Raw genomic sequence first — 57,671 nt, forward strand, 5'->3', positions numbered from 1 at the left:
CCATGCTTTCTATCACCTTGGTGTACATGATTATGTGCTTCTTCAACACCATGTTGTTCATGGCTTTGTTCGGCCTCGCTGTCATGATTGTGCGCTTGCTTTTCATTATGGTCATGCTTGTGAGTATTCACGTCTATCCCCGCCTTATAAAATACTATGGTATTATTACCCATCTTTTCTAGGTAATATGCGCTTTTCTGCCTGTTAAGTGACCGCTTTGGCCCAAATCGTTGCATGCTTCTCCTGGGCTATGCCATTCGCAGTTTGATCTGGTCCCATAAGCTAGGGCGATTCAACAACCTCTTAACTGGGGATATATATGACGACAAGAAGAGTGACGAGCAAGAGGTTTGCATGGGATATACCTTGATACTACGGAGCGGATGGCTTGCGACCTGTGTGGGCTGCCGGTTACCGGTATGGCATACACGTGGAAAGGCGATGAGAATAATCAAGAAGATACGAAAATCTTTTGCTGCCGTGGCTGCCTGCAGGTGTATGAGCTGGCGTGCGAGCTTGGCCTCGACGTAAGCCACTACGATAACGTCAGGAATCATGTTCGGGACCGGTGTCAGAAGAACCGGGGCTTTAACGGGTACGCGGCGGATATCAGCGTGGACGGAATGTGGTGCCCGTCGTGCACGCTCCTGATTGAAACAGCGCTTTTGAGGAAATCCGGTATCTTAAATGCGGAGGTCAACTGCATTTCGGGGTCGGCCCGTATTCACTGCGACCCGTCGCTTGTAACCGAGGCCGGGTAAAACGCCCACACAAATGCCGGTACACTGGACATCATTACCAGACCGACGAAAATCTGGCTGGACACCATCCAGCCAAGGCCCTAGAAGCCGCACGTTGCGCAAAAAAATTCAATACCGATTCGCGCCGGTGGGTTGAAAAGCGGCATGTCGGGCGTCACCGGCCCGACATAACGGCGGATTCTCTCACGTGCGATAATCGCTTAGTATCATTCGTAGCCGTTTGATGATTACTTCGCGCCGATAGTAATGCGCCCACCGTAAGCACCAGGCCTATTGCGATAAACACAATAAGCGATATTGCAACCACGTACATCGCAACTAGCATGCAAATGCCTCCCTATGCAACCGCTTCGGTGACCGGTTGCCGCTCCGCATACACCTTCATTGAAGCGATAGAGTCGCTTACCAAAAGCTCCGCCAGCCGCACCATATACTCCTGTTTGTGTGCCGGTAGCCGGTGCAAATTCTTCAGCTTATTCCGATAGAATCGCATAAACGCGTTACTCAATAACCCGGATAATTGTCGCGAGTCATTGCGTCGGGCTTGATTATTGGGTTAATGAGGTTGATATCTATCAAGAATGCCCCGGTCGCGCACAATGTCATTGGCTCTGGTTTCAACCAAAAGCTCGATATTAAGATCTTCTTTAACAAGGCGTTTAAGAATGTATGCCCAGCGGTCTCGATCGAGTGTAGGATACTCATCGGCCACCTCGACAGTATCCACCCCGAAGCGCTCGCGGAGCATCCTCAGTTCGGCGATTACCGATTCGGCGTCTCGTGCACGCCACGATTGTCTCCACGGCTTTTGCTGGGAGCAAAACGTGCAGGTATTCGTACACACCCGCGCCTAGCTCACAATTGCGAGCCTGGAATCTGGTTTTGCTCGGTAGTAGTAGAGCGGCCAGTCTATCATATCCCATGCAACCGGCAACATATCGAGGTCTTCAATAAGAGACCGGTCCGGCGTGCTTGCGACCGCCCCCGAAGCATCGACGAACGATATGCCATGAACCTTTTGAGGCATATCACCAGCGTTTATACAGGTAAGAAGCTCGGGAAATGAATGCTCACCCTCACCGCGAACAACGTAACCGACTACCCCATCGCGGAGAACTTCGCGAGCCATAAACGTCGGATGGACCCGCCGATAACCGTTACAACACCGGGCATAACTTGCTTCGATAACCTCAGCACCTCTATTGCCGTATTAACTGTGGCGGTATAGGCCGTTGTCGCAACAACATCCGGCTGCGCTTCAGCTATGTGCTCTTTTACCTGATCAATCGTGTCAAAGCGCGACATGGCATCATATATCTCAACGTCAAACCCCGCGTTCTTAAGTGATCCGGCCAGGGAGGCCAGACCAAGCGGCATCCAGACGCCTACCGACTCAACCATGCCGCAGTGGTATGGCGGCGTAATGAGAAGAACCTTGCGTAGTTTCGTAGGCAACCCTCCCTTGAAGTATAACGTGCCTTCCAATTACCCAGCAGAAGTTGCCGCTAAACACGTAGGAAAGGTTTTTAGGTGGAGTATGGTAAAGGAACAAGAGCCAAAAGGCTCGAATGGCTAGCGCATACTCGCTAGATTCATGCTGGTAGAAAAGATGCCCTTACCCTACATTCTTGATTCGACCTATACGGCACCGACCCTTACTAGTGGCGCCGTATATATTTTATCCTCTTTTTTGTCTGGGTAACCTGCAATACCTTAGGAACGACGCTGATCGACCCATCGACTTCAAGAACTGCGCCCTGCACGTCCGATATTTTATTGATGCCGTGCTCGCGAAGCGCAGCCTCGAGTTCGTCGTAGGTTATTTTCTCTCTGGTTAAATTCGATTCGATTACCTTGCCATCGTGAATTAACAGGGTCGGTTTTCCAACGGTAAGCTCCTGCAAAATACGGCTGCGGTCGGCTATAGCTGAGACAAGATAATTGATGCCGAGAAGCGTAAGTGCGGCGACTATGCCCCCGGACAGCGATGTGTCGGGCCCCACCATCGCATTTTGCACGGCATTAGCGATAAGAAGCACAAGGACGAGATCAAATGGGGTAAACTGCCCAATTTCACGCTTGCCGGTCAAGCGCAACCCGATCAGAACCACGAAATAGATGACCGCGGTACGGGTAAATATCTGCACAAACGGTATCGCCGATACCAAGGGCCCCATGAGCTTCCTCCTCTCATCGTACTGCTTGTCATATCTATATACCCACTAAGCGCAATTATGTTTCGTTGCAGAGCGGCTTGCCGGGCTCTTTATCAGGACATTGGCTGCCGAATGAGGGCTTAGGCCGGCTAATCTTATGCCGATAAGATAATCATGCCACGGTAATTATTGCGCTGCTTTCATTGCAGCCAAATTGTTCGTGGCCGTAGCGCATTAAGTGTAAAATTTATCAGCAACCTGGTACTATGGGTAGCTAGCTGGGCAACAAAAGTTTACAATACGGTATACTGTTACGTGCTTTTTAATGACATATCATATTTATCAATATCTTTTCAGGGTATGAATTGAAGTATGTTTTGCATATAGCGCATACATGATACAGGATAAACAGTATGGTTAAGGACAAGAATAAGCAAAGAAACAGGCGGATTACGATTGCAAGTGTTATCATCACTGTTCTCGTATTGGCTGTGTTAGTGGCTGCCTATATTGGCCCAAGTGGAGCCATAAGCGTAAAAAACGTGCGAACCTTGATCATGGGCACAACAAGCCCCGGCGGGCACAAAGAACAAAGCAAGCCGAACCATGCCGCAAAACAAGAAACCGAGAACATCCCGACCTATGAAGAAACACCGATTGTAGCTTCGGAAAACCTCGACCCGATCATTGAGGAATCAAGCACTATCGAAACGACCACCATTACGCCGCCTGCGAATACGTCAAAGCCAGACACCCAACCGGGCGCATCTAGTTCTACTGGCGCGCAATCACGAAGCATACCGGGCTATATTCCGGTGCTCATGTATCACTGCGTTAACGATAAAACCAATTTTATAAACACCACCGAATATAATCTTACCGTCGACACGGGATCGTTCATGCAAGAGCTGGACTGGTTACAATCCCGCGGTTTTACCATTGTGAGCCTTAATGATGCGTATAGCGGGTTGATTGAAGGAAAAAAACTGTCGCCGAACCCTATCGTTTTGACGTTCGATGACGGATCGGCTGATTCATATACGGTTGTCTATCCAATCTTGAAACAACGCGGTGCGAGCGGCACGTTCTTTGTTCTTCCCGAGCGCGTGGACCGCGGTCGCGGTCTTACCTGGCCGCAGGTAATTGAAATGGCTAACAACGGCATGCAGATTGAATCGCATACTATGAAGCACTCCGACCTTGTTACGCTCCCATTGGATAAAGTTACGTACGAACTGCAACAATCAAAGGCTGAGATTGAGAAGAAAACCGGCTATCCGGTAAATTTCCTTGCGTATCCATTTGGCGATTACAACGTCCAGGTCATGGACGCTGTACGAGCCGCCGGTTATAAAGCCGCGTTTACAACCAGACAAGGTCTGTGGCTTCCCAGTGACTTCCTCCTAAAGCTAAAACGGGTTCGAGTGTCTCGCGGCGAGTCCATCGAATTGTTCGAGGCGATGCTCCCAGCAAGCAAGCACACAGCAAAACCGTTAACAACACCCGGCAATAGTTCACGCTAACTTATTCTCCATCGCGGCGACCAGGGTTTCTCCCGAAACGAATAAATACCAGAAAGAACCCGCTGAAGATGAGTAATGCAGCCCCGATGATACCTGCGATGAGGCGATTTACAATCTTGCTAACTATAGCTAGCTCTTCATCAAGCCTCGGCTGGTTGGTAACGATCGAAAACTCACCGCGCGAGACTTGCCCTAAAACCCGCCTCACCTGTTGCGTTCCGCGCGTGCTGATATCCACCAATTCAACGAATGAGCGCAGCGCCCGTTTAGCTAAGGCATAAGGCGAGTAGGTTTCTTCCCACAGTTTTCGTGCAAACGGCCTGGTGGCCTCGGCGAAATTAAAGTTCGGGTCGAGCTGAACGACGAGACTCTCCTCCATAACAATCGTTTTAACCAGAAGCGCAAGATTGGCAGGCATACGCAAGTTGTGGAGGCGAACCAGCGATGTGACATCATTGAGGATTCTCTTGATATCGATCTCATCAATAGAAAGCCCGTAATACTGGGCGAGCAGTATACTTATATCGCTTCTGAGCTCGGTAACACGTTCGACCCGTCCGATAATCCCCAGATCAGAATACGCGTTAATAATACCATCGGGGTTTTGCTGCGAGATTGCGATAAAGAGCTCGACGAGGCCGCCTTTGGTTTCCTGGTCGACGTAGCCGACCATCCCAAAATCAACGATGGCGATAACACTGTCTTCCATGACGTAAAAGTTTGCAGGATGCGGGTCTGCGTGGAAATACCCGTGGTCAAATACCTGTTTTAGCAATATTTCGGCACTGCGGTGCGCGACGAGCACCGGGTCGATCCCGGCGCGCACAAGCGCCTCAACATTATTGATACGAAGTCCCGCGAGACGTTCAAGGGTTATAACGCCGTCGGTAGTGTAATCCCAGTAAATGCGGGGGATACGCACGCGATCATCGTTTTTAAATTCTTCGCTGAAACGCTCTGCGTTTCTGCCCTCTTGAATATAATCGAGCTCGTGAAGGAGCGTTTGCGTGAACTCGCGCGCGATACCGACAAAATCATAGTTTTTCCCGATAGCCAACCGCCTGCTTGCAACGCGCGCGAGCTGCATTATGATGTCGACATCGACCGCCACTTGCTCCTGAACCCCGGGGCGTTTTACCTTTACAACCACATGCTCACCGGAAATAAGTATCGCGGCATGCACCTGGCCGATCGAGGCGCTCGCAAGCGGTACTGGGTCGAAATACGCAAATATGGCATCCAGAGGCTTTTCTAGCTCACGTTCAATTTCCTGCTTAATAAGATTGGTGCCCGCGGGCGGCACTTGATCTAGAAGTTTCTCGAGCTCGGACGTATACTCGGGCGGCAACAGGTCAACACGAGTGCTCAATACTTGACCCATCTTAATAAAGGTTGTGCCGAGGTCTTCAATAAGCAGGCGAAGGCGCACGGCCGGGTTCAGTTGTTCGGGTTCCTTCCGTGGGCCGAAAATGCTTATTCGAATCGGCGAGAACCTTGTGAGGCCAAGCTCGGCAACAAGAAACCCAAATCCGTTCCGTATGAGAGCGCTCGCAATCTGTCGATAGCGATTTCTGTATTGGCGCGATAGCACGAGGCGCAAACCGACGTGTGGGAGTATTCCTGCCACTTCTATAGCTCCTTACCAAAAAATAAGCCATTGCGGCTCTTATCGTATTGATACCCCTTTTAGCTGGTTGCTAACTACACCAGCAGAAATGCTACGAGGCGGCTCAAACGAGCAAATGCTAAGCAGTGCCGAAGAGCTTAAAAGGGCGCGCTCGTTTGTAAGGCTAACTAGTTCCCCCTGAAAAAGTCGGTGAAATATTAGTGAAGTTTTAGGCCAAAACAATAGGAATTCCCAGCTCAGATAGCGAATCTATACTTTGAGAGAAGAAAGATAGCAACCGAGAAAGGAATTCCTATGACACCTATTGTGACCGAAGTGAGAACTCCCGACAAGGGGGTGAGCGCATGTTAAGGATAGAGGCTACTGTGCAGATGAATCTGTGTGAGGCGCTGCTTCCCAAGCAGGTATTTGAACTTAACGAGGAGCTTGCAAATGTTGATGCACTGCTTGATGATGAGGCCATCACGGCCGCATTTGCACAGGGGTTTGCTCAAGCCAAAGGCCGCCCCACGGTCCCCGCGCAAATGTATCTTCGCCTGATGTATTTGAAGTTTCGCTATTCCCTCGGCTATGAGGCTCTGGTAAAAGAGGTCTCTGATTCCCTGATGTGGAGAACGTTCTGCCGCATCGGCCTCGATGGGGCGGTGCCTGAGGCCACCACGCTTATCAAGCTCACGCACAAATACGGGGATACAACTATTGAGGCGCTCAACGAAGCCCTCGTTAATCGGGCAGTTAAAGACAAGGTTGTCAGAGGTCGCAAGCTGCGCGTTGACACCACCGCGGTGGAGTCCGATATCGACTACCCCACCGATGCGGGGCTTCTCGCCAAGGGGGTAGCGGCAATAACAAGAGAAGTTAAGAAGCTTGACGCACAGGACGTTGCAGGGGGCCAGTTTCATAACAGAACCCGCTCGGTTAAATACCGCCTCCTTGAGATCGCCAAGTATGCAAGAAAACGCAGTGGCGATGCGCTCTCCGAGGTACGAGCAATTACCAGAAAGATAATGAAAACGGCTGAGAGTGTAGTGACCGAGGTAGAAGAGATCCTTGAGCGCATTACGACCGACAGCCAGCAGCACAGGAAGCTTGACAGCGTCCTTGCTGTAACAAAGAAGGTTATTGAGCAGACCAGAAAAGTAGAAGAGGCACAGCCTGTCAAAGATCGCATAGTCTCCCTGGTGGATGAAGACGCCCGCCCTATCCCCCGGGGCAAAAGAGCTATCGAGTTTGGCTACAAGGCACTCTTAACCGAAACCGAGGAGCGCATCATCATCGATTATGAGTGCCTAATCGGCAATCCAAACGATGAGACCCTGCTTGAAGATACGCTTATCAGATCGAAGGAAAAACTTGGCCGAGCCCCACGCTCAGTGGCAACGGACCGTGGCTTTGCAAGCAGCGCCAATGACAGTATGTGTGCCGAGCTCGGGATCAAGAGGATAAGCATGCCCAGAAAAGGAAGGCTCAGTAAGAAACGCAAAAGTTATCAGAAGCAAAGCTGGTTTAAACGGTTGCAAAGGTTTAGAGCTGGAGGTGAGGCTACCATCAGTCTGCTGAAGCGCAAATATGGCCTTAAACGGACACGCTTGAGGGGTCACACGGGGGCTAAGATATGGGTCGGGTGGAGCATCCTGACACATAATTTAAGACGGCTGTCGGTTCTGACGGGTTGATCGGATAAATATCCACCAAACACGGCCGCCGCTTGGGCTAAAACCAGTGCCAAGCGGCAGATAGAAAGATTCTTTTCAATGGTGTTTTTCAGGGGTAACTAACTAGCCATTACTATGTTTATGTACTGGCTCGTTTGGGAATATTGCATATATTCTGATAAACGAAATGAGGGTGGATATGAAAGGTCTGCTTGCTACAGCGCTGGCGTTGATTGTTGTCGGTTTGATCGGTCTTGTCGCCACCAACCTCTATATCTTCCAGCCCGGTTCCCGTACTACAACGGCGACATACAGAGCTCCCGGTGGGAGGGGACAAATACCGATGATGCCCCGGGGTCGTGGTTTTCGTAACCGTAATTTCTCAAGTAACGGCCAACAGATTTTCCTAAGCGGAACAAGCAGCCGTGATAACATAACCGCTACCGGCGGCCCGGTATGGTTCCGGATGCACGATGGTGGATGTGTTACCTGCCATGGAACAGACGGCCGCGGTGGAACGACCATCATGATGGGCACGCTTACCGCGCCCGACATCAGATATACGACACTAACCAAGGCAGGGTTTACCGATGCTCTCTTAAAGCGTGCGATCACAAAGGGCCTGGATGAAAAGGGCGGCGCACTTGACTCGAATATGCCGCGTTGGCGGATGTCTGATGCCGATCTCAATGATTTAATTGCGTATTTAAAAACGCTCAAATAAGGAGGAATTTGTATGCCGTGCCCATTCTGAGGCGGTGCCTACGGCTACGGTAGTGGCCTTGGCTTTATTATCAGCTTCATATTCATGTTGCTACTGCTTGCTGGAATCGTACTTTTGATATGGTGGCTCGTGCGCCGGCCCGGCGCAGCTCAGCCCGGCGCGCCCGGTCAGGGCCGTCAGGACACAAGCAGCGCACTCGCAATACTTGATGAGCGTTACGCCCGCGGGGAAATCAGCAAAGAAGAGTATGAAGGGCGCAGGAAAATACTGCTCGGCCAGTAGCACAAACCGGGGACGGACTTCAATATATCTTGGCAAAACGCTGCGGTGTACTTTGGCAATCCACTACGGCCTGTGTTACAATCTGGAAGGTCACAAGGCTGTAGACTTAATGGATTAACAAGGTATGTTGCGTGAAACTATCGATTGATGGAATTTCCAAGAAGAATCCTTCTCTTGCAAAGCTATTAACACCGAGAATACTTCGAAAAGCCGTTCAGCTCATTGTTGTGGCTATTCTTATGCTTGCCGCCTGGCAGTTTTACGATTTCGTTGAGTACATCCGCTCGGGCGGCATAGGCCCAATTCCGAACAGGCCCCCGGCAGCTGAAGGTTTGCTTCCCATAGCCGCGATTCTTGCATTTAAGGCGTTTCTCGCAATACGTGTAATCGACCCAATCCACCCCGCCGGTCTTATGATTTTCATCGCTACAATCGCTATAGCGTGGCTTTTCAGGCGGTCGCTCTGTTCGTGGATATGCCCGATCGGCACCCTTTCGGAGTATTTAGCCGCATTCGGGAGAAAAACCATGGGGCGAAACCTTACCATGCCCGAGTGGCTCGATATAGCTCTTTTAGCAATCAAATACGCCATACTGCTGTTTATCCTGCGCACCTTTATTTTGATGCCAACCGCCGAGGCGATTTCGTTTATGCAGCTACCGTTTTATGCCGTCTCGGATATTAAAATGTTTGATCTTTATCTTAACCTTAGCGTTACGGGGTTCGCGATCATTACGGCGCTCGTCGTGGGCTCGATCTTCATAAAGTCGTTTTGGTGCCGCTACCTGTGCCCGTACGGCGCGTTGCTGGGGATATTAGGTCTACTAAGCCCGGTCGTGCTGACTAAAAACAATGAAACCTGCATCGATTGCGGGAAGTGTAATAAAGCATGCCCCAACAATGTTAATGTGCAAGGCAAGCGGGGCATCGTAGCAACTGCGGAGTGCATCGGCTGCACATCGTGCGTCAGCGTGTGCCCGACCAAAGGCACGCTCACTTTTAAACTCTTAGGTATCGTTCCGATTACACCGATTGTGTTTGGGATTTCGGTAGTCGTGGTATTTTTCGGAATCATCGCCGCAGCACAACTAAGCGGGCACTGGGATACAAATCTGACTGTGGATGCCTACCGCACGCTCGACCACATGATGTCGAATGCTGCAACAAATTTAGCTCCTTAATAAAAGAGGAAAACCCGTTGAAAACGGGAAAATATATAACAAGGTATGGTGCCCGTCTTTAAAGGAGGCTACCATGAAAAACGAGGTAAATCAGGGTGCGCTTGCAGCAGGTGTAATTTTAATAATCGCCGGTATTTTCGCTTTACTTATTAACTTCGGGCTTTTAAGCGGGGTTTCATTTTTAATCGCGCTCGGTGTAGCGTTCTTGGTTGCATTTGCGATTTGGCGTAACCTCGGGTTTCTTATCCCCGGCATGATCCTGTTGTGGTTGGGTATCGGCCTTACGATTACCGAACAATCAAGGCTTAATATTGCAAACGACGGCTCCATTATCGTAGCCGCCCTCGGCCTCGCGTTTATCTCGATCTATCTGCTCATGCCCCGTCGGCGCCATTGGTGGCCGCTTATACCGGGCGGCATCCTGCTGGTTATCGGTATCACCATCTTTCTCTTTGCGCAAAATATAATACCGTTTACCTTTATCCAGGTGATTAACGTTCTCTGGCCCGCCGCCATTATCATCCTTGGTATTTGGCTGGTTCTACGACAACTGTATTTCCGCCGCTAGATATAAACGAGGCTCAACAACAGCCGCGATTTGGAGTATTATATTGGAAGTATCATTACATCGGTATATAAGTGAGCATTCCCTCTTATGACGTTAGGCGATATCTTTAACCAATACCCGTCAGGGATCATAACTATCTTAACCGCATTTGCTTTTCTGTGGCTTGCTCTTTACGTATTCCGCGTAAACCCCGATGACGGTGTATCCAGGCTTGCTTCCGCCGCCATGGTAACTGTCTTTCTTTATCTCTTAAGCAACTTCATGGTCAGCACCGCGACAACCAAAGAACAAGTTATTGCATACCAGCGGATACTATGGTGGCTGCCGCTTGCTCCTGTTTTCTGGTTGCATATTTCTCAGAAAGCCACGGAGCCTCTCGCGTTTCGGGGCACTCTGCGGCATGCAATCGGTGCAGCGCTCAACGGTCTCAGGTCACCCGCGGCGCTCGGCGCACTCTACGGGTGCGCGGCGCTTTTTATCATCGCAGGCATATTTACCGACAGTCTGTTTAAATTCAGCGCCCTGCAGGGCGCCATGTTACCCCTTCGCGGCAGAGGTGTTCCAACCGGCCCCGGCTACGTTTTGCTGGTTCTCTTTATCTTTCTCAATACCTCGATAGCATGGGTCAACTTCCTGGCACAGTGGTGGCTTGAAAGCAAAACAGCCATCGGTAGCGCCACGTTTTTCTGGCGCGGCGTCAACGAGCTGGCGTTTAGCGGGATCCCGTTTTACCGTTCGCGATTCAGATCGGAGTTCTGGTGGTTAAGCCTTGGGGGAATCTTGTTCTGGATTGCGTCTGTGGGGCTCGTGATTGCAAGCACCACGGGCACCCACGGCAGCATTGTGACCGGAAATCGCGTGCTCGCTGTCGGCATAATCATTGTTGCAATAGCGATTCTAAAACATAACGCACTGCTCAAGCGAGAGGCTCTCGAACGAGACGTGATCTACGCCTCACTCGGCGCATTGGGGATTGCAGGCATCTATGCAATAGCTGTCTTTACGGGCCAGAACACGATTCTTGGAGTGCCCATGCGAACGCTGGTTCTCATTACCGCGTTGGCTCTTACTACACACATGCTGGCCGATAATATTAAGCTGTGGTTTAGCAACGTAATCGGTACGCGAATCGGCCTCTTTTCGCGCGGGGATGTTGACGCGATGACCCAGCTCTACAGCCAGGTATCCCGGGTCAAACGCCGCCAGGCGCCGGTCGTCGAGCTCTTTGATGATGACAATGAAACAGCGCTGCAGCTGCTCGATATGCTAACGCCGCGGCAGCGCGAGATTATAACGCTTCGCGCAAAAGGGTTGTCGGACAAGCAAATCGCCGACACGCTCGAGATTAAGCTGCCGACGGTTCGTAAACACGTCGAAGATATCAAGTCGCGTATCGGCTCGCGTGACAAAGCCGATTGCGCCATTTATTGCGTGGTAACCGGCTTGCTGAGCAAAGAAGACCTCATCGATTGGTTTGATTCGCTTAACGTAAACGACCTTAATTAGTCTAGTTATTTCTGCGTATCTCCCCCATGTTTACCAGCACCTTCTCTCCACATCAGCACTTCTGATACCAGACAGGCGCAGTTCGGCGCCCTACACTAAAGCCAAGCAGCAACAACTCCGGCACACGTATGCGTATTTTTGTACCCCATATGCCTGGATGCCGGTTTTAATAAAGCGTATCAGCAACAGCAAGACGGTGGGAGGAGAGTTTAACATGGCGGTTGTTCACAAAAGGCTTGATACCGAAATTGATACAACTGGCTCGGCACAGTACCAATCGGTGCAAATATGCATCGATCCTACATCGAGAAACCTGGATAAGACGATACAAGATGTTGTTCATATCAGCGCTGTGATATCTGAGCGTTTTCCTGCGGCACGGCTTCTCTCTATCACTGTGAACGACTACTTCGCGACGGTGCGGGCAAACCTACCGCATAAATCGGGCGCTGATGAGATGACCATCCGCCTCTATGAGATTAACAAGATATGGAAGATCAGAGGAAGCGCTTTTTCGGATCAGAAGCGCTCGGGCAACAAGAAAAGAAAAGCCTACAGCTAAGCGCCTTCTTCCCTATAACCGTTATAATATCTTGCTGAAATATTGTAACAATAATTGCTTTGTCATACCCCTTATGGTATATTATAAGAGCATTCTGGCTGTATGTATGCAGAAACCTCCATATGGAGGTTTCTGCATTTTACGATAAATAATTACAACACCGAATCCCCGCCCACTGCCATCCCTTGCTATCTCTGGCGGTGACGAAAAATTCGTCCGGCCACAGCATATCGTTCTCCCAACGGATTACTCTGTATCCTCAAAGCAACCTATGCCCTATAATGAAACCATGAACGCACCGGCAATTGAAGCAACGCATATCAAACATGATTTTGCGCATGTAACAGCCCTTGATGACGTAACCATCTCGATCCGGCATGGCGCGGTGTTCGGTCTTCTCGGCCCAAATGGCGCCGGTAAGACCACAATGGTTCGCGTGCTGAACGGCATTATCACGCCAACCAGCGCCGGTTCGATTACCATCCTCGGCCTCGACCTTACAACAAATATCCAGGATATCCGGCAGCGCGTTGGGGTGCAAACCGACACCAACCTGTACGAGCGGCTTACCGCGCTCGATAATCTTCGTCTTTTCGGTGAGCTTTATGGTATGTCGAACGAGAAAGCGATCGAACGGTCCAAAATACTGCTAGAACAATTTGAGCTTACGGATCGCACAAAAGCCAAAATCGAGACGTTCAGTAAAGGTATGCGGCAGAAGGTTTCAATCGCCCGCGCGTTAGTCAGCGACCCCGAACTCGTCTACCTCGACGAGCCGACGGCGGGTCTCGACCCTGAAGCTTCGTTCGAGTTGCTGCAGTATATCAAATCCGTCAGCAGCGATAGTTCAAAAACGTTTTTCATTGCGTCACACCGTCTCGAAGAGATGGAAGCGACCTGCGATATCGTTGCCGTCCTTAATAAGGGAAATATCCAGGCGGTCGGAGCCCCGCACGAGCTTGCGCGCAAGGTTTTTACCGATATCTGGGTAAACGTGCGGCTTTCGGGCGACGGCGCACAACTTGATGCGGCTTTTCTTAAAGACAATATGCCGTTTGTCCTCGAAAGCGAGCGTGCAAACGGCGAAATCAGATTCAAGGTTGCAAGCAAAGAGAGCATTCCGGAGCTTATTCGCCGGCTAGCCAAACTCGATGTTGATATTTATGGTATTTTCGAGGACGAACCAACGCTGCAGGACGCATACCTCGCTCTGGTAAAGGAGACGAAGTAATGAACGTTAAGCGGTCGCTAGCCATCATGAAGAAAGACCTGAAAGAGGCGTTCAGCAACAACCAGATAATGCTCCCGATGCTGCTTGTCCCATTAATCTTTGTCGGGATAATGCCAACGGTGATGATTTTAACCATGCGTTATGGCGCCAACAACCAGACGCAGCAATTCGTGCAGGCCGTTAAACATCTTCCGGCAGGCGCTATACCTTCCACAATCCATGGCCTTAACGAACAAATGGTATATTTCATGACAGTGTATCTTTTTGCAGCATTCTTCCTGCTTATACCGGTTATGGTGTCGATGATGATCTCGGCGAATAGTTTTGCCGGAGAGAAAGAGCGCAAAACGCTTGAAGGTATCCTCTATACGCCCGTTACCGACCGCGAGCTTATCATGGGAAAGATAATGGCCTCGTTCGTCCCGGCGATGATCGTCTCGTGGATCTGCTTCGCACTCTATACGGTGGTCGTTAATGCGCTCGGGTTTCCAATCTTAAAAACCATCTTTTTCCCGACGCTTAACTGGTGGTTACTCATGGCGTGGGTAGTGCCGACAACATCGCTCCTCATCATTGGGATAACGGTTATGATCTCCGCCCGCGTAAAGGGCTACCAGGAAGCCAACTCGATCGCCGGCGCGGTCGTTCTGCCCTTTGTCGGCTTTGTGGTGGCGCAAGCATCCGGTGTAATGTATTTCAGCCTCGGCATTGTGTTCCTCGTCGGTCTCTTGTTTGCAATCATTGACGCCGTTATGCTCTGGATGCTCGTCGGCGCATTCCACCGGGATAGGCTGGTGGCTTTTATTAAATAGGCTGCAACAAAATATAATGCTTGCAAGTTGCCCTGCTGGAAATGGATACTCCACCCTGCAAATAAGTCCCTATTGCGTTTTTGTGCGCCTGCGCTACATAATAGTAAGAGCATCATCACACACGTACCGCACCACAAATAGGATCATATATATTCCAGTCGCTTAAATAAACGCCGCACGGAGGTTATTTTGAAACGTTCCAATATCATCGCACTCAGCTTAGCAGCACTGCTTTTTACAGTGTTCGTCGCATCATTTGCCGTAATTCAGCTGTTCACTGATTGGCTCTGGTTTAAGCAAATCGGCTACGTCTCGGTCTTTTCGAAGATACTCTCGGTTAATGTGCTGATAGCGCTCGTTGCCGGGCTGGCATTCTTCGTTTTCTTTTTCGCCAACGCGCTTATCGCCCGGCGCATCTCGCCGCCGCCAACCACGTGGCAACAGGCGCCTACCATAAACCCCATAAGCGGCAATGTGACCCTTATAAAAACGCCGGTTGGCATGCGCTACTTTGGACTGATCCTGTTTGCAGTATCGGCGATTTTCGCCCTTTTTGCAGGCATAAATGCGGCCGGTTCTTGGGACGCCGTGCTTAAATACTTGAACCAGGTGCCTTTCGGGGTAAAAGATCCGCTATTCGGCCTCGACGTCTCGTTTCATATGTTTTCGATTCCGTTTTACCGGCTCTTGATCTCAATCGGATACCAGATGGTGATCTTCTCGACCATAATGGTTGCAGCAATATATGCGTTTAGCACGGGAATGGCTTATCGCCCGGGGCTCGATAAACTAACGCCACACATAAAGGCACATCTATCGGTTCTCATCGGGCTGTTCTTCGCGCTGCTTGCGGTATCGTTCAAGTTCGGCACGTACGACCTCTTGCTCTCGCCCGCCGGCGTTATTTTCGGCGCAGGCTATACCGATATTCACGCGCGGATTCCCGCCTATACCATTCTGATGATCACCTCGCTGGTCACGGCAGCCCTCTTCCTGGTCAACATATATTTCAAAGGATGGAAGCTTCCTATCGCCGGCATGACCGTGATTGTAGCAGTCGGCGTGCTGGTTGGCGGCGTGTACCCTGCGTTTGTCCAGCAGTACTTGGTGTCGCCGAACGAAATCCAGAAAGAGACACCATATATCAAACAGTCAATCAAGTTTACGAATTTGGCATATAACCTCAATGCGATTACCGAGAAGCCGTTTTCAGCGGAAGATACACTAGATAAGGCTGCCATGAACAGTGATAAGCAGACTATCGATAACATAAGGCTCTGGGATTGGCAGCCGCTTCTAAAGACGTTTAACCAGATCCAGAGCATACGCCTCTACTACGATTTCACCGATGTCGATGTCGACCGGTATGAGATCGACGGGAGGCTTCGGCAGGTCGGTATTGCGGCGCGTGAGCTTAATACTGCAAGCTTGCCGGACAACGCACGCACCTGGGTAAACGAGCACCTGGTCTATACGCACGGCTACGGTGTTGTGGCAAACAAGGTAAATGAATTAACCGACGACGGTTTACCGAAGCTCATCACGCAAGATATCCCGCCAAAGACCAGCATAGCCGACCTTAAGGTTACGCGCCCCGAGATATACTTCGGCGAAACGCAGAATACGTCAAGCGATTTTATCATTACAAATACAAAGACCAAAGAATTTGATTACCCCATGGGAAGCGGCAATAAATACACGACATACTCAGGTCAAGACGGTGTTGGCTTAAGCAGTATGGCGAACCGGTTAGCGTTCGCATGGCGCTTCGGCACGCTTAAACTGTTGCTCTCCGATTCGCTGACCGATAAGAGCCGGATTATGTTCTACCGCAACATAGAAGACCGCGTAAAGCGAATCGCACCGTTCCTGACGTATGAAGATGATCCATATATCGTCGTCGATAAAGGCAGGCTCTATTGGATGGTCGATGCCTATACAACGGCTTCGCGGTACCCGTATGCTCATCCATACGATGGTGATCGGAATTACATCCGCAACTCTGTTAAGGTGGTTGTCGACGCGTACAACGGTACGGTCAATTACTACGTGTTCGATCCGAGCGACCCCATAGTTAAAACATATCGCAAGATATTTCCAGAATTGTTCAAGGACGCGTCGCAGCTGCCTTCGGGCTTAAGAGCGCACATTCGTTACCCGGTCAAACTCTTTACAATCCAGAGCAAGACATTCGCGCAATTTCATATGGCCGACCCGCAGGTTTTCTACAACAAGGAAGATCTCTGGACGATCTCGCAAGAAGCGGTCGACGGCACCAAGACACAGATTGAACCGTACTATATGGAAATGCGGCTGCCCAGCGAGAAGAATACTGAGTTTATGCTGCTTAACACCTTTACGCCGTCGAATAAGGACAATATGATTGCGTGGTTTACCGCCAAGTGCAACCCGGACGAGTACGGCAAAATGCTCGTGTATACGTTCCCCAAACAAAAGCTGGTGTACGGGCCGATGCAAATCGAGGCGCGAATCAACCAGACGCCCGATATTTCCCAGCAGCTGTCGCTGTGGAACCAGCAGGGTTCGCGGGTTATCCGCGGCAATATCTTCGTGATACCGGTCAAGAATTCTATAATTTATGTCGAGCCGCTCTACCTACAATCGGAACAAACGGAATTACCACAGCTCAAGCGAGTTATAGTGGCGTACGGCCCGAAGATCGCAATGGAGCCCGACCTGGCGACCGCGCTTGATGTCATCTTTGGTAAAAACGCCCAGCCGGCACAAGCAACAGGCGGCGGCACTACCGGTACACCGAGCGCACCCGCTTCAATCCGGGCTTTGATAGATCAGGCGGATCAGCTGTTTAACGACGCGCAGGCAAAACAACGCTCTGGTGATTGGGCAAGTTACGGCGAAGATATGAAGAAACTCGAAGCGGCACTCAGCGAACTGAAAGGTAAATCCGGGAAGTAACCGTAGCGTGTGCCGGTGTAGATATTTAGATGCACTGCAATGGTGCCGGAAATATAATAGGAGGCGGGCTTCACGCCCGCCTTAGGTGCCGATCAGGATTATCTGTGCGTTCTCGTAATTGAGTAAACGTTCGTCCACAATATCGATCCAGTCCTCATCAAAAAGAATCTCAAGCGCCTCCGGGTATTCCGGTTCCTGCTCAGCGCCTGCATAATACGGATTAATGGTTTCCGGATGTTTGACTTTTACGATATAGGAAGCTTCAGGCATGATATTGAATGCTCGCTGCATTTCGTCGGGCTGTTCCGGGGGCTCGAGTACATATGCCAGCTCGGAACGATCGTCATGCACTGTAAGTCGATACCGTGCGGTACCGGCTGAATTTTTGGCGGGAATATCCGCCTGATTCCCGGTTATATAGTCAACGAACGCCCAGTTACGCTCAATCGACATTGCTGAATCGTCCGCAATCGCAGGTAAACATTTCTGCCCTACGACCAATTCCCGTACCAGCTTCTCTTTTTCAGGCTCGACCGCATCGGGCACCATCACCAGGTAAAACCGATCGATATCTTCAAAGCTATTTGCTGCTTTGGAATCATCTTTTACCGTATAGGAGAAATAGAGCGCACCGGTCTCGATTACCTTAGTCACCATGGGAGCACCTCCAGTTATTACCTGTTGATTGCCCAAAATACGCCCGCAGTAAACATAAGCAAGCGCTGGTATAACCTATTATCGGAGATTCTTAGGAAACCTTCGACAATAGGTTATCCGTTTGTGTTTAGTAAAGCTTAATTATCGCGCCAGGATATTGCTGAGCTGCCACAACTCAAGATCGAGGGTTTTCGTGTTTGCGACTACTTCTTCGAACGGCGTATATGCGATACGGCCTTCGATCATTCCAACAAGTTTACTGCTGTCGCCTTCAAGCAGTAGTCTTACCGCCTCGACCCCGAAGCGGGTTGCAAGAATCCGGTCATACGCGGTCGGAATCCCGCCGCGCTGCACATGGCCGAGGATAGTAACGCGCAGTTCGTACCCAACCTCTTCGCCGTGCTCTCTGAAGTATTTGGTAATATGATCGGCGTTGTTTTGCGCGCCATCGGTAACAAGAACGATTGCGTGCCTCTTGCCGCGTTCGTATGCCGCACGCAGCTCGTCCGCAATCGTTGCGGGCTCTACTTCAAACTCGGGAGTAACAACGATTTCGGCGCCGCCTGCAAGGCCGGCCATTAATGCAAGGTAACCGTAATGACGGCCCATGACTTCAATGAGGAACGCCCGCGTATGGGATTCGGCTGTGGTCTTCAGCCGGTCTATCGATTCGAGGATGATGTTGAGCGCGGTATCCACGCCGATGGTTGTGTCCGAGCCGTAAAGATCGTTGTCGATAGTCGACGCCACGCCGGCCACGGGAAATCCTTTCGTTGAAAGCGCGTACGCTCCCTGCTGCGAACCGTTGCCCCCGATTACGATAAGGGCATCGATGCCGCGTGCCTGCAGATTCCCAATCGCCCGGTGCTGGGCGTCGTCGGTTCGAAATTCCCGGCTGCGGGCGGTGCCAAGAACCGTACCGCCGAGTTGCAAAATACCGCTCACTTCGCGGGCGGAGAGCGGTATAATATCGTCTTCGATCAAACCGGCATAACCGTTGCGAACGCCGAAAACCTCCAAACCCTTATCAATGCCGTACCGTGTGATCGCGCGAACAGCTGCGTTCATACCCGGGGCATCGCCACCACTGGTAACAACAGCAATGCGTTTCATAACAGCCTCCTATACTTCAACCTCTACTACAATAGCTTCTACTAGCTCGCTTAATTTGAACAATATTTCTATAATGGCTTCAGTGTCGATAGTTTCAAAGCGTTAACTTCCATGAGATGATAGCAGCTAACAGCGTTTGTTGTTTCAATATCGCGGGCACTCCGCTGCACGGCCTTTTGATAGGCGAACGGCGTATCTTCAAACAGATTCATGCACACCTGGTCGCACACATCCCATGAATCGAAATCGCGAACCCAACATTCCATTTGCTCTTCTGTTACCCGCTTTGGCTCATCGACCATACTTGCCAGGATACGCGCTCCATGAATCTTACTCGCCCACAGCTCGGCTGCAAGCTCGTGGTTCTTGCCCGCACGTTTAGCCATCGCCCGGATAGTGGGAATCGACACACCGAGCGTGTTTTCGGGGTTAATTCCATAGTGGGCCATACCTTCAACCGCTTTCGGATTGGACAAACTTTTCAGTTCGTTGAGTAAAACAAGCGCCCTAGAGCGTATGCCAATAGCCGGCATGATTCTTTACGAAGAATCCGAGCAGCTTCTGCTGCATTAAACTCGCCAAAAACCCTTTTACTGTGGTAACAGCCAGCCAGTACTGCGCCGGGTTTTCGAATAGACCAAGCTCCGCCGAGACGGCAGCGATAATCTCTTCGGTCGTGCAGGCTTCCTGCAGCGCGGCAAGGACGATCGTGGAAATCGCCTCGATGCGCTCGGTGTGGTATTGTATATGGCTGCGGCTCTCCGCTTTGGTTATCGGCCGGCCGTGCGCCGGCACAAGCACCTCAAAGTCGAGCGAGTCTATAAGTTCGAGCGAGCTTTTTACAAGCCCGACATCGATAGCGTACGGTAGCGGATGGCGTTCCCACAGCTCTTTTAGATAAAGCGCGTCGCCCGTAAAAAGAACGCCGTCTTCAGTTAAAAAACCTGAGTGACCTAACGAATGCCCGGGAAGCGGTATGACCTGAATACCCGAATCATGCCACTGGTCGAGATAGGCATCGACCCGGCATCCTTCTCCGCGAAAGAGTTTCGTCACCATTTCATCGGACGGCTTAGCCCATGAGAACATACCCCGAATATTAATTTCGGGGTTTTCGATGAGCGATACTTCCTCGCGCGACGCGACGATCCGCGCGCCCCGCCGGCGCAATACTGCGGCACTGGAGAAGTGATCGGCATGGCCGTGTGTTATGAGAACTTCGCGAATATCGAACCCGTCATAGATAGATTCTTCCGGGCCGGTATCAATAAGGCAACCACCTTTAAAGCCTGAATTAGCAAGCCCCGGGAAATAGTAGGTGTTCCCCGCAAGTAGTTTTGCCCCAACTTCTTCTTCTATCATAACAACCCCTTGGTTTTCCAGAAACCGCAGATACGCTTTGCGGTGCCATGCGACACGCCTCTATTCTGCGCTTCTTGACCTGCACTGTCAATTTGCCATACGCGCTAAGAACAATACGCCGGTTTGCGCGCGCAGTCACATCGGATAGTCTTTTATCAACGGCAAGCGGGCAGCCATCTCGTAACAACTTAAGCTGATGCGTAACGCGACGCAGAAGCAGGTAATGGGCTGTTAGATCGACCACGCACAGATCGGATGTAATGCAAAAAGCCCTGTAGGGCGGTATTTGTAACAAAAGCGGTTACTATGGCTCAAGACGGTTTTTAAAATAACGGTAGGAGACTATAAATAGTGTGTGAACCAATCCGTCGCAAGCCTTGATACTTCCTCGAGCGTTCCCGGCTCTTCAAAAAGATGGGTCGCCCCGGGAATGATCCTGAGTTCCTTCTCCGTGGTGGCTGGGAGTTTCTCAAGCGCCTGTTCGTTAAGCTTAATAACCTGGGGATCTTCACCACCGACAATCAAGAGCGTGGGCGCGGTAAGCCGGTTAAGCACGCGCCCGGCAAGATCAGGCCGGCCGCCCCGTGATACCACGGCATAGGTGGTGCGCGGCCGCGCGGCCGCCGCGATAAGTGCAGCTGCCGCCCCGGTACTCGCCCCAAAATATCCGATTTTTAAACCACGGGTGTCATCGCCGGCAATCGCCCAATCGGTTGCGCCGATCAGCCGGTCGGCAAGCAGATCGATATTGAAGCGCAGTTCGGCGGTCATGATATCGATAGCTTCTTCTTGCTCGGTTAATAGATCAAAGAGAAGCGTGCCCAGCCTGGCCTGCTGTAAGACTTCAGCCACAAATCTATTTCGGGGGCTCAGCCTGCTGCTGCCGCTTCCATGGGCAAACAAAATCACGGCTCGGGCACCTTGAGGAAGTATAAGATCTCCTTTAAGCCATGTGCCGTCTATAGGTATTGTAACGTCTCGTCCGGCCGGGTTCGGTGGCCCCGGTGCTCTCATCGCCATACGAGTTTTGTATCCTTTCAATTAAATTTACAAACGTCACTTGAATTGGTAAGACACAAAAATACCGAACGGGTTCTTACGCCGCAGCATAACCGCGGACGCCTCACCGGCTAAATGTAAGGGCACTGATGAGAGGCTGGAATTGGTAAGCTGGGCTGATGTCGTACCGATGCCTATGCCGAACAGGGCAAACCCCGGTACGAGCGAAAGCCCGGCGACTGCCACATTGATTCGAAGCGACCATCGCCAAGAGTAATACGTCGTGAGGTAGCCCCCTGACAGTGGCCCGGATACGGCCGCTGTGCCGGCCACCGACCGCCTCGATAGCGGCCTCGCCTATGAAGAGGATGGCCGCCGTTGTAGCAAGAGGCGATAAACGAACCTACCGCAAAAGAACAATGCCGGTGCGAAAGACTTTTCTGCGCCCGATCATATCGCCAAGGCGACCCATCGTAATAAGAAGGGTCGCAATAATAAGGGCATACCCAGAGATCACCCGCTGCATTGCATCAAGCGTTGTATTTAAATCACGCAGGACATAGGGGACGGCGACATTTAATACCGCGTTATCGGTAATAACGATAGCAAGACCCGCAGCAAGAAAAATCAGCGCAAACCATCGGTACCGATCCATATTAGATTGTGCTGAGTTTTGTCCTGTTCCCATTTTTGATTTATTCCACTACTAGTGAGCTTCTCTAACGTCTCTGTCAAGCAGTATCAGCTGGTGGAATAAACGTATTCATATGCGACCTGCTGATTGTGCCGAGAAATGAGCGGGTATATAGTGCGACGTTACATTCCACGTATATATTTTGGAGGGATATTTGTGGCAACCATTTACAATGACATGACAAATAACGCTGATATCCAGCGCGAACTCAACGAATGGACGCTTCCGCATGTCGAGAAAACTCAGGTAGCGCCCCAAGAACTTGCCAAGATAACCGCCGGTTATGCAATCGAGCAACATCAGTGGACGGATTACCATCACTTTGCCAGTATGACTTCTAACCCGGACATCAAGCGGCTCTTTACCCAGATCGGCGCACAAGAGGAAGAACACCTCGCAATGATGGGCTCGCTCACCGACCCGGACACAACACCACTCGAAGCAAGCTTAGCGCTCGAAATGACAGCCGTCACCGGTTTTACCGAAGCCGCACAGGTCGAGCCGAACCAAACTTGCAAAAGCGTCTATGACTATATTCTATACGACCACCTCACCCAGACAAAGGCGATAGCCGATATCGCTTCACAAGTCGGCACCAACCCGCAAGGCGTAATTAAAAACCATATCGAGGTTCGCAGGGGAAGACCGCTCGATAAGCAGTTTGTACCGACCGACGACCTTATGAAACCGCACCTGAATAAAGATGGTGATGATATCATGAGTTTTGTTAACCTGCATATGCTCCTTGCAGCCGAGGAGAGCTTACATAACGAACTGCAACTGTTCAGAAGGATGCTGCCGTCCTACGTTGCACGGCGTCTTTACTCAATGATAAACGCTATCGAAACCCTTCACGCATCCATGTTGGAATCGCTCGATGACCCTAACGCCACACCGCTTGAGCGGGCGATGATAAATGAGATGGCGGAGATTCGCACACATCAACTCGGCGCGCATATGGCAAAAGATGCGAACGCAAAACGCGCCCATGAATACGCGCTTCGCCAGGACGAGCAACATTTAAGCTGGCTAAGAGACACATATAGTAACGTCGAGCACAAGGATTCAGCCAAGTACGCACCGAATATGCAAAAGCTCTTCGCACCGCCGCAGATGCCGGCCAACGATTATATAAACCAGGTCATGCAAACGCAGGTCAACATAATGCCTCGCGGCATGGGATTCGAGAAGGCCGCGTAAGGTTTTTGCCTATGTAGCGTAAAGGTTAAATGCGGCCGGAGTTTTCCGGCCGCATTTAACCTGTTTTCATGCGGTTGTCCAAGAGAACTGCACTTGACCCTGCTCAACCCTTCATGCATACTTTAGGCTAGAAGTGAATAAAGCGTATTTTTGGGTAGTGGGTCAGTTTGAATCAAGAAATATTTTAACGCCCTGGAAAATGTGGTAATATAGATGTATTATGCATGACCGCTCAAGAAAGAAGCGGCCGGTGGACTTAAACCGTCTCGCCGCCGACATTGTAAACGATGCCACAGAAGAAGAAAAGCGCATTCCTGAGCCCGGTCAGGAGAAAAATGCTGCTGCCGTCGAACTCGGACGCAGAGGTGGCTTAAAGGGCGGCAAAGCGAGAGCTGAAAAGCTCACCCCTGAACAGAGGCAGGAGATAGCTAAGAGGGCTGCTGCTGCTCGGTGGGGGAAAAAACCGCCCACCGATGATTAATCATGCAGTTCTTTGGTCTCTTGTTTTAATTTACGCTCGATTTCCTTTATCGGCGGTTCGATAGGTAGTTTTTCAGGCATGGTGCCACCAATCTTTTGGATTGCCCTGCGAACTTCTTCACCGACCTCGCGATGAGTGCGAATTGCTTGCGGTTCGTTGTTTACCTTATCGCGTACCAATCTATCTTCGGTCTGTGTAATGCGGAACTCGTTCGCAGCTAATTCGGTCCGTCCTATCCGGTCGAGGAGCTGGTCTTTTTTATCGAGCTTCTTAAACGCTTTAAGGTCGGTAAGACTCATACCACCATACAGCCCGCGATATCCGGCATCTTGGAAAACCCCATACATCTTAACTCCGGCGTCCTTCGCTGCTCGTTTTAATTTGTTGTTAGCGTCCTTTACTCGATTACGGAGAAGTAGCCTTCGCTCCTCTTCGGTTAGTTTTTCCTGTATCTCTTGCCTTCTGGTCTGTACTGCGAAATATGTTTGCGCCTTCGCTATCTCGATGTTCTGTGGGTTACCGTTCATAGCGATTAGATAGCAAGCATATCTATTTAGATAATAATCCTGTACCTGTACCTTCGCACCACTTCCTACTGTAACCATTTTGGTGGTCTCACCGAAATGCTCGTTGATGTCTTCCCCCACGCCTTCGCATGCCTTCATTGCTTTCTCAATAACATTCTTAAAATATCGCCACTCTGGATATTTTAAAATCTTCATGAGCTCTCTCGCCATCCAGTACTCGGTTCCTTTTTTTGATATTTGCATAGCTTCCTTTAGTGTTGCGGTAGTGCCGTCAAGCTCTTCGTCCATAGAACTTTTCCTCCTATTCTAGAGCCAGTTGTAGATGAAGTGTTAATATTTCCTTCAAATAGTACCACACTTTTTCGCTTGCTACCATAAATCCCTTATGATACGCTCAAGAAAAAAGTGAAGGGAGTTCAATATGGGCGTCAGGGAAAAACTTGAGGATAGAATTAAGAGAAAAGAACAGGAAATTCAAGACTATCAGATCAAGATTGCCGAGGCAAACGCTTACTTACAGGGCTTACAAGAAGCCTTAAAGCTGCTACCTAAGGACTATATGAATGGGAATGGTTCAGAAGAAATAGTATTGAGAAAAGGTAGTGCTGTTCAGAAAACCCAAGAATTTCTTAAAGAGCAGGGAAAACCCATGCATATCATGGATATTCTTAGAGGCATTGGTAAAGAACCAAACAGCAATGAGAGAACTTCTCTTAGCGGTTCCTTGGGCCTTTATGTTAGAAAAAATCAGATATTTGCTAGACCTGAACCAAATACATTTGGCCTGATAGAATGGGAGGATGACCCCGATTTTGAAGAACTGGAACAGTCTGAGGATTTCAGCCCAGGAGGCGAAGAAGTACCACAAGATAGCTCACTTTATGATGATTGCCCCTTTTAAGTAGTAGTGTTTTAGAAGAAAACAAGTAAAAAGAAGTAATATAAGGTATTTACTTTGCTTAACCGCTCAAGTATAATGGTCAGTATGAACAAGCTATCCGTTGAGAAACGAGTACAAGTAATTAAATGCCTTGTCGAAGGTACAAGCATTAGGGGCACGGTTCGCATAACCGGCGTCGCTAAGAACACCGTCGCCAAATTACTTGTCGATCTCGGTGAAGGTTGCTCGATCTATCAAGACGCGATTATGCATGATCTCAAATGCAGGCGCCTGCAATTCGACGAGATTTGGAGCTTTGTTTATTCCAAGCAGAAAAACATACCCGAAGAACACCGGGGCGAATTTGGTTACGGCGACGTGTGGACGTGGGTTGCTATGGACGCCGATACGAAGCTCGTTGTTTCTTTCTTAGTCGGGGAGCGCAACAGTAAAGACGCTAAGGCGTTTGTTTCTGATGTGGCTTCACGGTTGCGCTACAAGGTTCAGCTTACTACAGACGGCTACAAGCCATATCTGGAAGCGGTTGAAGATAGTTTCGGTGGCGATATTGACTACGCGGTGCTGCATAAGATTTACGGCGTCGAACCTGAAACACAGAAGCGGTATTCACCGGCTAAATGCCTCGGAACCGATGTGCAGGTCGTGGCAGGCAACCCCGACAAAGCCCACGTCTCGACCTCGTATGTAGAGCGCCAAAACTTGACGATGCGCATGGGTATGAGAAGGTTTACGAGACTTACTAACGCCTTCTCAAAGAAAGCAGAGAATCTAGCACATGCGGTTAGCCTTCACTTCATGTATTACGACTTCGCTAGACCACATAAAAGCCTCTCGAAGCAGTACCCAACCACGCCAGCTATGGCCGCTGGAATCGCAGACCATGTTTGGACGGTTGAAGAACTAGCCAGCCTTATGGAATAGACGCTAGCTAAAAATATAGTACAATGGTTTTATTCCACAAGAAAAGAGGTGAATAATGTGGCTCAAGTTGGTACAAGGGTTAAGGTAGGTTCGTTAGCACCAGAAACTGGTCGATACAAACACACCGCTTGCCCGAACACAATTATCCTTAACAAGGGTAATAAGGTCCCGCCCTGCAGTATGCATAACTGCCCAAATAGTGGCGCCGACTGGATTCTGCAGTCTATCCTCACATAGACACAGAATCAACGAAACCATGGTCATGTAGGTACTGAGAAATTTCGTAATCTGAGTATCCAAATAGTTTGCCTGTAGACCACACGTCTAGCAGGCTAGGTGGTCCAGAAGACTGCCTAGCCCGCATCTCTTCATATAACAGCAAAACAAAATCGTATTTATAAATAAGGATGGTCGCCCAGCCATCTTCAACCTCGGTTATAGCAGAACAACCCTCTTGATTAACTACAGCTAAGACGGCTTCACCTAATTCATCTTTAACCGTTATGGAAGCGGCGAGTTTTGCTCCTGCAAAAACCTGCTGCGAGTACACTAACGCTTGTGCCTCTGCATCTATTCTTTCCCGTTCTGTTATCATTATTATCACCACTTGATATATCGTATTACCCACTTGGCCGCTTTAACCAAACCGATAAACTACCACTAAGTTTACAGTTCATTCCAATTCAAACTGACCCACTACCTATTTTTGTTTTAAAATGTATCCCCCCCAAGGTTAAGGCGAACCTTTTAGTTGTGCCAATTACAGGCAGATCTGCCTTTATGCTTATTGCGAGAAGCGATTTTTCGAGGGAGTAAGGATTGCTGACACATGCTATCGATTTTCCCCGCCCAAACCGAAGAAGATATCGGCCAGGCACGAGAATTGTTTCTGCGCTATGCCCTGCAAAGCGATGAATGCACCTGATTCAGCGATTTTCAACGCGAACTCAGGGAGTTGCCAGGCGAATATTCAAAACCGATAGGCCAATTGCTCCTAGCGCAATGTGATGATGTATTTGTGGGTTGCATAGCGCTTAGAAAAATCGACGAGACTCCTGTGAGATGAAGCGCCTCTATGTCGAACCAGGATACCGCCGTATATAGTAACGGCATTCCCACCAACACCGCACATTTGATGGTATCGCTCGTGTAGCACTTATAAGCGATTGATTTATTTACGCCTGACAGTAAATAAGAGAAGGAATCGCTCTCCCATAAGATGAATATTGAATGTAACAGTTTTGTAACGAAGCCATAATGGGGTAAGGGGGTATTTAATAGGCGGATTATGATAGAGAGCTATCGGTTGTTAGATTCGAGAGGAGGGTCCATTTGAAAAAGTATTTATTAGTTATCTTATTAACAATTGTACTCGCGGTCGCACTCGGTGTTAGCGGATGCGCGAAGAACACACAACAGGCTGCTGATACCAAATCTGCAGGGTCTACAGCGCAAGAATTCATAATCGTCAATCATACCTCACTAACCGGTGGACTAGCTGACTGTGGTTTTGCCGCTAAGACCGGTGTCGACCTTGCTGCAAAAGATCTTGGCAGCACCGTTAAGATCGGCGGCAAGGAATACAAGGTCAAGGTTCTAACCATGGATGATAAGGGTGAGACCGGTGAAGCCGCCGTCGTAGCCCAGAACGCCATCGACAAAGGTGCGGTCGGCGTTATCGGTTGCCTGACCAGCGGTAACACCAATGCTGCGCTTCCGGTTTACAAGAAAGAAGACATCGCGATGATCTCGCCGTCGTCGACTCGCCCCGACCTTACCGATGTCGGCCACACCAACTTCTTCCGCACCTGCCTGAGAGACGATCTCCAGGGCAAAGTCATCGGTGACTGGGCTGCCGCAAATGGCTACAAGAAAGTCACAGTCGTGGATGATAGCGGCGACTATGCCAAAGCGCTCGGCGATGTTGTTGAGAAAACCCTTAAAGACAAAGGTGTCAGCGTAAAACGCGAGCATGCAACCGACGACAAGCAAGACAACTTCTCGGCACAGATCGGCAACATCAAAGCCTTCGGCAGCAAGTGCGTCATCTTTACCGGTTATCACCGCCAAGCAGGTCTGCTACGCAAGCAAATGATCGAAGCCAACCTTAAGAAAGTCGCATTCATGGGCGGCGACGGCGCTAAGTCGGAAGAGCTCTTTAAAGAGGCCGGCGGCAAGAAAAATGTCGAAGGCATGATGGTCACATTCGGCCTCGACAGAAGCCAGATGTCCGGCTATGACAAATTCCAGAAAGAATACAAGGATACTACCGGCAAAGATCCTGGCCCATATGCAGAAAACGCATACGATGCGTTTGGCATGCTTATAGGGGCAATGAAAGATGCCGGCACGACCGACGGCAAAGCAGTCATCGCATCACTGAAGAAGATTAAATACAAAGGTATCATCGGTGAGTTCAGCTTTGCCAAGAAGGGCGACATCCAGATCAAGGGTGGCGTTTCTCAGTTCGTTATCAAAGATGGAAAGTTTGTTCCGGTAGCTAAGTAAGCAAGTTCGGAGCACCGGCTTTGTATAAGTAAGACGCCGCAAAGAGGGGGCGTAAAAACCCCTCTTTGCGGCGAATTTATTACTTGAAAGGGACACATTGAATCCATCAGATTTTTTAGAACTTGCAATTAACGGCATAACATTCGGCATGATATACGCGCTTATTGCACCCGGCTATAGTATCATCTACGGCGTCCTTAAGATTATCAACTTCGCGCATAGCGAAATTTTTGCAATCGGCAGCTTGCTCGGTGCGACATTCTTCACCCTTTTCGGCGTAACCGATTCAACGTCTCTATACCTGATACTTATCTATGTCTTTCTTGCGTTCATATTATCGATGTTATTTACCGCGATAGCGGGCTTTGTGCTTGAGATTATCGCCTATCGGCCGCTGAGGAACGCCCCGCGCCATCGGCGCGTCGATTTTCCTGCAAAACCTGCTGATGCTTATCTACGGCACCGGCCCGGTACCAATTTTGCCGGCCGACAAGCAACTCTCATTCGTTTCCGGTGGTTTTACATTGTTCGGCGCTGGCCGCTGTCGGCGGAATCGGTAGTATCCAGGGTGCCATGCTCGGCGCCCTGCTACTCGGCGTCGCGGAAGTATTCGGCGTCGGTTTACCGTTTAGCATACTAAGCTATATAGCGGCCGTGGGGCTCGCTGTCGGCTTGGTGTATCAGTATTGGATTCTTCCCCGTAAACCGCTTGAAGTTGAGCTTTACGATGAGAGCGAGAAAGCTCTCTCGCAAGAAGAAAAGAAACGGCGGCGCAAACGCATCAGAACAGCCTACTATGGTGGCTGGATAACCGGCCTTAAAGCGTATCTCACCGAGAAGCAGGATGCCGTAGTAAAGCTACATGGCTTACGATCAGCGAAAATCAGCGCTGCGAATACCGTATTGCTCTTGTTTATTATTGTAGGTTTGACCGGCCTGTCCAGTTTCCAGATCCCGACCCAGTGGCAAGACGTAACCGCTTTCGTAATTTTGATGGTGGTTCTCATCTTTAAGCCATCGTGCCTTATGGGCGAGCGAATCCCCGGTGCTCTTCGGCTACACGATCGATACAAACGCGAAGTTTTACTACCTGGCGTTTGCCGTCATCCTTATATGCATCTGGATCATTCGCAACCTGAAGGACTCGAAGCTCGGGCGCGCTTAACGCCCTGCGAGAAGATGAGCTTGCCGCGCAATGCTCGGGCATTAACATGGCGCAGGTTAAGCTGCTTTCATTTATGCTCGGCTCGCTGTTTGCAGGCTTCTCCGGATCGATATTTGCCGGGTTGCAAGCTTTTGTAAACCCGGTGACCTTTGGTTTTATGATCTCGGTTATCGTAGTCAGTATGGTAGTTTTAGGCGGCATGGGCAGCATCCCCGGTGTTATCGTCGGTGCTATCGCGCTCGATAGCTTGCCCGAGATCATCAGGCACACATTTTCCGATTGGTTGCCTGCGGTCTTTGGCGAGGGCTTCTATAGCTCATGGCCGCAGCAGCTGCAAGACTTTTTCCTCAACTTCGATACCTATCGCATGCTGATCTTCGGCGGGCTTTTGGTGGCTGTGATGATATTTAGGCCTGAAGGCATTATCCCTAACAGCTACCGCCGAAAAGAGCTGCACGATATGGATTCGCATACGGTTGAAGAAGCCTCCATGGTGATGTTCGACCTGGAGCAAGGGCGAGAGGAGCTGAACAGCTAGCGATTGCTCTACTTGAAACTCGAAAATTAACAAAACGTTTCGGCGGTCTAACCGCTGTTAAAGCGTTTGATTTCCATATTGATGAAGGTGAAATAGTTAAGCATAATCGGCCCGAACGGCTCGGGAAAGACGACGTTTTTCAACGTTATCAGCGGCCTGTATAAGCCTGGCGGCGGCGAGATATTGTTTAACGGTGAAAACATGGTCGGTCTGCATACGAAGCTACGCTCGGGTGTTGTAGCATCACTTATTAAGCTTCCGCATGTGCGCCGAGCAAAACGCCAACATGGCGCTCTCTATCGCAAATCGCGGGTACGTGCTGCAGACAGGCAGCATCGTTATGCAGGGCGACGCCAAAGAGCTGCTCGCAAGCGAAGAGGTTCGGAAGGCTTATTTGGGAGAAGCGTAAAAACCTGGCGGCAACTACGCTAATAGAAATAAACCAAAGGGGAGCATATAACTCCCTTTTTTAGTTCCTGTACACGCCGGCTATAAAGCCTGCGCTCTTGCTTCATCCTCGCAAACAATCGTCTTACGCCTGCTGATCACCCTCGAACATTACGCCTTCTCCTTAGCCGGTGAAGTATCCTGGGCGCGCCACCAAAACATCAGCGGGAACTGCTTGATGTCTTCGGCAAGCACCAGATAAATATGCACCGCGATGGTAATGATGAATATCCAGGTAATAAAGTAGTGACCGATCCTCATCCAATTCAATCCGCCGAGCGCATTAGTCAGCGGTGAGAAAAAGCTCATCGTCGGTTCCCACAACGCGAACCCGGTAATCGCTTGCAATATGATAAGAATCAGCCAGAAGACATACGTCCCCTTTTGTAAGGGATTATACTTGGCTGTTGCCGGGTGCGTCCTGCGAAGGAATAAGTAGTACCGGATTGTTTGGCCGAACTTGCCCCGGTTTTGCGCCTGCGGCAGGAAGAACCTGTAATCGCGCTCTTTAACATGGCTACCCTGCGATGCCGATCCGTGCCCGAAGAACGCCCAGTATACGCGAATGATCGCCACGTAAATCAGCACGAAGGCAAAAATGAAGTGCAGTTGCCGCTCGACCGCCATGCTGCCATTGAAAAAGGACGAGTGAATATAAAAGCCCGTAAAGATAAGAATAGCCATCGATATGAGATGCGTCCAGTGCATGATAACCGCGGGCAGCGGATGCTCTTGCCGTGTTGTTCGCTCACCTGACATTCTCAATCACCCCTAACCGACCTGGAACTTGAGAACTCTGTTATGCTCCGGTTCAATCACGTGAACCGCACAAGCCATTCACGGGTCGAACGTGTGCACAACCCGCAGTATCTCAAGCGGCTTCGTTGGGTCCACAACCGGCATACCGACGAGTGCTTCTTCGACTGGGCCGCGAACGCCCTTGTCATCGCGTGGGCTCAAATTCCAGTTCGACGCCGGAACCGCCGCGTAAGCGCCGATCTTACCGTTCGCGATTCTCATATAGTGCGAAAGCGCACCGCGCGGAGCATCCCAGGCGCCTACACCCGTACCGGTGCTCGGAACCGCCTTATCGGTAAATACATCGGTCTTACCGGCTTTGACGTTATTGAGAAGATCATTGCTCCAGCGAACAGCGTTATCCGCATTAATCTTGGCCTTTATAACACGAGCCGCGATACGGCCGAGATTCGACATCAAAAGATCGACCCTGCCCGGTACGCCGAGCGTCTTGAGCGTTGAATCCACCAGCGTCTTGGCTTCCGGCCGCCCGGCAAGATATGAAACGAGCACCTGGGCGAGCGGCCCGACTTCCATCGGGCGATTGTCGCTGCCATAGCGGGCTGCCTGCGTCCAATCGTACTTCTTAACGGGAAGAGCTTTGCCTTCAAGCGGCGGGAGTGCCGGGTCTTTCTGGAACAACTCTTGACCCGCATCGAGCGGGTGTTTACCGGCGCCTTGGCTGTCGGCATAGAACGAGCTCTTGGTAAACATCTTTACCTGATCCGGATCGACTTTCTCAAGCGCTAGTTTCCGATCAAAAATCGCGCCCCGCGGGAAGAGCCTGTCCTCCGGATTTTGGCTTGCCTCATCGAGAACACCCCATGATAAATAATTGCCAACACCCTGGCCGTTGGTCGCCAGGTCTTTATAGAATGGTGCAATCGTCAACAGATCGGGCAACATAACGCTATCGATGAAGGTCTGAATATCTTGCATCGCGGTTTGGTAGGAGATAATATCCTCTACCCGAGGAAGCATCGTCACCCCGCCCGCCGCGTTATTCATAATCATTGGAAACTTGCCGCCCATAAGCGCCGTTGCCTCGTTTGCCCGCTGCTGTATCTCGATAGACGAAAGATAGTGCGCTGTGAGTTCGAGATCAAGCTCGGCCGGCAGTTTATACGCCGGATGATCCCAGAACATATTTGCAAACGGCCCGAGTTGTCCGGATTTCACGACCGCCATAACCCGGTCCTGGACCGCTTTTAGCGCCGGTGTTGCCGCTTTGGCGTTGAGCGCGTTGGGCACATTAACGTAATCGAACGCATTGAGGATATAGAACCAGAGGATATGATCGTACGCGATCTGGGCCGCTTCCATCATGTTGCGGACCAGGCGCGCGTTGTCCGTTACTTTCTCGATACCCATGGCATGCTCGGCTGCCATAGCGGATGCGGTCCCGTGCGGTGTCGGGCAAACACCGCAGATTCTCTGTGCGAAATGCCACGAGTCGCGCGGGTCGCGACCCTTCATGAATATCTCAAATCCCCGGAAGAGGGTGGCGGTGTTCCACGCATCGGTCACTTTCCCGTTTTCTACAACCGCAGTTATGCGCAGATGCCCCTCGATTCTCGTAACTGGATCGATAACTACTTTTGCCATTATTTTTTGCCCCCCTTCGGTTTATATGTCTTTTCCCCGCCCGGTTCTTTTTCAGGAGGGCCGCCGTGGCCTAACCGGCCGGTTGCCGCCTGGCCGATAAAGTGTGCGCCAAGACCGACCGCCGTTGCAACACCCAGAACTTCACCGATTGTCGTTGTCGATATGCCCGCTACCGGTGGGTGTACGTCGGCAACCTCTTGTGTAAACGGAGTAAGGTTGTCCCAGAAGCTGGGCTCGGCACAGCCGATGCATGGCCCGTTATGGACGCACCAGCTAATGTGGCCGTTCCACCGGGTAACCGGGCATGGAGCAAACGTCTTCGGCCCCTTGCAGCCGACTTTGAACCAGCAAAATTCCTTTTGCGTATTGGCGTCGCCAAAGGTTTCGACAAACTCGCCCGCCTCGAAATGAGCACGGCGCTCGCAGTTGTCGTGAACCGTTTGCCCGTAGAGAAATAGTGGTCGTCCTATGGAATCAAGGTCTGGAAGTTTGTTGAAGTGCAGTACATATACCAGCGTCGCCAGCATATCCTCCGCATTACCCGGGCACCGCGCGATATTGATAACAGTCGGGTTTGCGATTCCCGCCTTTTTGAGCGCCTCGGTCGTGCCGACCGCCCCGGTCGGGTTCGGTGCGGCCGCCTGGATATTCCCATAGCAAGCGCAGTTTCCGATAGCGATTGTAGCCTTCGCCTTTTTGTACGTTGCCGCAAAAATCTCTTGAGCGGTCTTACCATGAACAGTGATTGCCTTAGGAACCCCTTCGGCAACCGCACCTTCAACTACATAGTAGAAGCCGCCGGCATTGACCGTCTCGTCAAAACTCTTTTCTGCCTGGTCGCCTGCAGGAGCCATAGCAGTTTCCAGGTAATTGAGCGAAATATCCCGAAGGATTAAGTTCGCTACATCCGGCGTCCTGCTCTGTAAGAGACTAACCGCGCAGCCGGTGCATTCCATGAACTGCGACCAAATAACCGCAGGGCGCTTTGCGAGTGCATCGAGGGCTTCGGCGATCTGCGGCGCCGCCGCCTCCCCCGCCCCGATAATCACGGCAAGCGTCGTGCAATACTTCAGAAAATCTCGCCGCGAGATACCGGGAAAAGATGGTATCTTTCCGTCCAATATATTCCACCCCCCCATTAAGATAAGTCCGCTCCGAAGACGCCCTTTTATACCTAGAAACTTTGCCCGGCATAAGTGGGCCACCTAAGAATGTAGTTGGTCGCTATATACCCACTCAGTCTGTTTTTCAACACATTCTCGAGATGCTTTAAAGTATGTGGCAAGGCATAATGTTGTGGAGCTAGCAGGCGCTTTTCAAGTAAAATTCGCAGTAAAGAGCAGGGGTTAGAGCGTGATACCAAATACCTCCAGCTCTTCGAGTACGAGTTCGCACACCCGGTTCATTGATGCTGCAACAGGCTCGGTGAGAATACAATCGTTCTCACGCACATCGCCCACTTGGATGCCAAAGACGACGACCTTAGGGCTAACCCCCATAAGCCTCGTATTGGTAATCAGATAAGAGACACCCATGCCGTGAGTATTGGTCGACCTAAGGTTGGTAATTCCCGCCTCGTCAGGATCGAATTTGAACATGGTTCCCGGCGCCACACCATTACCTGCATCGATCGCGTCGATAACGATGACAACATCGGATTCAAGAAAATGTCTGATAAGACCCATCCCTGCGGTACCGCCGGTAACCACATTAACGCCGTGCGAAGAAAGGACGGGAAGCAGGGCCTCTGCTACCGCAATGCCTATACCATCATCACCCATCAGCATGTTTCCAATGCCGATTACGCTGATTTTCGGCGCCTGCTTCCCATTAGCCATATATGTACCCCCTTGCGATGCTGTATATTAGTCAGTCGCCAGCGTAACTTAGACGAGAATTCCGCGAGCAGGTACGCTGCTCATTGCGCGGCCTGCCGCTTATATACCCCTGTCGCACGGTTTTTCAACCTACGCGTAAAGTACGCTCTTTTAAATACCGGCTATCGGTAAACGTTATGGGAAAATGAAACAGCAGGCCTTTGGCCTGCTGTTTCCTAGGGGGTTTTCATGAGAGCTACCGTGAAAGCTCTTTGCGTATATTACTGCATGAGGTTCTCGTATATTACTGCGTAAGTTCTTTCTTCCTTGCTGCGAACTCTTCCGTATCTATCTCTCCTCGGGCATATCTTTCTTTTAATATCTCGAGCGCCTTAGATTCACCGCCCGGTGCTACCGGTGCGGCGGGATGGCGCCCGCTGTACACACGTGCGGCATAAATAATTGCGCCGATGATGAGAGCCCAGAAAAGAAGCATTGAGATCATCATGACTAATCCTCCAATCTCAAAACCGCCCGGTGCTCCTTCAAAACCGTGCATCGCATAACCAAAACCGTGCATTTCCTATCACACTTCCTTTTAAAACGGTTAAGACGAATAATGCCGTCTCGTTATCTATTACTTTATGCTTTGTATATGAAGAAGATGTGAAGACGAAGTGTAGAGGTTGTGAATAATGTGCTTGCTTAAAGAATTATTCGCGTGACCAAATGAGGACGACCGGTTCATCGGCTATCTGTAAGAGCTCTTTTACGATTGGCGCACGCTGCTCCTCAAAGTGCCCATGCCAGCCGATGGCGATAAGGTCGTCGCCGTTTTCTAAAGCAAAACTATTCATTACCTGGGCGGGGGACCCCTCTCGTTCAAACAAACGCAAGTCAATCCCTGGCGGACGGTGTTTATAGAAGCGCTCGACAAATTCCGAAGCCCATGCCGGCCAATCGTAGCGCGGGTGATCGAGATACTGGGGGATAACAAGCGTACCCGGCTCAACCGGGCGTTTCTCTCCCATAACGCCGATGTTGAGTACGTCGACCTCAGCGCCCGTAAGCTCCGCGAGCCGGAACACTTGGTCCATTACTGCAGCTGCCGTCGGTGTACCGTCTTGCGGCACGACCATTTTACGCGGCGTCCAGGAAGCGTCGGGGATGAATTTCATGTCTGGGCGAATAACCATCACTGGGTCGACGGCGCGGGTGACAACACCAAACGTTTTGCTTCCAACCAGGTGCTCCGGATTATATGAGTAGCCATGACTCGACATCACTATCATCTTCGTATCTACGCCAGCGGCAAAACGCAACACACCATCGACAACATCCGACCCGATAATCTGGTGCAGTGAGAAATCCTTGATGTTGAGCTGTCCGAGTTTAAGATGCTCTATAAGCTCCATCTCGGAGAGCGGCTCACCGGTGACATGTACGATGTAAAGCACCGCGTTCATAATGCGCGCCATTGCTTGTGCTGCACCAAGTGCGTTTGTAGCGATTCCCGATCCATCAAGCGGCACAATTACCGCCGGTCTCTCTCTCATAACTCCCCTTAGTCTTGAGTAAACTCCTGCCATGCGCTGACATCCCATACCGCCCTATATACCGAATTTGACACCAGCTCCTTAGGCGGTCTTCCAAGTATCCCGACCACCGGTGGGGTACCGCTGCCTATGGTAAGTTTGATTCGCCGCTCGCGCTCGACATCAAAGTGCAGCTCTGTTCCTCTGTAAACCAATGTAAAGGTCAGGCGCTTCCATTGTGCGGGAATCTTTGGATAAACATAAAGGCCATCATCATGCATATGCACTCCGCCAAACCCCATAATAATCTGCTGCCATAAACCGCCAAGTGCGGCGCCGTGCACGCCACCGGCGGCATTACCCATATTATTTGATAGATCAATTGTACCGGCCTGGTGAAAATAACGCATAGCGAGCGCCTCAAGCCCGAGCCTGGCAGCAACAAGCCCGTAAATGCTGGGTGAAAGCGAGCTGCCGTGTGCGGTACGCCGTTCGTAATACTGATAATTTTCCTTTATGACTTGCTCGCTAAACTCATTGTCTAAGAGATACAAAAGCAGCACGACATCGGCCTGCTTAACGAGCCTGGACGCTGCGGTTTCTTCCCGCCCGAGAATGGTGTCGAGCGGCGCCGTATGCGGTTCAAAAGCGTATACATCTATATCCTTGAGCTTGAAATACCCTTCAAATTGCTCGATAATATTGCTGCCCTCATTCATATCACTGTACATGCGCGTCGCAACATCATCCCAGCGTACAAGCTCGGCATTGTCAAAGCTGACCTGATTCTTAAGCCCAAGCCATGCTTCCGGATGATGCGTTTTCATATATTCAACAGCATCGGCGGCGGCGCGGATATTCCATGCAGCCATCAGATTGGTGTAAATGCTATCATTTACGATCTCGTGGTACTCATCCGGACCTTCAACATTGTAAATGTGGTAAACGCCATCCTTCTTCTCAGCTCGACTAGCCCAGAAACGCGCTGTCTCTATTAAAATCTCGGCGCCCGCGGAAACAAAGAAGTCGTCATCACGTGTGGATGTCCAGTACGTCCATACGCCGTATGCAACCGCCGAGTTGATATGCTGCTCCATCTTCCCTGAGAGAATCAAGATGACCTCTCCGGTAGGGGCGATAACGTATTCGGGCGTCATCTCCTCGCCCGTACTTGTCGATTCCCAGGCGTATAAAGCGCCCTTAAGGCTGAGCTCTTTTGCCTCTTTTCGTGCCCCGGAAAGTGTGTGGTAACGATACATAAGCAGAGCTCGTGCCGTCGGCGGATGTGTATAAATAAAGAACGGGAGCATGAATACTTCGGTATCCCAAAAGACGTGCCCTTTGTAGATGGTGCCGGTCAGTGTACGTGCGCTGATCGAAACACGCCCATCAAACGGAGTTCCCGCGATTATCAGATGGTACGCGGCAAAATTCGCCCAAAGCTGTGCCTCCTCATCGCCTTCAATCGTGATAGCGGCGACATCCCACCGGCTCAACCATTCGTCGATACTTTCTAAAAACAACTCATTAAAGCCGCACTTCGCAAACTCGAGTACTTGTTGGCTTGCCATGCGCACCGGCTCATTTACATCGCGCGTAGTGTAAATGCTCACGAATTTCTCGATCTCGACAGCTTGCCCTACGTCGGCCTGCCAACGCCAATCCTCGCTCACGCCGTACGCATCCGTAAACGTTAGATATGCGGGGGACACCGTACCCTGTGCAACCCTACTGAACTGCGCCTGCGCTATGGTGATATCGGATTGCCGGGTCTTCGTCGTAATCAACACGCCTCTGCCGTCGCTCAATGTTCGCATCTCACCCGGTTTAAGCAAGATATCGGCACGTTGACAAACCTCGATTCCGGTTTCAACCCGTATCTCGCCGCGGTAGTTCTCCGGCTCTACTATGATCTTCATGGCGAATGCATGCGGGTTCGCAAGCGATGCAAAGCGCACGGTATGTACCCGGGTGATTTTACCGCCGTCACCGCGGTGCCGCCAGAATCGCCACATGGCGCCCTTTTTCATATCCAACATGCGGCGGTGCTCTATAACATTTCGTCCATTATCGAGCGCAAGCTGCTTACCGTCGACATATATCTTGCCGTACACCCAATCGGGAACAAGCACCAGCTCTTCGATTTCGCCCGGGGCCGTGCGATCGAATACCCCCGCTAAGAGCGTCCCCGGTTCAGATTCAGGGCGTCGCTCCTCAAGCGAGCCCCGCGTACCTAAATACCCGTTTCCAATAGTAAATAGCGATTCAATTTCGTGTTCTCTAAGCGGCTCGTATCCGTCATTGGTAAGTAAAAACGCCGGGTCTTCGGTAAGCGAAAGTTTACGCTGTAGCTCGACCTGGCCTCTAATAATTTCCAGAAAACACGCCGGTCCACCGCCGGTATGCAAAATACCTTCAGGAACACCGTTCGGCTCCTTGCCTACCGAGACATAGGTTATGCCGGGAATGTCCTTGAAGTATGTCCGGAAATCGCTTCCCTCAAAACCGGCGATCGGCCCAAACTCATCGCCAAGGACAAGGATATCCGTAAAGGGGATATTCCGCTTCTTGGCCAGATCGTTTATCACCCACATCATCGAGTCTGATTTATCGGTCAGCCCCACCTCGACGTGTTTGACATCGCTCGTAAGCCTCGCGTCATTAAGACCGAACTCACGCGAATACTTCTCGGCTAAACCGTACGCACCCTTAATCCCTTCAAGATACCCAGAATTTTTCAGCCGCTCTTCGGTCTTGACAAGCAACTCGCCGATTTGCGATTTGGGAGGATTCTCCCACTCCGGGATAAGGTCGATCTTTCGCCGGTTGAGGCGATTGTACACTATATCGATTGGTATATTTGTCTTGCTCTCGATATCGTGTTTTACCGCTTCGGCGACTTTGCTGAGGAGCTCTTCCTCTTTATCCGTCGCTTCACGGCGATAGAGAAGCACCGGTTCGGAATAGTCATCGAACCCGAAAACCTCCGACCCGCGATTGGTACAAATAAACAGGTTTTTCTTGTGCGGGCCGTTAATAAGTGAGCTGAACTGGCGATTGATGTTGCCAAAGTTAGTCCCCGTAATAACAACGATATAGACCCCAAATTTCAGAAGCTCTTCCAGAGTATGAGCGACTTCAGTGGCATCAACACTTCGATTTTCAACAGCTGTCCCATCCCAGTCAAACGCTATTATTTTATAGGGATGTTTCTCAATCTGTGGGAATTTGTTTAAGCACGTACTCAACGCGTGTACCCCGCTCCTTAGTTGATGTCATCAATATTACTATCCTTACCCAAATATGGCGGCCTTATACCGCCGTTTGGGTTACAGCCTGCCCCAGAAACGGTTGTTCGCAACTGCCGCCATTTCCAGCCGGAAATCATAAGGCATTATAGTAATGTATCCAAGTGTCTATATAAAGTGCAAGCGCGAAAATAAAGAATCTATCAGGTATTATATGCCTCATCGAAAAACCCGTATAACATGTATGCATTTAAGCAGTAGATGTGGATATGTAGCGTGATCCGCTGATGAGGCAAACCCGGAATACATTGGCCATCAAGGAGAACATCTAATGGCTATGGTATGAGAGGGTAAAGCTATGGCGCAGAACTAAATGCCTAAAAGAGATAGCATACCGAACAATAGCTAATATAGCACTAAGCGGCAGGGTGCTGGCTAGAACTGACAATAATCTTGTTTCTACCCGTTTTCTTCGCCCGATAGAGAGCCATATCGGCTTCCTTTATAACCTGCTGGCCGCTCCTTTCCTCACCGGCATCGGCAAAAGCGATACCGATACTGACAGAGTTATAAATCTCATTGCCCTCGTAAACGCAGGGCTGCTGTTCGATTGATGTCCTTATTCGCTCGGCAACAACCACAGCATCGTGCAACTCAATTTGCTCAAGCAACACGATAAACTCGTCGCCCGCGAAGCGAACAACAACATCATGCAAACGCTTATCCTGGATGATAATGCGGACTACGTGCTGCAAGACCGCGTCTCCCGCAAGATGCCCGTATGTATCGTTGATGCCTTTAAAGTTATCGATATCAAGAATCATGCAAGCGTAAGCGACTTTAGGATCTCTGCGATTCGCAAATTCTCCTTCAAAGTGCTCATCTAGGTAACGGCGGTTATAGACGCCGGTAAGCATATCCGTATAGCTGAGCGTTTCAAAATGCGACTTGACTTCTTCCGATTGAGACAACTGCTCAAGCAACAGGTTGAGCTCATAGTTCTTGGCATCGAGCTGTTTGTTTTGTGATATCAGCTCTTCGGTAAGAGCTACTTGCTCTTCCTCACGGTCGCGCAATGCCAGAATCATTTTGTTGAACGATGCAGAGAGATCACCGATCTCATCACGGCTCCCGACCTCGAGCAACTGGTTATAATCGCCGTGTGCCACCCGTTTGGCGCCCTTCGACAATTCGACAAGCGGTTTACCGGTTCTTCTTGAATAATAGAGTGCGAGCAGCACGGAGCCGAATAGTATTAAGAGCGCCAACGCTATAACTTCTCGGATAAGAGTATTTGCTACTGCCATCATCTGCTCATTTGTCTGTTTAATATCCGCAAGAATCTCTTGTTCCGAAACAACCAGGCAAATGATAAAGCTCGTGTTGGCTATCCGATGCAGGTAGACGAATTTTGGCTCATGATTGATGGTTGTGCGCACCAGAAATGGTTTCTGCGATTTAGTCTTTGCCATGACTTGATAAAACGCACTATTCTTATCTTTTAGGAGATTAAGCCCATCGGGTTTCATACCTTTGCGCCACCCCAGGTCTTTGGCGGCACGCTCCGGGAATCCAAGTACATCACCAGACGTATTAGCAAGAAACGCGTATCCGAATTTACCGACCTTGAGGTTGAGAATTCCATCGACGATCTGCTTCGTTGTTATATCGAGAGCTGCAACGCCCATCATTTTGTTGTGTACATATACCGGTGAGCAGACCGAGAACATCCAACCATTTCCGCCTGGATCGAAATAGACATCGGTCCATTTCGTTAAGCGCTCCGGGTCATGTTTTGAATCTACGACATAGTAGAACGGGTATTCCGGCCAGTTGCCGAAAGGATCAAGAACGCCTGCCTCCACAGCTTCAACAATTGACGGACCATGGTTCGACATAAAACCGCGGACTACCGAGTCGCGGGTTACATAGTAACTGTAAACTACCTCGGAGTGTTGTTTTGAAATTTGCTTAAGTGTTGGTAAAAGCTCGTTGAGCGAATCAACTTCCCGCTTAAAGCCTGGGGTAAGCTTATTGCGACCGCTGACATAGAGATCCCCCTCTGTGTCGGCGTTACTGTCGCCATAATATACACCGCTTTTGTCATGAATAATTTTGCCGACCGGGTAGGTAGGTTTCCACGGACGGGGCCTCAAGTATAACGATTCAACCGATTGGCGAAGCAATTGGGTTTCACTTGCCAATGCGTCCATTTTAAGCTCGACATAATCGGCTTGTTGGTTCGATAGGCGCCCCATCATCATTTTAGCCCTAACAACTAGCGCTTGCGAAGAGGCAGAAATAAAAGAGTGCCTAATATAATCAATGCGATTCGCAAAGATTAAAGTTATAGCAGTCGCCGGGATGAAGCATGCTAGCAGAATAATTACAGTAAGTTTTGTCCGTATACTGTTAATTTGCATATTTTCTCCGATGGTAATTACATATGCATTACCACGTATATCGGACAAAAATGCTTAAGCTTAAGGAGTTTTAGGTAAAGTCCCGCTGTAGCCAAGGCCTTTAAGAACGAAACTTTGGAGAGCGTTTGCTACAGCAGAGGCGGGAATCGTAGTGTTAACTGCACGCACAGCAGGAAAAGTTGGGAGTGCGCTCGACTCCCTTAGTAAGAAATAGGTGGCGAGCTTCAGCCGTGATCTCTGCTTTACGCGCCTGAGAAGATTTTCTGATGCGAATCATACGGGCCATCCGTCACTCCGGTTTCGTAAACATGCCGGTAAATACATCGCCAAATAGCCTGGTATGGCTTATGGATGACGAAATTTCATGTAAGCCCGCTCGGGCCATAATGCTTTTGACCTCATCCGCAATTATACCATGAGTATCGCTCATCGGTTCACGTATATAGATCGCGCCGTTATCTGCAAGCGTTTGGGAAAGTGCTCGTACTGTTTCGGCGCGCAGTTGCGGCTCAATGTCATGTAGGACAAAATGGATAACTATCGCATCAAACGAGCGCCCTTGAAGCGTACCCTGTATGACATCGCCAAGCATGAAGTCTACATTAGGATAATGCTGCAACCGCCGTTTTGCTGTCTTCGTCCAGGCGTCGGATACATCCGCACATGTAAGGTGCCCTCCGTCCATCAAAAGGTTGGGCGCCAAATAGCGCCCGGCAACACCGGACCCGGCCCCAAAATCAAGCACACACTCATTTCCCTTAAGCATGAGACTCTGTATGTATTGTTTATACAAAGGGGCCACGATAGGCTCGAGGGCAAGAGTTAGCAAAACCTCGCCGGTGCCAGGCTCTTTATTGCTCATATGTTCGTTAACTCCACCTTCGGCTACGCGCATATTACTTTACCGATACCCAATTCAATATAAATTAATGCCATACATACCCTACAATCCCTCGAATCTTATTAAACCGAGTGTTGTTCAAAGCCGGGCGATTAGGGGAACGTATGCATATACGACGCGAAGCTCGCTTAAAGCTCTATAGCCGGTAGGTGGGATAGTAATTATGACGCATGCAAGGCACAGGCTCTTTATGATACTGGTTTGCAGTATCTTTGGGATATCTTTGATGGCGATCGCTTTATGGTTTACCCTTTCGTTTGTTTCAAGTGCCCTCTTCGCTAAACCTGCAAGAGCGGCTGCAAAAACGATGAGTGGCTCTTATGTGCGCATCAAAGGCAACACTATTCACTACGTAAAAGCGGGCCAAGGCCCCCCTATTGTGCTCGTGCACGGATTCGGCGCGTGGAGCTTTACCTGGCGTAAGAATATCAAACCTCTGTCAAAGCATTTTACCGTATACGCGATCGACCTTTTAGGCTTTGGTTTAAGTGACAAGCCTAAAGATGGCCCGTACTCAGTAGAAGCCCAAGCAAGCTTGGTGGCCGCATTCATGCGGAAAATGGGTCTGAAAGATGTGACGTTAATCGGCAACTCGCTCGGCGGAGAAATTGCCCTTCTAACCGCCTCGCGCTATCCGGATACCGTATCGTCGTTGGTTTTGATTGACAGCACCGGATACCGGAGAACCCCCGATATTCCTGCCTGGGCGCCCCGACCCCTTCTAAGAGCCGGCTTAAAAGTGCTGCTTGTAAACCGGTTGCGGGTTATAAATACGCTGCGTCTTGCTTATTATAACAAGCGCCTGATAAGCGGGGATGTTGTTGACGGCTACTACCTGCCGGTGAGGACGCACGGCGTCACTGAAGCCTTAACCGCAATGGCCGCGCAGCTAAAAATCGGCTATGCGAAAAACGAAATTGCCGGAATCGATAAACCGGTGCTCATCATCTGGGGAGAACACGATGAGATTATCCCGCTAGTAGACGCCTATAAGTTTCACGCTGCTTTGCGGTATTCGCAGGTGATGGTTATTAAGGATTCAGGCCACGTCCCGCAGGAAGAAACCCCCGATACGTTAAACCGTCTGATCACCGAGTTTCTCGCAGAGCCGGCCCAAGAGCGGCGTGCCCGAGAAAGGTAGTTAAGGGGCTAAGCCGCGCACGAAAGCCAGGTTCGCTTTGATGGCGCCGTCTTCACGCCCCGGCAGCTCAAGTACTTTGGGAACATTTACGAAATGACGGTCAGTCAGTAACGCACGAAACATATCAAGCCCGATTTCACCTTCACCGACATACGCATGGCGGTCATGATGCGAACCAAGCTTCGTTTTGGAATCGTTTATATGCACGACTCCTATCGCATCAAGGCCGACGGATTCATCGAAACGGCGCGTTACCTGCTCGTACCCACCGGTCCCCGAGATATCGTACCCGGCAGCAAAAACGTGCGCCACGTCGAAGCATACGCCCACGTGGCTTCGGCTTTCGATACCCTGCAGAATCTCGGCGAGCTCATCAAATGTAGAACCAAGGACCGATCCCTGCCCCGCCATTGTCTCAATAAGAATTATCGGTGAATGCGTACCGGCATCCGCCAGGACGGTATTCAGCGCCTCGATAACCCGCTGTACCCCATCGGCCCTGCTCGTACCGCGCGCGCTCCCGGGATGCAATATCAGCAACGGTACTTCGAGTTCCACCGCTGTTTGTATCTCGGCGTGCAGCCGGTTGACCGACTTTTGCCACATCGCAGGTTCCGGCGACGCCACATTTACCAAAAACGGAACATGCGAGATTACTTGTTTTACATTGCTTGTGCGCCATGCCTGCAAGAAAGCTAACCGCGCCTCTTCCGAGAGGCGCGGTGTATCCCAGCGCCGGGACATAGTTAGATAAATCTGCAGGCACTCGCATCCCCAATCGGCGGCGTATTTAAAAGCGTTGTGCAAGCCACCTATGGTGGGAACAGTTGCTCCGAGCATTAAAATCCCTTCGAAAATTCTTCGACAGTTAATAAACGCCGTCTACTTCAATAAACTCTGCACGTTGCGATCGAGCATTGCTTTGCTGCACGAGCCGACAATCTTCTTTACCGTTGCGCCGTTTTTATTCACGAAGAAGAGTGTCGGCACGCCGTCTATCTTAGTCGTCTTGAGCATGGCTTTGCCCGCTTTTGTATCGATATCGTAGATCGCAAACGGGATTCGCTCTGAATAAGTCGCTTTTGCCTTCTCCACGAGAGGCTTCGTCTCCGCGCACGACGGTCACCAGTTCGCAGTAAACACAATCACCTTCGGACCCCGATCAAGACGCTTGAGTGCCGCTTTCGCGTTGCTGTGGCGAGGGTTGAACTTCACGGCTTCCCGATATTTACTTGCGGCCACCACATATTTCTTGAGCCCCTCATACGATGTGCCAAGCTGATAATAGAGATTGGCGTTGTTTTTGAGTAGCTTAACCGCTTTAGTAAAATTCGTAACTGCCTTAGCGTAATTCTTCTGCTTGTTCATGACAACGCCCTGGTTATATAGAGCCAACCCTTGTTTTGTCGAAGCCGAAACTGATGCCGCACGCGCCGTCGGCGGTTTTGAGATAAGAGGCGCCGGTAATTGCAGCGAAAAACTTGTGATAATAAAGAGGGCTACTAGAGTAGCCGTAGTTCGGATGTGTTTCATAGGGTTCTCCTTTGCAGTAAACGGTATTACTGTAATTCGACCTTCGAATACAATACCACAGGGCTTATAAGCTGGCAAAACCGATGGATCGCCATACGAAGGCAGGCTAGGCAGCCGATGGGTACGTGCTCGGTGGGCCGCCGGCGACGGCTTCTATGGGGAGCGGATGAACGGCCGAGACGGTATCGATAAACAGAAATGCGTCATACCGCTCGCCAATGATCGTGGGCACGTAATTGCCGAATTCGGCGTTTGGGTCATAGATGACGCCGATTTCGCGATGGTCTCTCGTTTCTCGTGCAGCCTCAGAGCCGTTCTCTTGCGAAAAAAGCAGGAGACGATCTTGCATGCTGTCATCATGAAGTAGAGCCTCCCAGCTATCCCTGATCGCCGGCGGTGCGGTCATCTGCTGCAAGGGCCTATTCCAATCGGCGGCGGCGAGCACATTGCCCTGATAAAAGCCCGAGCCGACAATACATGTGTCCGCCGGGGAAAGGCTACCTCGTACAATTTGCCCTAAGCTCACTCTATCGGTATCGACCGCATCCGTTGCCCGCACGTCGCCGGCATGCATATCATGCGCCCAAATAACACCCTTCGGTCCGCTCGGTTTGCCTGCATAAAAGTTCAGAAGGTTAAAAAATATATGCGCCATGTGCTCTTCGCGAACGTTCCAGGAATCCGGACTTTCTTGCGCCGTATCTCTATAATAGCGCTCAGCATGCACCGCGCTCAGTGCATTTTGCCGGGCGCTCAACGCTTCTTCAGAATCACCGGCTAACTCAGACGGCGGTAAGTGCTCGAGAGTAAACAGCACATTTGAAAGCGCTTCACGGCACAATGCCGGTACTGCCTCCGTCGTCCAGGGGTAACGGTCGATCTCATCCCTAAATGGCAGGAGGCACTCGTACGCGTGGCGTGCATCGTGCGGCCTATCCGGTATACTATCCGCCAGGTATTCCGTTGCGCTACTTAACGAGTCCCATAAGTTGGAGAGATCAATCCCATAGAAGCCGACTTGTGTATCTACCGGACGTTCGCTGTTAAAACGGGCAAGCCATTCAATAAACTGCAGCGTCTCACTATTCGCCCACATCCAGGTCGGCCAACGGTTAAATGCAGCTATCGCCGCGCGTGCTGTGCCATGCGCGCCCGGCATACCCTTAACGAAGCGGTTTATCTGGTAGCAACTCGGCCAATCGGCTTCAATGGCGACAAACGAGAATCCCTTCTCTTCGATAAGTCGCCTGGTAATATGCGCCCGCCAGCGGAGCGGCTCGCTTGCGCCGTGAGACGCTGTGCCAATCAACACGGCCGCCGCACCGCCCACGCGCTCAAGCAACGGGTTGAGGTCGCGTTTTGTTGATAGGGAATGCGAAAACTGCTCTAGTCTACTATCCATAAACTAAAGATACCCAAAACGGGTGCGCGGTAATGCTCGACCATTTTGGTAAATAGCCATGCCGCTTTGCACGATATCCGAACGGACGGCTTGCAAAGCGGCATTTTAAACAGGGGTCCCGAGATATAATTTTCTCTTATGCGTCGGTTGGCTTTTTAAGCTTGTCCGCCCTCACCTTCCTCGGCGGCGGCAGTTCCGGCTTCTTTGGCAGCTTCTGCCGCCGCCTTGGCTGCTTGCACTGCTGCTTCAGCAGCTTCCAGTGCTGCTTCCGCTGCCTCTACCGTTGTTCCTACCGTATCTACTGCCTCGCCGACCGCTTCTACTGTCGTGCCTACTGCGTCTACCGTTGTCCCTACGGTTTCTACCGCTGTCCCAACTGCTTCTACTGCCGTACCTGCCGCTTCTATTGCGGTCCCGGCTGCTTCTACTGCTTCCGCCGGTTGCACTGCCTCTGCCGCCTCTTCCGGTTTTTCTACCGCTTTGGCTTCATCTGCTGCGGTCTTGGCATCTTCTGCAGCTGCTTCTGCCGTCTCAGCTGCCGCCTTGGCTGCGTCCGCTGCTGCCTCTGCCTCTGCGGGCGCCTGTGCTTCCTCTGCCGCTTCGGCTTCTTTGGCTGCTTCTACCGCTGCTTTAGTTGCTTCTACCGCTGCCTCTGCCGCATCCGCTGCCGCTTCTGATGCCTCTGGTTCTTTAACCTCTGCCGCTGCTTCTGCCGCCTCGGCTGCCGCTTTAGTTGCCTCTGCCGCTGATTCGGCTGCATCTGCCGCTGCTTCTGCCGCTACCTCAACCGCTTCGGTGATTTCCATGGCTGCTGCTTCCGCCGGTTTCACTCCATACATTACTTTCCAGAAGCGCTTCTTCATTGCCATGGCTTTTTTTGCGCCTTCCATCTTGGCTTTTTTGCGTTCTTCCGCAAATTCTACGAGCTCATCGGCGAGCTTATCCAACTCAGCCCCATGTTTTTGATCGAGCTTGTCCACGATCTTTTTGATCAGCAACTTCTTTTTAGCTTTACCGATCAGGTCGAGCATGACTTCCTTGCCATGTTCGACGCCCATCTCCCCCGGTTTCATGCCCATGCCGTGCTTCATGGCGCCATGCATCTCGCCACACTCAGGGCATTCATGCATACCGCCTATCGATTCATAGCCCATTTCCTTTCCAGCACCCACAATTACTCCTCCTCGTCTTGAAAACTTCGGGCTCCCAGTTTTCTGGGAGCCCGAAGTTGATTGCCAATAGACGAGGTTTTTAAACGCTTCGCACTACTCCGCGATATCTATTTTTTTCGCTTCCTTTACCCTGGTATCCGATGCCTGTTCGTAGTTTTCTTTATATTCAACCAGCTCAATTTCACAGTCCTGACCGATATGCACACTGTTGCCTCTCACAACATTCGCTTTAGTTGATTCAAGATAAATCGTGTCGCCCTCAATCGTATCGGCGGTCAACATAGTTTTAAACGACGGCTTAAAAACCGATTTTATAAACTGCGAGAAACCAAAATCGTTTCCGCGCTTCACGGAAATGTTTTCACCGCCGATTTCTCGCGCCTGGCAAGGGCCGTACATTTTGACTTCGATTGTGCCCGCATTCAGCAGACCATCGATTGTAAACGCGCCGTCTGCAGCAAACGTTTCAGCTTCACAGTCGCTTCTTATCGTTATAGCGCCTCTCGCCCTTAGCTCTTCAAGCGCAACACGCCCGCCGATGGTGGCGCTGCCATCAACTTTAACGGCTTTGCCCGATACCGCTCCGCCGATATCCGCCGAGCCTGCGACGCGAAACGATTCGGTCTCTAAATTTCCCCTCAGAGAAAGCGTACCGTGAATAGCGCCCGTTTGTGCTTGAATATTACCGGCGCCGTCAAACGAGCCTTTAATTGCAAGGTCGATGCAATCGATATCACCATTAACCGAGCCGGCGCCGTTTATCTTTACATTCCTGTACATACCGCCGGAGGCGCTGCCGGCGCCGGAAATCTTTAGGTCGTTCCTGTTTTCATTCTCCATTATCGCAACCTCCTTAGGTTAGCTTAATTTTTAGCTCTTCAATAGCAGCGGCTATGTTTACCCTCGTCACCAAGCGTGCGCCGATTTCAAAATATATCTCGCACGGACTCGAAATGAGGCAGCATGTCGCAATGCCGAGCTTGCGAACAAAAACCAGCTCACAGGTTCGGCCCTCAAACGTGCGATAATTGTCCTCTAGCGCCCGCAGTATGATTTTTCCTTCATCCGTACTGATATCGCCCGTCTGCAACACCTTTTCAAGCACATAGGCATAGAGAATATCCTCGAACGAGAACACGTCTAGTGAGCCGTGCTGCTCAACGAAGACATCAAGTATCATCCGTGAGACAATGCCCGAGCTTACAAGTTCTTCCTTCTGCAGTATGATCTCGGCGAGATTAGGTGAGAAGATATCCGCCAGATCGTCGAGCGATAGATCTTCCTTCATATTCTTGATTTTGTCGACTCGCGCTAATATCCGGTCATGCGGGAAGAACGTCTCTTGCCCTGTAAACGTGGCTTTTCTGATAAACCAATCTTCAGGAATAAGTTTCTTGCGCTTCCAGCGATAGAGCTGCCCGTACGATATACCGGCAAGCTCCAGCAGCTCCTTTTTTGAGATTAAATCTTGTTCCATACGTTCCACCTCCCCTAAAAACTAGTGCATCCTAATCGGTAGAGTAACATAACACTGTTACGCTGTAAACTACATACTCAAGTGTCTCTGCAATTTGCGGATTTTTTAATGCTTACCCGTTCAGAGAAAGCATCTCTAAGCTTATGCTTGCACTCTTTGGAAGAGGAGTCCTCCGGCAACCACAAATACCAGTGCGGTAATCCCCAGTACCAGGAAATCCACGCCCAAGCCGAAATGCGATACGTTTACAAGCGCTCCGCGTATGGCATCCACCCCATACGAAAGCGGGTTGATGTTCGTGATCAGAACCAGCGCCGCTGGAAGGCCGGCCAGCGGGAACAGTGCCCCCGATAAGAAGAACAAGGGCTGTATGAGAAAGTTCATGATGAGCTGGAACCCCTGCATGTCTTCAAGCACAGAGGCTATCGCCGTGCCGAGTGCGGTAAAAACGATCGCCAGCAAAAGCATAAACCCGATGGCGATTAGTACGTCGGGCACACCATTCACCTTAAATCCCGCAATAAACGATACGAGAAGCACAAATATGCCCTGGAAGACACCTACGGTTGCGCCGCCGATTGTCCGGCCGATCATAATATTGAACCTGGATACGGGGGCAACCAGAGTCTCTTTCAAGAACCCGAATTGCTTGTCCCAGATAACTTCAATGCCGTTAAACATAGAGGTGAACAGGATGGTCATCGCGATAATCCCCGGAACCAGGAATTGGATATAGTTGCCTTGACCCGCCTTCTGAAATATAGCCCCAAAACCGTAGCCGAGTGCAAACAGAAACAAGAGGGGCTGGCCGAGTGCACCGACTATTCGCGACCTCGACCTGAAATAGCGCTTTACCTGCCGCAACCACAAGATATAGATCGTATCCATGCTTACCGCCCCCTTCCTGCCCACATTCTTCGCGCTTCCCGCATATGGTCGAGCCCGCTTGCGTCTTCGTCTCGGATAGCTTTTCCGGTAAATGCGAGAAACGCGTCCTCAAGAGTGGGTGTATTGGTTTGCCGCTTCAATTCTTCGGGGGTTCCCTGGGCTACGATCTTGCCGCGATCGATAATGGCAACGCGGTTCGCCGTTCTCTCGGCTTCTTCCATGAGATGCGTTGTAAGAAACACCGTAATTTGCTCTTGCTCGTTTAGGTTTTTGACGTGCTCCCAAATCAGGTATCTCGTCTGTGGATCGAGCCCGAGCGTCGGCTCGTCCAGAAACAGTACCCTCGGATGGTGCAACAGCCCGCGCGCTATCTCAAGGCGCCGTTTCATGCCGCCGGAGAAGTTCTTTACGTAATCATCCTTTCGCTCCCAGAGCTGCACGAATTGCAAAAGTTCCATAATCCGTGATTCGCGAATGTCTCGCGGCATCTTATATAGAACCGCATGAAAATGCATATTCTCATATGCGGTTAACTCCCCGTCTAAGCTAGGGTCTTGAAAGACGATACCGAATGAGCGTCGTGCTTCGTTTTGCTCGGTCACCGGATTATACCCATCAAGCAATATCTTGCCGCTCGTCGGTGTTAGCAGCGTTGTCAGCATCTTTATCGTCGTCGTTTTACCGGCCCCATTCGGCCCCAAGAATGCAAATATTTCACCTTTCTCAACATCAAAGCTTATGTCGTCCACCGCGACAAAATTACCAAATTTCTTGGTAAGGTTTCTAACCTCAATCATGCTCATTTTCCGATCACCTTCATAATTCATCCGCTTTCCTTGGGTCACTGAATAATTTTTTGCTGAGAATCGTGAAATTCTCAGCATTTTCTCAAACTTTTATACCCGTTCGCTTGTACTAATATTTAGCTTGGCTTTTTGCACGCTACCGGTAGGACACCCGGGTGCCCGTGCCGTTATCGCATTTTACTTACATAGCGGGAGATGACTATGAACGTTTTACGCATTATCAACACACGAAGGCGGTTGTTCGCGGCCGGCTCACTTGTCCTGGTACTTATGATCAGTTGGTGGCTGATAGCACGTGGGAAAAGCGACCAAACCCAATATCAAACCTCTCAGGTCGAACGGGGAATGATTATCTCCTCAATCAGTTCATCAGGGCAGATATCGTCTGCCAACGACGTACCGATCAGCACGCAGGCTACCGGCATTGTAAGGGCCGTCTACGTAAAGGATGGCGATACGGTAGAGGCCGGCCAAAAGATCATGGATATCAAGCTCGATGCTGACGGGCGAAAGACAAAAGCCCAAGCATGGGCTTCATATCTGGCAGCAAAAAGTACGGTGGAAAATGCAGTCGGCAATCAGCTTCAAGCTAAGAAAGACGCGGGGAGCGCCGGCAACGATGTGAGCAACGCAAATCAATCAAAGCTCCAATCGCTGCAAGGCATCCAGCAAGCGCAGTCACAGCTGGTTGCAGCACAAGCCACCTGGAACAAAGTGAGCAATTCTTCGGCGACTGAAGCCGATAAACAGCTGAAACTGCGAAGCTTAGAAGCTGCCCAAACAGCGCTGTCGCTCGCCCAGCAACAGTACGACTCCTTTGATTCCGACAACGCAAAAACCACGAGCCAGAATCTGTTGTCGCTACAGCGCGACGCGCAGCAAGCCCAATCCGCGCTCATGCAAGCGCAAAACGCATATAATCAGGCAGCCGACGCCACCGACACGACCACAGATGCGTTGCAGTCAAAGTTCTATGCACTCCAATCAGCCCAAACGGCATTATCAATCGCTCAGCAGAAGTATGACGACGCAAGCGCGGGCAACAGTTCGAGCGAACAGCAATCAAAACTTCAGCTGCAACGGGCTGTACAGCAGGCTCAGGCGGCGCTCATCACCGCACAACAAGACTATACCGATGCGCAAGACCCGTCGGTGAGCCAGGCTGACAAACAATCCAAACTCTACAGCCTTGAGGCCGCCCAAACGGCGCTCACGCTCGCCCAGCAGAAATATAACAGCACAGGTGCCGATATAGCATCTGCATCATATAGCGGTCCTATTGCGAAACAAAAGGTAAAAAGCAGCAACACTGCGTTGCTCAAGGCGCAAGCGGATCTCAGCTCGGCTTTGGAAGATTATCAATCCACGCTGGGCACTGTCGTTGCCCCGGCCGGTGGCAAAATCAGCGATCTCATGGTTACGAAGGGCATGGTGCTCTCATCAAGCAGTGGCAGTAGCGGTTCTTCAAACAGCGGCTCGTCCGGTGGACAAGGACAATCGGGCGGCAGCAGTGTGAGCGGCTCGGGCTCAAGCGGCCAAACAGTCGCACATATTTCGGTAAGCACTAATCCGATAGCATCGGTAAACCTGACCGAGATAGATGTCGGCAAAGTAAAAGTGGGTCAGAAGGTCACACTCACGCTCGACGCCTTCTCCGATAAAACATTTACCGGCAAAGTGCTCGGCATCAACCGCAGCGGCTCGGTCAGTTCCGGCGTTACCAATTATCCCGTATCAATTCTCTTCGATACGCTTCAGGAAAGTATTCTGCCCAACATGGCGGTCAGCGCAAATATCATTACCCAGACCAAAGACAACGTACTGATGGTTCCGGTTGCTGCGGTAAAAACAGTAAACGGCCAGTCAACGCTGCAGATACTTAAGAACGGTCAACCGCAAACGCTATCAGTAGAGACCGGCATTTCATCGGATTCGCAGATAGAAATAATTTCAGGGGTCACCGAGGGCGAGAACGTTGTTACCAGCATAATCAGCCCCGCAACACAAGCGGCAAGCACCTCGGGCGGCTCATCGTCTTCACCGTTTAGCGGTGGTTTCGGTGGCGGTAACAGAGGTGGCGGTATGGGCGGTGCCATGGGTGGCGCTATGCGTGGAAGAGGAGGTAGTGGTGGGGACTAGCATTGCCTATGGAAAACCTATCATACAAGTGTCCCATCTCTCGAAAATCTATTCGAACGATTCCGTAGAGACGGTTGCCCTTGCCGATGTCTCGTTCCAGGTGCACCGTGGCGAATTCGTGGCAATTATCGGCCCGTCGGGAAGCGGCAAATCAACGCTGATGCACATCCTCGGCGCTCTCGATACACCGACAACAGGCACTTATATAATCGACGGCAAAGATATCGGCAACCTCTCACGCGATGAGCTTGCGAAGATCAGAAATAGAAGAATTGGCTTTGTATTTCAAGCGTATAACCTGCTTGCCCGGACAACGGCCTTGAAAAACGTCATGGTGCCGATGGCATACGCGCGCATTCCAAAACAAGAGCGTGTCAAGCGTGCGACCGCCCTGCTCGAGATGGTAGGGCTTGGCGACAGGCTCGAGCATACTTCAAACCAGCTCTCCGGGGGCCAGCAGCAGCGCGTGGCAATCGCCCGTTCGATGGCGATGAACCCGGCCCTTATCCTTGCCGATGAACCGACCGGTAACCTGGCGTCGGCGCAGAGCGAAGAGGTCATCGGCATTTTTCACGAACTAAACGACCGTGGGCACACGATTATAATGATTACGCACGAACCGGATATCGCCGCGCACGCGAAGAGAATTGTAATGGTTCAGGATGGCAAAATCGTACAGGATTACATAAACCGCGAACAAAAGCGCGGTCCGGTAAGTAAGGAGCGCCGGTAATGGAGTTCTTTGAAACAGTAGCAACCGCGCTCGAGGCGCTTCGACTCAATAAAATGCGCACGGCACTGGCAACACTCGGTATCGTTATCGGCATTGGCGCGGTTATCGCCCTGATCTCGCTCGGGCAAGCTACCCAGGCATCGGTGCAAACACAGATCCAATCTCTGGGTTCCAACCTGCTTACAGTAATGCCCGGTGCACAAAATAGCGGCGGGGTGCGGGGTGCTATGGGCGGCGGCACAACGCTGACAATGGAAGATGCAAAGGCCATAGAGCAGGCGGCAACAACACAAAACCAGATAACAACGGTCTCGAAGGTATCCCCTGAGTACAGCGCGCGCGGGCAGGTTATCGCCGGCAGAAACAATACCAATACGCAAATCTATGGCGTTACACCGATCTATGCCGAGGTACGCAAAGTAACTATGGCTTCAGGTCGATTCATTACGCAATCAGATGTTGACGGCATGCAGAAGGTCGCAGTCCTCGGCCCTACGGCGGCGAGCAACTTGTTCGATTCAGCGGAGAGCGCGGTCGGTCAAACCTTGCGCATCAACGGTATCGCGTTTCGAATCGTCGGTCTGACGACCGCCAAAGGCGGCAGCGGCTTCTCAAACCCGGACGATATGATTTTCATCCCGGTTACGACAGCCATGAAGGTGGTCGCCGGCGTAAATTACCTGAGCACCATCTCAATCGAGGCGAAAAGCGCCGACGTCATGGACCAGGCCCGCGACCAGGTCGGTTACTTCTTGCTTGCACGGCATAAAATATCCGACCCCTACTCGGCCGATTTTCGCATTATGTCACAGCAAGATATCCTCGGTGCGGTCTCACAGGTAACGGGCACATTTACCACCCTTCTTGCGGGAATTGCGATGATTTCCCTGCTTGTCGGAGGTATCGGTATTATGAACGTTATGCTGATTACCGTTATCGAGCGCACGCGTGAGATAGGGCTTCGCAAGTCGCTCGGGGCGCGCGACCGGGACGTCGTCACGCAATTCCTCGCTGAAGCGGTAATTCTTACCGTCGTCGGCGGTTTCTTAGGGATGATGATCGGAATCGGGCTCTCGTACGCAATTTCGACATTAATGGGATTACCGTTCACGGTTTCACTCTCATCCGTGGTGCTCGCGATCGGCGTATCGGGAGCGATAGGAATCATATTCGGCTTTTACCCGGCACAAAAAGCGGCACGTCTCTCTCCGATTGAGGCATTGCGCTTTGAATAATTAGCAAAAAGATAGAACGAAAATTTGAGGAGGCAATACGTATGCAAAAACAGGGTTCCCTTATAGCAATCATGGTAGTGCTTGTGCTGCTTGCCGGCGGGGGCGGCTTCTACGGCGGTATGCAGTACCAGAAATCGCAGATGCCATCGTTTGCACAAGGTGGTCAGAACGGGCAACGCGGGCAAGGTGGTCAGGGCGGCACGGGGCGCTTCTTTGGCGGTCAAGGCGGTAGGCCTGTATCCGGTGAGGTAATCAGCCAGGATAGCAGCAGCATCACAGTCAAAATGCAGGACGGCAGCACTAAGATCGTTATGCTTTCGGGTACCACGTCAATCAGTAAGTTTGCAAAGGGAACAAAAACCGATATTAAGAAGGGCGAGCGCGTCATGGCGTTCGGCAAAGAGAATTCAGACGGCAGCATCACAGCAAATATGGTTCAAATTGGCGGCCCGAGACCGCAAGGCGCCGGTGCGCAAGGCGGCAATTCGCAGGGGAATAACGCGCAGCGCAGTAACTAATTCCAACTTTTGCTTGTGCTCGCTATAGTATATATAGTGAGGATAAGTCTTATGTTGGAGGATCGGTTTGCGGAACACAGATGCCGAGCTCGTGCGGCGAATTCATAATAAAGAAACAAACGCCGAGGCCTTTGCCGAGCTCGTGCGGCGGTATGAGAAACGCGTATTCGGTATGGTATACCGGTTGCTCGAAGATCCAAACGACGCGAGCGATGTAACGCAGGAGGCATTCCTACGGGCATACGCAAAGCTCGGCAGCTTCGACCCGGAGCGTCCGTTCATGCCGTGGCTTGCCACTATTGCACTGAACTTAGCGCGCAACAGTCTGAAAAGCTCATGGGCAAAGCGGCAAACCCTTGATGAATCTGCGCCGTCGATCGTGGACGATTTTGAGCGCATTGAACTGCTCGACGAAGTGCAGACAGCGTTACAGCACCTGACCGCCGAACAACGCGAAGTTATTATTCTTCGGCACGTAGCCGACTTGACATACGAACAGATCGCGTCCGTTACGGGAGAAAAGGTATCGACGGTAAAAAGTCGCTTGTTTGAGGCACGAAAACGTATTGAAGCCCTCGAACTGCGTAAGGAGGCACGGCTATGAAATGCCCAACAGAACACGATCTGCAAATGTTAGCGGATAACGCGTTAGACTGCCCCACCCATGACGAAATCGCATTGCACGTGCGGGAATGCAAAGACTGTTGCGTACGTTATGACGAAATTTGTTCGGTTATCGCATTTCTTGAGAACGAAGTGGAACCGGCATTACCGGCTAACTTTGCGGTCCATGTTGCAGCGCAAGCGATCGAGCAGCACGTAGCCCATTTGAAATATTTGCGAAATATCGCCGCCATCGCAATTTTGATTACGATGTCGCTTTTGCTGGAATCGGCGTTTAATAGCTCTTTTGGAACGGTGCTTGATGTGCTAAATTATGATCTCATAACGCTCGAGCTGCCGGCGGTATATATTCTGGCGGTTGTGATGCTGGCGATCTTTGTTTTTGCCATAGATGCGATCATGTACCAGCGGTTTGCCCGGTATACGCTGGTGCGAAAGGAGAGATAATGAGTCGTAAGATAGTTATTGTATTACTATTAAGTGCCGCTCTTGTTGTTGTAGCTGTCGGCCCCCTGCTGACGCGAAATCACTTTGCGATGACATCTCGGGGGAAACCGCTGACAATTGTTGCCAACAAAACCGTAAACGGCGACGTTTTAGTTGCTAACGCCGATGCGCGAATCGCCGGAACGGTAAAC

63 protein-coding genes and 1 pseudogene (2 of these 64 cut by a window edge) are annotated in these 57,671 nt (G+C 50.8%); 29 read left to right on the forward strand and 35 right to left on the reverse strand.

Translation table 11 applies throughout. The features are described 5' to 3' along the window. A protein-coding gene (locus VGK02_06645) for a copper-translocating P-type ATPase (GenBank protein ID HEY3374723.1) crosses the window boundary here: on the reverse strand, positions 1 to 131 show its start. The gene continues 2,062 nt to the left of window position 1, outside the view; the window shows 131 of its 2,193 coding nt (coding positions 1–131); the start codon lies at positions 129 to 131; its stop codon lies beyond the left edge, outside the window. 252 nt (positions 132 to 383) lie between these two features. On the opposite strand from VGK02_06645, the gene VGK02_06650 reads away from it, so the two are divergent. Further along, positions 384 to 761, forward strand: coding sequence for a hypothetical protein (locus VGK02_06650; GenBank protein HEY3374724.1), 378 nt, complete (start codon positions 384 to 386; stop codon positions 759 to 761). 154 nt (positions 762 to 915) lie between these two features. On the opposite strand, the gene VGK02_06655 is transcribed toward VGK02_06650, so the two are convergent. The 5 genes from VGK02_06655 to VGK02_06675 form a co-directional block, all read right to left on the reverse strand. Next, complete coding sequence (locus VGK02_06655) at positions 916 to 1,086, reverse strand: hypothetical protein (GenBank protein HEY3374725.1); 171 nt, start codon at positions 1,084 to 1,086, stop codon at positions 916 to 918. Between the two features lie 231 nt (positions 1,087 to 1,317). After that, entirely contained in the window at positions 1,318 to 1,605 is a 288-nt protein-coding gene (locus VGK02_06660) for a radical SAM protein (protein HEY3374726.1), read from the reverse strand. 6 nt (positions 1,606 to 1,611) lie between these two features. Beyond that, the gene (locus VGK02_06665; GenBank protein ID HEY3374727.1) at positions 1,612 to 1,890 is read right to left on the reverse strand and encodes a hypothetical protein; all 279 of its coding nucleotides are present in this window, start codon (positions 1,888 to 1,890) and stop codon (positions 1,612 to 1,614) included. Next, on the reverse strand, positions 1,860 to 2,216 hold the full coding sequence (locus VGK02_06670) for a cobalamin B12-binding domain-containing protein (protein HEY3374728.1): 357 nt from the start codon (positions 2,214 to 2,216) through the stop codon (positions 1,860 to 1,862). The genes VGK02_06665 and VGK02_06670 overlap by 31 nt, the downstream gene beginning before the upstream one ends. 203 nt (positions 2,217 to 2,419) lie before the next feature. Further along, positions 2,420 to 2,938, reverse strand: coding sequence for a YetF domain-containing protein (locus VGK02_06675; protein HEY3374729.1), 519 nt, complete (start codon positions 2,936 to 2,938; stop codon positions 2,420 to 2,422). 392 nt (positions 2,939 to 3,330) lie between these two features. Between VGK02_06675 and VGK02_06680 the strand changes: the two genes are divergently transcribed. After that, positions 3,331 to 4,440, forward strand: a complete 1,110-nt coding sequence (locus VGK02_06680; GenBank protein ID HEY3374730.1) for a polysaccharide deacetylase family protein — start codon at positions 3,331 to 3,333, stop codon at positions 4,438 to 4,440. Between the two features lies 1 nt (position 4,441). Here VGK02_06680 and VGK02_06685 read toward each other — a convergent pair whose 3' ends face one another. Beyond that, positions 4,442 to 6,067 carry an AarF/ABC1/UbiB kinase family protein gene (locus tag VGK02_06685; protein ID HEY3374731.1) on the reverse strand — a complete coding sequence of 542 codons (1,626 nt, stop codon included), beginning with the start codon at positions 6,065 to 6,067 and terminating at the stop codon, positions 4,442 to 4,444. A gap of 344 nt (positions 6,068 to 6,411) precedes the next feature. Here VGK02_06685 and VGK02_06690 point away from each other — a divergent pair, with 344 nt between their 5' ends. The 10 genes from VGK02_06690 to VGK02_06735 all read left to right on the forward strand — a co-directional run bounded on the left by VGK02_06690 (position 6,412) and on the right by VGK02_06735 (position 17,525). Beyond that, positions 6,412 to 7,743, forward strand: coding sequence for an ISNCY family transposase (locus VGK02_06690; protein HEY3374732.1), 1,332 nt, complete (start codon positions 6,412 to 6,414; stop codon positions 7,741 to 7,743). 178 nt (positions 7,744 to 7,921) lie between these two features. After that, positions 7,922 to 8,446, forward strand: coding sequence for a cytochrome c (locus VGK02_06695; protein HEY3374733.1), 525 nt, complete (start codon positions 7,922 to 7,924; stop codon positions 8,444 to 8,446). A gap of 84 nt (positions 8,447 to 8,530) precedes the next feature. After that, positions 8,531 to 8,728, forward strand: coding sequence for an SHOCT domain-containing protein (locus VGK02_06700; GenBank protein HEY3374734.1), 198 nt, complete (start codon positions 8,531 to 8,533; stop codon positions 8,726 to 8,728). Positions 8,729 to 8,859: 131 nt separating this feature from the next. Beyond that, a complete protein-coding gene (locus VGK02_06705; GenBank protein HEY3374735.1) occupies positions 8,860 to 9,909 on the forward strand; it encodes a 4Fe-4S binding protein in 1,050 nt (349 codons plus the stop codon). A 73-nt stretch (positions 9,910 to 9,982) separates the two neighbouring features. Beyond that, complete coding sequence (locus tag VGK02_06710) at positions 9,983 to 10,477, forward strand: hypothetical protein (protein ID HEY3374736.1); 495 nt, start codon at positions 9,983 to 9,985, stop codon at positions 10,475 to 10,477. Between the two features lie 87 nt (positions 10,478 to 10,564). After that, the gene (locus VGK02_06715) at positions 10,565 to 11,983 is read left to right on the forward strand and encodes a helix-turn-helix transcriptional regulator (protein ID HEY3374737.1); all 1,419 of its coding nucleotides are present in this window, start codon (positions 10,565 to 10,567) and stop codon (positions 11,981 to 11,983) included. 214 nt (positions 11,984 to 12,197) lie between these two features. After that, positions 12,198 to 12,545, forward strand: coding sequence for a hypothetical protein (locus tag VGK02_06720; GenBank protein ID HEY3374738.1), 348 nt, complete (start codon positions 12,198 to 12,200; stop codon positions 12,543 to 12,545). Between the two features lie 271 nt (positions 12,546 to 12,816). Further along, positions 12,817 to 13,776: an ABC transporter ATP-binding protein gene (locus VGK02_06725; protein ID HEY3374739.1), complete on the forward strand. Its 960-nt coding sequence runs from the start codon at positions 12,817 to 12,819 to the stop codon at positions 13,774 to 13,776. Beyond that, positions 13,776 to 14,588: an ABC transporter permease subunit gene (locus tag VGK02_06730; protein ID HEY3374740.1), complete on the forward strand. Its 813-nt coding sequence runs from the start codon at positions 13,776 to 13,778 to the stop codon at positions 14,586 to 14,588. Before VGK02_06725 ends, VGK02_06730 begins: the two co-directional genes overlap by 1 nt. A gap of 189 nt (positions 14,589 to 14,777) precedes the next feature. Next, entirely contained in the window at positions 14,778 to 17,525 is a 2,748-nt protein-coding gene (locus tag VGK02_06735; GenBank protein HEY3374741.1) for a UPF0182 family protein, read from the forward strand. Between the two features lie 81 nt (positions 17,526 to 17,606). Here the strand turns inward: VGK02_06735 and VGK02_06740 are convergent, their stop codons facing one another. The 7 genes from VGK02_06740 to VGK02_06770 form a co-directional block, all read right to left on the reverse strand. Further along, on the reverse strand, positions 17,607 to 18,182 hold the full coding sequence (locus tag VGK02_06740) for a hypothetical protein (GenBank protein ID HEY3374742.1): 576 nt from the start codon (positions 18,180 to 18,182) through the stop codon (positions 17,607 to 17,609). 141 nt (positions 18,183 to 18,323) lie between these two features. Further along, on the reverse strand, positions 18,324 to 19,295 hold the full coding sequence (pfkA, locus tag VGK02_06745) for a 6-phosphofructokinase (protein HEY3374743.1): 972 nt from the start codon (positions 19,293 to 19,295) through the stop codon (positions 18,324 to 18,326). Between the two features lie 68 nt (positions 19,296 to 19,363). Continuing rightward, positions 19,364 to 19,828: a DNA alkylation repair protein gene (locus VGK02_06750; protein ID HEY3374744.1), complete on the reverse strand. Its 465-nt coding sequence runs from the start codon at positions 19,826 to 19,828 to the stop codon at positions 19,364 to 19,366. Further along, complete coding sequence (locus tag VGK02_06755) at positions 19,803 to 20,657, reverse strand: MBL fold metallo-hydrolase (protein HEY3374745.1); 855 nt, start codon at positions 20,655 to 20,657, stop codon at positions 19,803 to 19,805. The genes VGK02_06750 and VGK02_06755 overlap by 26 nt, the downstream gene beginning before the upstream one ends. A 342-nt stretch (positions 20,658 to 20,999) precedes the next feature. Beyond that, complete coding sequence (locus VGK02_06760) at positions 21,000 to 21,677, reverse strand: dienelactone hydrolase family protein (protein ID HEY3374746.1); 678 nt, start codon at positions 21,675 to 21,677, stop codon at positions 21,000 to 21,002. A 36-nt stretch (positions 21,678 to 21,713) separates the two neighbouring features. Then, complete coding sequence (locus tag VGK02_06765; GenBank protein HEY3374747.1) at positions 21,714 to 21,989, reverse strand: hypothetical protein; 276 nt, start codon at positions 21,987 to 21,989, stop codon at positions 21,714 to 21,716. Positions 21,990 to 22,059: 70 nt separating this feature from the next. Continuing rightward, positions 22,060 to 22,311, reverse strand: coding sequence for an MFS transporter (locus VGK02_06770; GenBank protein HEY3374748.1), 252 nt, complete (start codon positions 22,309 to 22,311; stop codon positions 22,060 to 22,062). A gap of 195 nt (positions 22,312 to 22,506) precedes the next feature. Between VGK02_06770 and VGK02_06775 the strand changes: the two genes are divergently transcribed. Both VGK02_06775 and VGK02_06780 read left to right on the forward strand, forming a co-directional pair. Further along, the gene (locus VGK02_06775; protein HEY3374749.1) at positions 22,507 to 23,550 is read left to right on the forward strand and encodes a hypothetical protein; all 1,044 of its coding nucleotides are present in this window, start codon (positions 22,507 to 22,509) and stop codon (positions 23,548 to 23,550) included. 250 nt (positions 23,551 to 23,800) lie between these two features. Then, positions 23,801 to 24,031: a hypothetical protein gene (locus tag VGK02_06780; GenBank protein ID HEY3374750.1), complete on the forward strand. Its 231-nt coding sequence runs from the start codon at positions 23,801 to 23,803 to the stop codon at positions 24,029 to 24,031. Here the strand turns inward: VGK02_06780 and dinD are convergent. Then, a complete protein-coding gene (dinD, locus tag VGK02_06785; protein HEY3374751.1) occupies positions 24,028 to 24,846 on the reverse strand; it encodes a DNA damage-inducible protein D in 819 nt (272 codons plus the stop codon). The two genes, VGK02_06780 and dinD, sit on opposite strands and share 4 nt — an antisense overlap. A gap of 133 nt (positions 24,847 to 24,979) precedes the next feature. On the opposite strand from dinD, the gene VGK02_06790 reads away from it, so the two are divergent. Next, positions 24,980 to 25,459 carry a hypothetical protein gene (locus tag VGK02_06790; GenBank protein HEY3374752.1) on the forward strand — a complete coding sequence of 160 codons (480 nt, stop codon included), beginning with the start codon at positions 24,980 to 24,982 and terminating at the stop codon, positions 25,457 to 25,459. Between the two features lie 84 nt (positions 25,460 to 25,543). Beyond that, positions 25,544 to 26,380 (forward strand): IS1 family transposase, encoded by an 837-nt coding sequence (locus tag VGK02_06795; protein ID HEY3374753.1) that lies wholly within the window; start codon positions 25,544 to 25,546, stop codon positions 26,378 to 26,380. Positions 26,381 to 26,609: 229 nt separating this feature from the next. On the opposite strand, the gene VGK02_06800 is transcribed toward VGK02_06795, so the two are convergent. Then, positions 26,610 to 26,975, reverse strand: a complete 366-nt coding sequence (locus VGK02_06800) for a hypothetical protein (protein HEY3374754.1) — start codon at positions 26,973 to 26,975, stop codon at positions 26,610 to 26,612. Positions 26,976 to 27,712: 737 nt separating this feature from the next. Between VGK02_06800 and VGK02_06805 the strand changes: the two genes are divergently transcribed. The 4 genes from VGK02_06805 (at position 27,713) to VGK02_06820 (ending at position 30,591) form a co-directional block, all read left to right on the forward strand. Further along, positions 27,713 to 28,888, forward strand: coding sequence for a branched-chain amino acid ABC transporter substrate-binding protein (locus tag VGK02_06805; GenBank protein ID HEY3374755.1), 1,176 nt, complete (start codon positions 27,713 to 27,715; stop codon positions 28,886 to 28,888). Between the two features lie 97 nt (positions 28,889 to 28,985). After that, positions 28,986 to 29,528 (forward strand): hypothetical protein, encoded by a 543-nt coding sequence (locus VGK02_06810; GenBank protein HEY3374756.1) that lies wholly within the window; start codon positions 28,986 to 28,988, stop codon positions 29,526 to 29,528. Beyond that, positions 29,462 to 30,190: a hypothetical protein gene (locus VGK02_06815; protein HEY3374757.1), complete on the forward strand. Its 729-nt coding sequence runs from the start codon at positions 29,462 to 29,464 to the stop codon at positions 30,188 to 30,190. Before VGK02_06810 ends, VGK02_06815 begins: the two co-directional genes overlap by 67 nt. Next, positions 30,100 to 30,591: a hypothetical protein gene (locus VGK02_06820; GenBank protein ID HEY3374758.1), complete on the forward strand. Its 492-nt coding sequence runs from the start codon at positions 30,100 to 30,102 to the stop codon at positions 30,589 to 30,591. Before VGK02_06815 ends, VGK02_06820 begins: the two co-directional genes overlap by 91 nt. A 47-nt stretch (positions 30,592 to 30,638) precedes the next feature. On the opposite strand, the gene VGK02_06825 is transcribed toward VGK02_06820, so the two are convergent. Then, positions 30,639 to 30,794, reverse strand: a complete 156-nt coding sequence (locus VGK02_06825; protein HEY3374759.1) for a hypothetical protein — start codon at positions 30,792 to 30,794, stop codon at positions 30,639 to 30,641. Between VGK02_06825 and VGK02_06830 the strand changes: the two genes are divergently transcribed. After that, positions 30,748 to 31,023, forward strand: a complete 276-nt coding sequence (locus VGK02_06830; GenBank protein ID HEY3374760.1) for a hypothetical protein — start codon at positions 30,748 to 30,750, stop codon at positions 31,021 to 31,023. The two genes, VGK02_06825 and VGK02_06830, sit on opposite strands and share 47 nt — an antisense overlap. Positions 31,024 to 31,149: 126 nt before the next feature. Here the strand turns inward: VGK02_06830 and cybH are convergent, their stop codons facing one another. The 9 genes from cybH to VGK02_06875 all read right to left on the reverse strand — a co-directional run bounded on the left by cybH (position 31,150) and on the right by VGK02_06875 (position 43,326). After that, complete coding sequence (cybH, locus tag VGK02_06835) at positions 31,150 to 31,797, reverse strand: Ni/Fe-hydrogenase, b-type cytochrome subunit (protein HEY3374761.1); 648 nt, start codon at positions 31,795 to 31,797, stop codon at positions 31,150 to 31,152. Positions 31,798 to 31,875: 78 nt separating this feature from the next. After that, a complete protein-coding gene (locus VGK02_06840) occupies positions 31,876 to 33,441 on the reverse strand; it encodes a nickel-dependent hydrogenase large subunit (GenBank protein HEY3374762.1) in 1,566 nt (521 codons plus the stop codon). Next, a complete protein-coding gene (locus VGK02_06845; GenBank protein HEY3374763.1) occupies positions 33,441 to 34,562 on the reverse strand; it encodes a hydrogenase small subunit in 1,122 nt (373 codons plus the stop codon). The genes VGK02_06840 and VGK02_06845 overlap by 1 nt, the downstream gene beginning before the upstream one ends. A gap of 225 nt (positions 34,563 to 34,787) precedes the next feature. Continuing rightward, positions 34,788 to 35,279 carry a hydrogenase maturation protease gene (locus tag VGK02_06850; GenBank protein HEY3374764.1) on the reverse strand — a complete coding sequence of 164 codons (492 nt, stop codon included), beginning with the start codon at positions 35,277 to 35,279 and terminating at the stop codon, positions 34,788 to 34,790. 283 nt (positions 35,280 to 35,562) lie between these two features. Beyond that, a complete protein-coding gene (locus tag VGK02_06855) occupies positions 35,563 to 35,838 on the reverse strand; it encodes an SHOCT domain-containing protein (protein ID HEY3374765.1) in 276 nt (91 codons plus the stop codon). 133 nt (positions 35,839 to 35,971) lie between these two features. Then, the gene (locus VGK02_06860) at positions 35,972 to 36,814 is read right to left on the reverse strand and encodes a universal stress protein (GenBank protein ID HEY3374766.1); all 843 of its coding nucleotides are present in this window, start codon (positions 36,812 to 36,814) and stop codon (positions 35,972 to 35,974) included. Positions 36,815 to 36,822: 8 nt separating this feature from the next. Then, positions 36,823 to 40,041 carry a glycosyl hydrolase family 65 protein gene (locus VGK02_06865; GenBank protein ID HEY3374767.1) on the reverse strand — a complete coding sequence of 1,073 codons (3,219 nt, stop codon included), beginning with the start codon at positions 40,039 to 40,041 and terminating at the stop codon, positions 36,823 to 36,825. Positions 40,042 to 40,457: 416 nt separating this feature from the next. Then, a complete protein-coding gene (locus VGK02_06870) occupies positions 40,458 to 42,305 on the reverse strand; it encodes a diguanylate cyclase (protein HEY3374768.1) in 1,848 nt (615 codons plus the stop codon). A 448-nt stretch (positions 42,306 to 42,753) separates the two neighbouring features. Next, positions 42,754 to 43,326 (reverse strand): class I SAM-dependent methyltransferase, encoded by a 573-nt coding sequence (locus VGK02_06875; GenBank protein HEY3374769.1) that lies wholly within the window; start codon positions 43,324 to 43,326, stop codon positions 42,754 to 42,756. Between the two features lie 202 nt (positions 43,327 to 43,528). Here VGK02_06875 and VGK02_06880 point away from each other — a divergent pair, with 202 nt between their 5' ends. After that, a complete protein-coding gene (locus tag VGK02_06880) occupies positions 43,529 to 44,506 on the forward strand; it encodes an alpha/beta fold hydrolase (GenBank protein HEY3374770.1) in 978 nt (325 codons plus the stop codon). Here the strand turns inward: VGK02_06880 and VGK02_06885 are convergent, their stop codons facing one another. From VGK02_06885 to VGK02_06925, 9 genes and pseudogenes are all read right to left on the reverse strand, one after another. After that, positions 44,507 to 45,346: a deoxyribonuclease IV gene (locus VGK02_06885; GenBank protein HEY3374771.1), complete on the reverse strand. Its 840-nt coding sequence runs from the start codon at positions 45,344 to 45,346 to the stop codon at positions 44,507 to 44,509. A 42-nt stretch (positions 45,347 to 45,388) separates the two neighbouring features. After that, positions 45,389 to 45,613 (reverse strand): annotated as a pseudogene (locus tag VGK02_06890) (thioredoxin domain-containing protein). 15 nt (positions 45,614 to 45,628) lie between these two features. Beyond that, positions 45,629 to 46,039, reverse strand: coding sequence for a hypothetical protein (locus tag VGK02_06895; protein ID HEY3374772.1), 411 nt, complete (start codon positions 46,037 to 46,039; stop codon positions 45,629 to 45,631). Between the two features lie 106 nt (positions 46,040 to 46,145). Next, complete coding sequence (locus VGK02_06900) at positions 46,146 to 47,441, reverse strand: erythromycin esterase family protein (protein HEY3374773.1); 1,296 nt, start codon at positions 47,439 to 47,441, stop codon at positions 46,146 to 46,148. A gap of 155 nt (positions 47,442 to 47,596) precedes the next feature. Then, positions 47,597 to 48,613: a hypothetical protein gene (locus tag VGK02_06905; protein ID HEY3374774.1), complete on the reverse strand. Its 1,017-nt coding sequence runs from the start codon at positions 48,611 to 48,613 to the stop codon at positions 47,597 to 47,599. Between the two features lie 93 nt (positions 48,614 to 48,706). Continuing rightward, the gene (locus VGK02_06910; GenBank protein HEY3374775.1) at positions 48,707 to 49,453 is read right to left on the reverse strand and encodes a hypothetical protein; all 747 of its coding nucleotides are present in this window, start codon (positions 49,451 to 49,453) and stop codon (positions 48,707 to 48,709) included. 13 nt (positions 49,454 to 49,466) lie between these two features. After that, a complete protein-coding gene (locus VGK02_06915) occupies positions 49,467 to 50,090 on the reverse strand; it encodes a YhbD family protein (protein HEY3374776.1) in 624 nt (207 codons plus the stop codon). 141 nt (positions 50,091 to 50,231) lie between these two features. After that, the gene (locus VGK02_06920; protein ID HEY3374777.1) at positions 50,232 to 50,978 is read right to left on the reverse strand and encodes an ABC transporter permease; all 747 of its coding nucleotides are present in this window, start codon (positions 50,976 to 50,978) and stop codon (positions 50,232 to 50,234) included. Between the two features lie 2 nt (positions 50,979 to 50,980). Next, positions 50,981 to 51,781, reverse strand: coding sequence for an ATP-binding cassette domain-containing protein (locus VGK02_06925; GenBank protein ID HEY3374778.1), 801 nt, complete (start codon positions 51,779 to 51,781; stop codon positions 50,981 to 50,983). Positions 51,782 to 51,985: 204 nt separating this feature from the next. Here VGK02_06925 and VGK02_06930 point away from each other — a divergent pair, with 204 nt between their 5' ends. From VGK02_06930 to VGK02_06960, 7 genes are all read left to right on the forward strand, one after another. Then, positions 51,986 to 53,923 carry an HlyD family efflux transporter periplasmic adaptor subunit gene (locus tag VGK02_06930; GenBank protein HEY3374779.1) on the forward strand — a complete coding sequence of 646 codons (1,938 nt, stop codon included), beginning with the start codon at positions 51,986 to 51,988 and terminating at the stop codon, positions 53,921 to 53,923. Then, positions 53,913 to 54,656, forward strand: a complete 744-nt coding sequence (locus tag VGK02_06935; GenBank protein HEY3374780.1) for an ABC transporter ATP-binding protein — start codon at positions 53,913 to 53,915, stop codon at positions 54,654 to 54,656. Before VGK02_06930 ends, VGK02_06935 begins: the two co-directional genes overlap by 11 nt. Further along, a complete protein-coding gene (locus VGK02_06940; GenBank protein HEY3374781.1) occupies positions 54,656 to 55,891 on the forward strand; it encodes an ABC transporter permease in 1,236 nt (411 codons plus the stop codon). The genes VGK02_06935 and VGK02_06940 overlap by 1 nt, the downstream gene beginning before the upstream one ends. A 41-nt stretch (positions 55,892 to 55,932) precedes the next feature. After that, positions 55,933 to 56,409, forward strand: coding sequence for a hypothetical protein (locus tag VGK02_06945; GenBank protein HEY3374782.1), 477 nt, complete (start codon positions 55,933 to 55,935; stop codon positions 56,407 to 56,409). 67 nt (positions 56,410 to 56,476) lie between these two features. Beyond that, complete coding sequence (locus VGK02_06950; GenBank protein HEY3374783.1) at positions 56,477 to 57,013, forward strand: sigma-70 family RNA polymerase sigma factor; 537 nt, start codon at positions 56,477 to 56,479, stop codon at positions 57,011 to 57,013. Further along, positions 57,010 to 57,480, forward strand: coding sequence for a hypothetical protein (locus VGK02_06955; protein ID HEY3374784.1), 471 nt, complete (start codon positions 57,010 to 57,012; stop codon positions 57,478 to 57,480). The genes VGK02_06950 and VGK02_06955 overlap by 4 nt, the downstream gene beginning before the upstream one ends. Continuing rightward, positions 57,480 to 57,671, forward strand: the start of a protein-coding gene (locus VGK02_06960; protein HEY3374785.1) for a hypothetical protein. Its footprint extends 738 nt past the window's final position; the window shows 192 of its 930 coding nt (coding positions 1–192); it begins with the start codon at positions 57,480 to 57,482; its stop codon lies beyond the right edge, outside the window. Before VGK02_06955 ends, VGK02_06960 begins: the two co-directional genes overlap by 1 nt.

This window comes from Candidatus Aquicultor sp. (assembly GCA_036504445.1).
Taxonomy (GTDB): Bacteria; Actinomycetota; Aquicultoria; order Aquicultorales; family Aquicultoraceae; genus DASXVE01.

Coding starts and splice junctions, on each gene's coding strand:
- VGK02_06870 (HEY3374768.1), bottom strand. CDS start 42,305: ATGATGATGGGGCGCCTATCGAACCAACAAGCCGATTATGTCGAGCTT.
- VGK02_06855 (HEY3374765.1), bottom strand. CDS start 35,838: ATGCACGGTTTTGGTTATGCGATGCACGGTTTTGAAGGAGCACCGGGC.
- VGK02_06675 (HEY3374729.1), bottom strand. CDS start 2,938: ATGGGGCCCTTGGTATCGGCGATACCGTTTGTGCAGATATTTACCCGT.
- VGK02_06825 (HEY3374759.1), bottom strand. CDS start 30,794: ATGTTTTCACCGTTAAACAATATCTCGCCGCCGCCAGGCTTATACAGG.
- VGK02_06790 (HEY3374752.1), top strand. CDS start 24,980: ATGGGCGTCAGGGAAAAACTTGAGGATAGAATTAAGAGAAAAGAACAG.
- VGK02_06760 (HEY3374746.1), bottom strand. CDS start 21,677: ATGGCGATGAGAGCACCGGGGCCACCGAACCCGGCCGGACGAGACGTT.
- VGK02_06795 (HEY3374753.1), top strand. CDS start 25,544: ATGAACAAGCTATCCGTTGAGAAACGAGTACAAGTAATTAAATGCCTT.
- VGK02_06955 (HEY3374784.1), top strand. CDS start 57,010: ATGAAATGCCCAACAGAACACGATCTGCAAATGTTAGCGGATAACGCG.
- VGK02_06730 (HEY3374740.1), top strand. CDS start 13,776: ATGAACGTTAAGCGGTCGCTAGCCATCATGAAGAAAGACCTGAAAGAG.
- VGK02_06650 (HEY3374724.1), top strand. CDS start 384: ATGGCTTGCGACCTGTGTGGGCTGCCGGTTACCGGTATGGCATACACG.
- VGK02_06725 (HEY3374739.1), top strand. CDS start 12,817: ATGCCCTATAATGAAACCATGAACGCACCGGCAATTGAAGCAACGCAT.
- VGK02_06925 (HEY3374778.1), bottom strand. CDS start 51,781: ATGAGCATGATTGAGGTTAGAAACCTTACCAAGAAATTTGGTAATTTT.
- VGK02_06915 (HEY3374776.1), bottom strand. CDS start 50,090: ATGGAACAAGATTTAATCTCAAAAAAGGAGCTGCTGGAGCTTGCCGGT.
- pfkA (HEY3374743.1), bottom strand. CDS start 19,295: ATGAAACGCATTGCTGTTGTTACCAGTGGTGGCGATGCCCCGGGTATG.
- dinD (HEY3374751.1), bottom strand. CDS start 24,846: ATGGACGAAGAGCTTGACGGCACTACCGCAACACTAAAGGAAGCTATG.
- VGK02_06750 (HEY3374744.1), bottom strand. CDS start 19,828: ATGCCGGCTATTGGCATACGCTCTAGGGCGCTTGTTTTACTCAACGAA.
- VGK02_06665 (HEY3374727.1), bottom strand. CDS start 1,890: ATGGCTCGCGAAGTTCTCCGCGATGGGGTAGTCGGTTACGTTGTTCGC.
- VGK02_06655 (HEY3374725.1), bottom strand. CDS start 1,086: ATGCTAGTTGCGATGTACGTGGTTGCAATATCGCTTATTGTGTTTATC.
- VGK02_06700 (HEY3374734.1), top strand. CDS start 8,531: ATGTTGCTACTGCTTGCTGGAATCGTACTTTTGATATGGTGGCTCGTG.
- VGK02_06820 (HEY3374758.1), top strand. CDS start 30,100: ATGGCGCAGGTTAAGCTGCTTTCATTTATGCTCGGCTCGCTGTTTGCA.
- VGK02_06690 (HEY3374732.1), top strand. CDS start 6,412: ATGTTAAGGATAGAGGCTACTGTGCAGATGAATCTGTGTGAGGCGCTG.
- VGK02_06875 (HEY3374769.1), bottom strand. CDS start 43,326: ATGAGCAATAAAGAGCCTGGCACCGGCGAGGTTTTGCTAACTCTTGCC.
- cybH (HEY3374761.1), bottom strand. CDS start 31,797: ATGTCAGGTGAGCGAACAACACGGCAAGAGCATCCGCTGCCCGCGGTT.
- VGK02_06720 (HEY3374738.1), top strand. CDS start 12,198: ATGGCGGTTGTTCACAAAAGGCTTGATACCGAAATTGATACAACTGGC.
- VGK02_06885 (HEY3374771.1), bottom strand. CDS start 45,346: ATGCTCGGAGCAACTGTTCCCACCATAGGTGGCTTGCACAACGCTTTT.
- VGK02_06695 (HEY3374733.1), top strand. CDS start 7,922: ATGAAAGGTCTGCTTGCTACAGCGCTGGCGTTGATTGTTGTCGGTTTG.
- VGK02_06930 (HEY3374779.1), top strand. CDS start 51,986: ATGAACGTTTTACGCATTATCAACACACGAAGGCGGTTGTTCGCGGCC.
- VGK02_06740 (HEY3374742.1), bottom strand. CDS start 18,182: ATGGTGACTAAGGTAATCGAGACCGGTGCGCTCTATTTCTCCTATACG.
- VGK02_06715 (HEY3374737.1), top strand. CDS start 10,565: ATGACGTTAGGCGATATCTTTAACCAATACCCGTCAGGGATCATAACT.
- VGK02_06755 (HEY3374745.1), bottom strand. CDS start 20,657: ATGATAGAAGAAGAAGTTGGGGCAAAACTACTTGCGGGGAACACCTAC.
- VGK02_06860 (HEY3374766.1), bottom strand. CDS start 36,814: ATGAGAGAGAGACCGGCGGTAATTGTGCCGCTTGATGGATCGGGAATC.
- VGK02_06920 (HEY3374777.1), bottom strand. CDS start 50,978: ATGGATACGATCTATATCTTGTGGTTGCGGCAGGTAAAGCGCTATTTC.
- VGK02_06895 (HEY3374772.1), bottom strand. CDS start 46,039: ATGAAACACATCCGAACTACGGCTACTCTAGTAGCCCTCTTTATTATC.
- VGK02_06850 (HEY3374764.1), bottom strand. CDS start 35,279: ATGGCTAATGGGAAGCAGGCGCCGAAAATCAGCGTAATCGGCATTGGA.
- VGK02_06770 (HEY3374748.1), bottom strand. CDS start 22,311: ATGGATCGGTACCGATGGTTTGCGCTGATTTTTCTTGCTGCGGGTCTT.
- VGK02_06900 (HEY3374773.1), bottom strand. CDS start 47,441: ATGGATAGTAGACTAGAGCAGTTTTCGCATTCCCTATCAACAAAACGC.
- VGK02_06815 (HEY3374757.1), top strand. CDS start 29,462: ATGCTCGGCGCCCTGCTACTCGGCGTCGCGGAAGTATTCGGCGTCGGT.
- VGK02_06840 (HEY3374762.1), bottom strand. CDS start 33,441: ATGGCAAAAGTAGTTATCGATCCAGTTACGAGAATCGAGGGGCATCTG.
- VGK02_06945 (HEY3374782.1), top strand. CDS start 55,933: ATGCAAAAACAGGGTTCCCTTATAGCAATCATGGTAGTGCTTGTGCTG.
- VGK02_06880 (HEY3374770.1), top strand. CDS start 43,529: ATGACGCATGCAAGGCACAGGCTCTTTATGATACTGGTTTGCAGTATC.
- VGK02_06710 (HEY3374736.1), top strand. CDS start 9,983: ATGAAAAACGAGGTAAATCAGGGTGCGCTTGCAGCAGGTGTAATTTTA.
- VGK02_06800 (HEY3374754.1), bottom strand. CDS start 26,975: ATGATAACAGAACGGGAAAGAATAGATGCAGAGGCACAAGCGTTAGTG.
- VGK02_06680 (HEY3374730.1), top strand. CDS start 3,331: ATGGTTAAGGACAAGAATAAGCAAAGAAACAGGCGGATTACGATTGCA.
- VGK02_06910 (HEY3374775.1), bottom strand. CDS start 49,453: ATGGAGAATGAAAACAGGAACGACCTAAAGATTTCCGGCGCCGGCAGC.
- VGK02_06940 (HEY3374781.1), top strand. CDS start 54,656: ATGGAGTTCTTTGAAACAGTAGCAACCGCGCTCGAGGCGCTTCGACTC.